At 64.5% G+C, this 57,045-nt stretch carries 51 protein-coding genes (2 of these 51 running past the window's edge); 28 read left to right on the top strand and 23 right to left on the bottom strand.

Annotation, left to right across the window (positions count from 1 at the left end):
• The 4 genes in view from AWB72_RS24565 to AWB72_RS24550 are tightly spaced (at most 60 nt apart) and all read right to left on the bottom strand, a layout consistent with a single transcriptional unit that may run on beyond the window.
• Window positions 1–770, bottom strand: the 5' portion of a protein-coding gene (locus AWB72_RS24565) for a TRAP transporter substrate-binding protein (protein ID WP_084593142.1). Its footprint begins 271 nt before the window's first position; 770 of the gene's 1,041 nt are visible here — the first part of the coding sequence; the start codon lies at window positions 768–770; the stop codon falls past the left edge of the window.
• A gap of 60 nt (window positions 771–830) precedes the next feature.
• Window positions 831–1,595 (bottom strand): SDR family NAD(P)-dependent oxidoreductase, encoded by a 765-nt coding sequence (locus AWB72_RS24560; RefSeq protein ID WP_040053485.1) that lies wholly within the window; start codon window positions 1,593–1,595, stop codon window positions 831–833.
• Between the two features lie 35 nt (window positions 1,596–1,630).
• Entirely contained in the window at window positions 1,631–2,614 is a 984-nt protein-coding gene (locus tag AWB72_RS24555) for a transketolase family protein (protein WP_040053484.1), read from the bottom strand.
• A complete protein-coding gene (locus AWB72_RS24550; protein ID WP_040053483.1) occupies window positions 2,611–3,459 on the bottom strand; it encodes a transketolase in 849 nt (282 codons plus the stop codon). The genes AWB72_RS24555 and AWB72_RS24550 overlap by 4 nt, the downstream gene beginning before the upstream one ends.
• A gap of 143 nt (window positions 3,460–3,602) precedes the next feature.
• On the opposite strand from AWB72_RS24550, the gene gcvA reads away from it, so the two are divergent.
• Together gcvA and AWB72_RS24540 are read left to right on the top strand one after the other, a co-directional pair.
• A complete protein-coding gene (gene gcvA, locus AWB72_RS24545; protein WP_040053482.1) occupies window positions 3,603–4,490 on the top strand; it encodes a transcriptional regulator GcvA in 888 nt (295 codons plus the stop codon).
• 243 nt (window positions 4,491–4,733) lie between these two features.
• Window positions 4,734–5,834 carry an NADH:flavin oxidoreductase/NADH oxidase gene (locus AWB72_RS24540; RefSeq protein ID WP_040053481.1) on the top strand — a complete coding sequence of 367 codons (1,101 nt, stop codon included), beginning with the start codon at window positions 4,734–4,736 and terminating at the stop codon, window positions 5,832–5,834.
• A gap of 36 nt (window positions 5,835–5,870) precedes the next feature.
• Here AWB72_RS24540 and AWB72_RS24535 read toward each other — a convergent pair whose 3' ends face one another.
• Together AWB72_RS24535 and AWB72_RS24530 are read right to left on the bottom strand one after the other, a co-directional pair.
• Complete coding sequence (locus tag AWB72_RS24535; RefSeq protein WP_040053480.1) at window positions 5,871–8,051, bottom strand: TonB-dependent receptor; 2,181 nt, start codon at window positions 8,049–8,051, stop codon at window positions 5,871–5,873.
• Between the two features lie 186 nt (window positions 8,052–8,237).
• Window positions 8,238–8,588: a MarR family winged helix-turn-helix transcriptional regulator gene (locus tag AWB72_RS24530; protein ID WP_040053479.1), complete on the bottom strand. Its 351-nt coding sequence runs from the start codon at window positions 8,586–8,588 to the stop codon at window positions 8,238–8,240.
• A gap of 35 nt (window positions 8,589–8,623) precedes the next feature.
• Here AWB72_RS24530 and AWB72_RS28675 point away from each other — a divergent pair, with 35 nt between their 5' ends.
• Window positions 8,624–9,079: a hypothetical protein gene (locus AWB72_RS28675; RefSeq protein ID WP_143754681.1), complete on the top strand. Its 456-nt coding sequence runs from the start codon at window positions 8,624–8,626 to the stop codon at window positions 9,077–9,079.
• 89 nt (window positions 9,080–9,168) lie between these two features.
• Here the strand turns inward: AWB72_RS28675 and AWB72_RS24520 are convergent, their stop codons facing one another.
• From AWB72_RS24520 to AWB72_RS28980, 3 genes are all read right to left on the bottom strand, one after another.
• Window positions 9,169–10,827, bottom strand: a complete 1,659-nt coding sequence (locus AWB72_RS24520) for a response regulator (RefSeq protein ID WP_159459402.1) — start codon at window positions 10,825–10,827, stop codon at window positions 9,169–9,171.
• A gap of 7 nt (window positions 10,828–10,834) precedes the next feature.
• A complete protein-coding gene (locus tag AWB72_RS24515) occupies window positions 10,835–12,346 on the bottom strand; it encodes an ATPase domain-containing protein (protein WP_040053477.1) in 1,512 nt (503 codons plus the stop codon).
• A gap of 284 nt (window positions 12,347–12,630) precedes the next feature.
• The gene (locus tag AWB72_RS28980) at window positions 12,631–12,882 is read right to left on the bottom strand and encodes a hypothetical protein (protein ID WP_159459401.1); all 252 of its coding nucleotides are present in this window, start codon (window positions 12,880–12,882) and stop codon (window positions 12,631–12,633) included.
• 522 nt (window positions 12,883–13,404) lie between these two features.
• On the opposite strand from AWB72_RS28980, the gene AWB72_RS24505 reads away from it, so the two are divergent.
• Window positions 13,405–14,529 (top strand): sensor histidine kinase, encoded by a 1,125-nt coding sequence (locus AWB72_RS24505; protein ID WP_040053475.1) that lies wholly within the window; start codon window positions 13,405–13,407, stop codon window positions 14,527–14,529.
• Between the two features lie 66 nt (window positions 14,530–14,595).
• Here AWB72_RS24505 and AWB72_RS24500 read toward each other — a convergent pair whose 3' ends face one another.
• Both AWB72_RS24500 and AWB72_RS24495 read right to left on the bottom strand, forming a co-directional pair.
• Complete coding sequence (locus AWB72_RS24500; protein WP_208863184.1) at window positions 14,596–15,300, bottom strand: SDR family NAD(P)-dependent oxidoreductase; 705 nt, start codon at window positions 15,298–15,300, stop codon at window positions 14,596–14,598.
• Between the two features lie 92 nt (window positions 15,301–15,392).
• Window positions 15,393–16,958: an MFS transporter gene (locus AWB72_RS24495; RefSeq protein WP_052450156.1), complete on the bottom strand. Its 1,566-nt coding sequence runs from the start codon at window positions 16,956–16,958 to the stop codon at window positions 15,393–15,395.
• A gap of 104 nt (window positions 16,959–17,062) precedes the next feature.
• On the opposite strand from AWB72_RS24495, the gene AWB72_RS24490 reads away from it, so the two are divergent.
• Both AWB72_RS24490 and AWB72_RS24485 read left to right on the top strand, forming a co-directional pair.
• Entirely contained in the window at window positions 17,063–17,935 is an 873-nt protein-coding gene (locus AWB72_RS24490; RefSeq protein WP_040053474.1) for a LysR family transcriptional regulator, read from the top strand.
• A gap of 106 nt (window positions 17,936–18,041) precedes the next feature.
• The gene (locus tag AWB72_RS24485) at window positions 18,042–19,202 is read left to right on the top strand and encodes an acyl-CoA dehydrogenase family protein (protein WP_040053473.1); all 1,161 of its coding nucleotides are present in this window, start codon (window positions 18,042–18,044) and stop codon (window positions 19,200–19,202) included.
• A gap of 27 nt (window positions 19,203–19,229) precedes the next feature.
• Here the strand turns inward: AWB72_RS24485 and AWB72_RS24480 are convergent, their stop codons facing one another.
• Both AWB72_RS24480 and AWB72_RS24475 read right to left on the bottom strand, forming a co-directional pair.
• Window positions 19,230–19,871 (bottom strand): DUF1109 domain-containing protein, encoded by a 642-nt coding sequence (locus AWB72_RS24480; protein WP_040053472.1) that lies wholly within the window; start codon window positions 19,869–19,871, stop codon window positions 19,230–19,232.
• Entirely contained in the window at window positions 19,868–20,413 is a 546-nt protein-coding gene (locus AWB72_RS24475; protein WP_087128800.1) for a sigma-70 family RNA polymerase sigma factor, read from the bottom strand. Before AWB72_RS24475 ends, AWB72_RS24480 begins: the two co-directional genes overlap by 4 nt.
• 360 nt (window positions 20,414–20,773) lie before the next feature.
• Between AWB72_RS24475 and AWB72_RS24470 the strand changes: the two genes are divergently transcribed.
• From AWB72_RS24470 to AWB72_RS24460, 3 genes are all read left to right on the top strand, one after another.
• The gene (locus AWB72_RS24470; protein ID WP_040053470.1) at window positions 20,774–21,412 is read left to right on the top strand and encodes a cytochrome b/b6 domain-containing protein; all 639 of its coding nucleotides are present in this window, start codon (window positions 20,774–20,776) and stop codon (window positions 21,410–21,412) included.
• Between the two features lie 20 nt (window positions 21,413–21,432).
• The gene (locus AWB72_RS24465; protein ID WP_040053469.1) at window positions 21,433–22,209 is read left to right on the top strand and encodes a molybdopterin-dependent oxidoreductase; all 777 of its coding nucleotides are present in this window, start codon (window positions 21,433–21,435) and stop codon (window positions 22,207–22,209) included.
• A gap of 64 nt (window positions 22,210–22,273) precedes the next feature.
• Window positions 22,274–22,507 carry a pentapeptide MXKDX repeat protein gene (locus AWB72_RS24460; protein WP_040053468.1) on the top strand — a complete coding sequence of 78 codons (234 nt, stop codon included), beginning with the start codon at window positions 22,274–22,276 and terminating at the stop codon, window positions 22,505–22,507.
• Window positions 22,508–22,571: 64 nt separating this feature from the next.
• On the opposite strand, the gene AWB72_RS24455 is transcribed toward AWB72_RS24460, so the two are convergent.
• Together AWB72_RS24455 and AWB72_RS24450 are read right to left on the bottom strand one after the other, a co-directional pair.
• The gene (locus AWB72_RS24455) at window positions 22,572–23,414 is read right to left on the bottom strand and encodes an anti-sigma factor family protein (RefSeq protein ID WP_244285734.1); all 843 of its coding nucleotides are present in this window, start codon (window positions 23,412–23,414) and stop codon (window positions 22,572–22,574) included.
• Complete coding sequence (locus AWB72_RS24450; protein WP_040053467.1) at window positions 23,411–23,944, bottom strand: RNA polymerase sigma factor; 534 nt, start codon at window positions 23,942–23,944, stop codon at window positions 23,411–23,413. The genes AWB72_RS24455 and AWB72_RS24450 overlap by 4 nt, the downstream gene beginning before the upstream one ends.
• Window positions 23,945–24,109: 165 nt before the next feature.
• Between AWB72_RS24450 and AWB72_RS24445 the strand changes: the two genes are divergently transcribed.
• From AWB72_RS24445 to tagF, 16 genes are all read left to right on the top strand, one after another.
• The gene (locus AWB72_RS24445) at window positions 24,110–24,343 is read left to right on the top strand and encodes a hypothetical protein (protein WP_143754680.1); all 234 of its coding nucleotides are present in this window, start codon (window positions 24,110–24,112) and stop codon (window positions 24,341–24,343) included.
• A 129-nt stretch (window positions 24,344–24,472) separates the two neighbouring features.
• Entirely contained in the window at window positions 24,473–24,958 is a 486-nt protein-coding gene (locus tag AWB72_RS24440) for an Hcp family type VI secretion system effector (RefSeq protein ID WP_040053465.1), read from the top strand.
• Window positions 24,959–25,004: 46 nt separating this feature from the next.
• Window positions 25,005–26,060 (top strand): type VI secretion system protein TssA, encoded by a 1,056-nt coding sequence (gene tssA / locus AWB72_RS24435; protein WP_087128789.1) that lies wholly within the window; start codon window positions 25,005–25,007, stop codon window positions 26,058–26,060.
• Between the two features lie 32 nt (window positions 26,061–26,092).
• Window positions 26,093–26,620, top strand: a complete 528-nt coding sequence (gene tssB / locus AWB72_RS24430) for a type VI secretion system contractile sheath small subunit (RefSeq protein WP_040053541.1) — start codon at window positions 26,093–26,095, stop codon at window positions 26,618–26,620.
• Window positions 26,621–26,666: 46 nt separating this feature from the next.
• Window positions 26,667–28,127, top strand: coding sequence for a type VI secretion system contractile sheath large subunit (gene tssC / locus AWB72_RS24425; RefSeq protein WP_087128788.1), 1,461 nt, complete (start codon window positions 26,667–26,669; stop codon window positions 28,125–28,127).
• Between the two features lie 41 nt (window positions 28,128–28,168).
• Entirely contained in the window at window positions 28,169–28,690 is a 522-nt protein-coding gene (gene tssE, locus AWB72_RS24420) for a type VI secretion system baseplate subunit TssE (RefSeq protein ID WP_040053462.1), read from the top strand.
• Window positions 28,687–30,582, top strand: a complete 1,896-nt coding sequence (gene tssF / locus AWB72_RS24415; RefSeq protein ID WP_040053461.1) for a type VI secretion system baseplate subunit TssF — start codon at window positions 28,687–28,689, stop codon at window positions 30,580–30,582. Before tssE ends, tssF begins: the two co-directional genes overlap by 4 nt.
• Window positions 30,567–31,613 carry a type VI secretion system baseplate subunit TssG gene (tssG, locus tag AWB72_RS24410; RefSeq protein WP_052450155.1) on the top strand — a complete coding sequence of 349 codons (1,047 nt, stop codon included), beginning with the start codon at window positions 30,567–30,569 and terminating at the stop codon, window positions 31,611–31,613. The genes tssF and tssG overlap by 16 nt, the downstream gene beginning before the upstream one ends.
• The gene (gene tssH / locus AWB72_RS24405) at window positions 31,606–34,212 is read left to right on the top strand and encodes a type VI secretion system ATPase TssH (RefSeq protein WP_040053460.1); all 2,607 of its coding nucleotides are present in this window, start codon (window positions 31,606–31,608) and stop codon (window positions 34,210–34,212) included. Before tssG ends, tssH begins: the two co-directional genes overlap by 8 nt.
• 10 nt (window positions 34,213–34,222) lie before the next feature.
• The gene (locus tag AWB72_RS24400; protein WP_040053459.1) at window positions 34,223–34,612 is read left to right on the top strand and encodes a DUF4280 domain-containing protein; all 390 of its coding nucleotides are present in this window, start codon (window positions 34,223–34,225) and stop codon (window positions 34,610–34,612) included.
• Between the two features lie 16 nt (window positions 34,613–34,628).
• Window positions 34,629–36,635: a type VI secretion system Vgr family protein gene (locus tag AWB72_RS24395; protein WP_040053458.1), complete on the top strand. Its 2,007-nt coding sequence runs from the start codon at window positions 34,629–34,631 to the stop codon at window positions 36,633–36,635.
• Between the two features lie 20 nt (window positions 36,636–36,655).
• Window positions 36,656–37,975, top strand: coding sequence for a type VI secretion system-associated FHA domain protein TagH (gene tagH, locus AWB72_RS24390; RefSeq protein WP_040053457.1), 1,320 nt, complete (start codon window positions 36,656–36,658; stop codon window positions 37,973–37,975).
• Between the two features lie 19 nt (window positions 37,976–37,994).
• Window positions 37,995–39,335 carry a type VI secretion system baseplate subunit TssK gene (gene tssK / locus AWB72_RS24385; RefSeq protein WP_087128798.1) on the top strand — a complete coding sequence of 447 codons (1,341 nt, stop codon included), beginning with the start codon at window positions 37,995–37,997 and terminating at the stop codon, window positions 39,333–39,335.
• Entirely contained in the window at window positions 39,332–40,669 is a 1,338-nt protein-coding gene (locus AWB72_RS24380; protein WP_167550979.1) for a DotU family type VI secretion system protein, read from the top strand. The genes tssK and AWB72_RS24380 overlap by 4 nt, the downstream gene beginning before the upstream one ends.
• 34 nt (window positions 40,670–40,703) lie before the next feature.
• Window positions 40,704–44,114 carry a type VI secretion system membrane subunit TssM gene (gene tssM / locus AWB72_RS24375; protein ID WP_244285733.1) on the top strand — a complete coding sequence of 1,137 codons (3,411 nt, stop codon included), beginning with the start codon at window positions 40,704–40,706 and terminating at the stop codon, window positions 44,112–44,114.
• Window positions 44,114–44,707, top strand: coding sequence for a type VI secretion system-associated protein TagF (tagF, locus tag AWB72_RS24370; protein ID WP_052450154.1), 594 nt, complete (start codon window positions 44,114–44,116; stop codon window positions 44,705–44,707). The genes tssM and tagF overlap by 1 nt, the downstream gene beginning before the upstream one ends.
• Here tagF and AWB72_RS24365 read toward each other — a convergent pair.
• The 6 genes from AWB72_RS24365 to AWB72_RS29720 all read right to left on the bottom strand — a co-directional run bounded on the left by AWB72_RS24365 (window position 44,704) and on the right by AWB72_RS29720 (window position 50,618).
• Window positions 44,704–45,525, bottom strand: coding sequence for a PP2C family protein-serine/threonine phosphatase (locus AWB72_RS24365; protein ID WP_052450153.1), 822 nt, complete (start codon window positions 45,523–45,525; stop codon window positions 44,704–44,706). The two genes, tagF and AWB72_RS24365, sit on opposite strands and share 4 nt — an antisense overlap.
• Window positions 45,526–45,581: 56 nt before the next feature.
• Window positions 45,582–46,967: a serine/threonine-protein kinase gene (locus AWB72_RS24360; protein ID WP_208863183.1), complete on the bottom strand. Its 1,386-nt coding sequence runs from the start codon at window positions 46,965–46,967 to the stop codon at window positions 45,582–45,584.
• A gap of 1 nt (window position 46,968) precedes the next feature.
• Window positions 46,969–47,847: a Tll0287-like domain-containing protein gene (locus AWB72_RS24355; protein ID WP_040053454.1), complete on the bottom strand. Its 879-nt coding sequence runs from the start codon at window positions 47,845–47,847 to the stop codon at window positions 46,969–46,971.
• A complete protein-coding gene (locus AWB72_RS24350) occupies window positions 47,844–48,746 on the bottom strand; it encodes a FecR domain-containing protein (RefSeq protein WP_040053453.1) in 903 nt (300 codons plus the stop codon). Before AWB72_RS24350 ends, AWB72_RS24355 begins: the two co-directional genes overlap by 4 nt.
• Before the next feature lie 149 nt (window positions 48,747–48,895).
• Complete coding sequence (locus AWB72_RS24345; protein WP_040053452.1) at window positions 48,896–50,431, bottom strand: hypothetical protein; 1,536 nt, start codon at window positions 50,429–50,431, stop codon at window positions 48,896–48,898.
• A gap of 52 nt (window positions 50,432–50,483) precedes the next feature.
• Window positions 50,484–50,618 carry a hypothetical protein gene (locus AWB72_RS29720; RefSeq protein WP_280174599.1) on the bottom strand — a complete coding sequence of 45 codons (135 nt, stop codon included), beginning with the start codon at window positions 50,616–50,618 and terminating at the stop codon, window positions 50,484–50,486.
• 326 nt (window positions 50,619–50,944) lie between these two features.
• Here AWB72_RS29720 and AWB72_RS24340 point away from each other — a divergent pair, with 326 nt between their 5' ends.
• On the top strand, window positions 50,945–51,412 hold the full coding sequence (locus tag AWB72_RS24340; protein ID WP_040053451.1) for a ribonuclease: 468 nt from the start codon (window positions 50,945–50,947) through the stop codon (window positions 51,410–51,412).
• 33 nt (window positions 51,413–51,445) lie between these two features.
• On the opposite strand, the gene AWB72_RS24335 is transcribed toward AWB72_RS24340, so the two are convergent.
• On the bottom strand, window positions 51,446–53,014 hold the full coding sequence (locus AWB72_RS24335; protein WP_084593141.1) for an outer membrane protein assembly factor BamB family protein: 1,569 nt from the start codon (window positions 53,012–53,014) through the stop codon (window positions 51,446–51,448).
• Window positions 53,015–53,410: 396 nt separating this feature from the next.
• On the opposite strand from AWB72_RS24335, the gene AWB72_RS24330 reads away from it, so the two are divergent.
• A complete protein-coding gene (locus AWB72_RS24330; RefSeq protein WP_208863186.1) occupies window positions 53,411–53,872 on the top strand; it encodes a DUF4440 domain-containing protein in 462 nt (153 codons plus the stop codon).
• 300 nt (window positions 53,873–54,172) lie between these two features.
• Window positions 54,173–56,032 carry a sulfatase-like hydrolase/transferase gene (locus AWB72_RS24325; protein ID WP_040053449.1) on the top strand — a complete coding sequence of 620 codons (1,860 nt, stop codon included), beginning with the start codon at window positions 54,173–54,175 and terminating at the stop codon, window positions 56,030–56,032.
• 49 nt (window positions 56,033–56,081) lie between these two features.
• Here the strand turns inward: AWB72_RS24325 and AWB72_RS24320 are convergent, their stop codons facing one another.
• Window positions 56,082–57,045, bottom strand: partial view of a potassium transporter Kup gene (locus AWB72_RS24320; RefSeq protein ID WP_052450151.1) — the 3' portion only. The gene runs 935 nt beyond the window's last position; only the last 964 of its 1,899 coding nucleotides appear in the window; its start codon lies off the right edge, out of view; the stop codon is at window positions 56,082–56,084.

The raw sequence follows: 57,045 nt of genomic DNA, 5'->3' as shown, positions 1-57,045 counted from the left end.
TTGCCGAGAATCCAGTACGCGTCCCACACGTGCGACGTGAGGCTGATGGACTTCTGCACTTCGTAGAGCTTCGCCGTCGCGATGATCGGCAACGGGTTTTCCTGACCTTCGACCACGCCCGTCTGCAACGCGGAATACAGTTCGTTGAAGTTGATCGGCGCGGGACCGGCATCGAGCGACTTGAAGAGCGACGTGAGCATCGGCGCTTGCGGCACGCGAATCTTGAAGCCCTTCAGATCGGCGGGCGTCTTCACGACGCGCGTGGACGAACTCACTTGCCGAAAGCCGTTGTCCCACGGCTTCGACACCGCGATGATTCCCGACTTCTCGATCTGCTGGCGGATATAACCGCCGAGATCGCCGTCCATGGCTTTCCAGACGGTGTCGTAGTCGGGAAACGCGAAGCCCGTGTTGACGATGCCGGCGGCGGGCGTGAGTGTCGCGAGAATCGACGATGCGAGATTGAAGAACTCGACGCCGCCGCTGCGCACCTGCGAGAGCAGGTCGGTGTCGGAGCCGAGCTGATTGGCGGGAAAGAGCTTGATGTCGAGCCTGCCGCCGGTCGCTTCGCGGATCTTGTCGCAGGCCTGCTGGCCGCGAATGTTCACCGGATGCGTCGGGTCCTGACCCGTCGCGAGCTTGTACGAGAACTCGGCCGCCGATGCGCGGCGCGTCGTGATGGCGAACAGCGGAGCGGCCGCGGCGATGGTCGCGCCCGTCTTCAGGAACGTACGCCGGTCGATGCCGCTGTCTTTCGTGCGAGTGGTCATGGTGTGCTCCTCCAAACCGGGTGATGTCGATATAAGTGTTGTTATTCGATGCCGCGCGTTTCAACCGTGAATCAGCATGCCTCCGTTCACGTCGATGACGGCGCCCGTAATGTACGAGGAAATCGGCGCGGAGAGAAAGAGAAATGCGCCGGCGACGTCGTCGGGCACGCCCAGACGATTGAGCGGAATGCCGGCGAGAATCTCGACGCGTTTTTCGTCGCTGATCTTGCCGGCGTTGATGTCGGTCTGAATGAGGCCCGGCGTCACGCAATTCACGCGGATGCCGTCGACGCCGAACTCGCGCGCCATCGCCTTGGCGAGACCGAGCACGCCTGCCTTCGCGGCGGAATAGTGCGGGCCGCCGAGAATGCCGCCGCCGCGCTGCGCCGATACCGACGACATGCAGCCGATCGAGCCGCCGCCGTTGCGCTTCATCACCGGGACGACGGCTTGCGACAGATACAGCACGCCGCGCAGGTTCACGTCGAGAATGCGGTCCCAGCTTTCGGAGTCGATGTCGAGCAGCTTCGCGGCCTGCGTGACGCCCGCGTTGTTGATGAGAATGTCGATGCCGCCGAAGTCCGTGACGATGCGATCCACGGCGGCGTCGCACGCGGCGCGGTCGGTCACGTTGCAGACATAGCCGCGATGTTCCGGGCCGATGCTGCCGGCCGCTTCGCGCGCGGCGGCTTCGTCGAGATCGAGAATGGCGACTTTCGCGCCGTGCTTCGCGAACATGCGCGCCGTCGCCATGCCGATCCCGCGCGGCGATGCCGCTCCGGAAATGACGGCGACCTTGCCTTCGAGAAGACGCGACTCTGACATGATTTGAATCTCCAGTGGTTGTTGTCGATGAAGGCTTAGCCGAGCCAGCCTTTGATGGTGTTGCACATCGCTTCGGTCGAGATGCCGTAGCGATCGTGCAAGGTGGGTAGCGCGCCCGCGTCGAGAAACGCGTCGGGCAGGGCGATCTGGCGGAAGGGCGGCGTCACGCCCGCGCCGAGCAGGGCGCGCGCGACGGCTTCGCCGAGTCCGCCGATCGTCGTATGGTTTTCGGTGACGACCACCATGCGGCCGGTGCGCTTCGCTTCGCGCAGGATCGTCGCGGTGTCGAGCGGCTTGATCGTCGGGACGTGCAGCACGGCGACGTCGACGTTGTCCTGCCGGAGGGCCTTGGCCGTCTCGAGCGCGCGCATCGTCATGATGCCGGTGGAAATCATCAGCACGTCATTGCCGCCGCGCAAGAGCTTCGCTTTGCCGAGTTCGAACTGATAGCCGTATTCGTCGAGCACGGCGGGCACGTTGCCGCGCAACAGACGCGCATAGACCGGGCCCTTGTGCGCGGCGATGGCCGGAACCATCTGCTCGATGTCGAGCGCATCGCACGGGTCGATGACCGTCATGTTGGGCATCGCGCGCATCAGCGCGAGGTCTTCGGCGGCCTGGTGGCTCGGACCGTAGCCGGTCGTGAGTCCGGGCAGCGCGGCGACGATCTTCACGTCGAGGTTGTCCTCCGCGATCGTTTGATGGATGAAGTCGTAGGCGCGGCGCGTCGCGAACACGGCATAGGTCGTGACGAACGGCTGCGCGCCTTCGTGCGCCATGCCCGCGGCCGCGCCCATCAGCAGTTGCTCGGCCATGCCCATCTGGTAATAGCGCTCGGGAAATGCGTTCGCGAAGACATGCAGGTCCGTGTACTTGCCGAGATCGGCCGTCATGCCGACGACGTTCGCATTCGTGCGCGCGAGTTCGGCGAGTGCGTGGCCGAACGGTGCGGAACGCGTGACCTGTCCTTCGCCTGCGATGGACGCGATCATCGCGGAGGTTTTCAGTCGCGTATTCATGCCGGGCGTCCTTGTTCCAGCGCTTCGAGCGCGAGCTTCCACTCGTGCGGATCGACGCGAATGAAGTGATTCTTCTCGCGCTCCTCGAGGAACGGCACGCCGCAGCCCATCTTCGTGTCGCACACGATGATGCGCGGCTTCGCCTCCTTCAGGTTGCGCGCGTTGTCGAATGCCGCTTTCACGGCGCGGATGTCGTTGCCGTCGATGCGTTGCGTGTACCAGCCGAATGCTTCGAGCTTCTCGACGAGCGGCTCGAATGCCATGACCTGCGTCGAGGGACCATCGGCTTGCTGGTTGTTCACATCGACGATGGCGATGAGGTTGTCGAGTCTCCAGTGCGCGGCGGACATCAGGCCTTCCCAGATCGCGCCTTCATCGAGTTCGCCGTCGGAGAAAAGCGTGTAGACGAAGGATGTTGAGCCCTTGCGCTTCAGACCGAGACAGCGGCCGACTGCGATCGTCAGGCCCTGACCGAGCGAGCCGCCGGACATTTCCATGCCGGGCGTGTAGCTCGCCATGCCGGACATCGGCAAACGGCTGTCGTCGCTGCCGTAGGTTTCGAGTTCGTCTTCGGGCAACACACCCGCTTCGAAGAGCGCGGCGTAGAGCGCGATCGCGTAGTGACCGTTGGACAGAAGAAAGCGATCGCGCTCTTCCCATGCGGGATCGTCGGGGCGGTGATTCATCGCGCCGAAATAGGCGACCGCGAGCACGTCGGCGATATCGAGCGCCTGGCCGATATAGCCCTGGCCTTGCACCTCGCCCATCAGAAGGGCGTTGCGCCGAATGCGATGCGCATGCTCCGCGAGTTGCGCGATGTCGTTGTTCACGCGTGTTGTCTCCATCGTTTTATTGGCGGCCCGCGCGACTCCGGGTATTCCCTCGAACGCGGCGGCCAGTGAGTAGGTTCAAGCGTATTGCTTTAGACAGCCGCGCTCAAACGAATTAAAGTGGCGCATCGTTGAATTGAATTCATCCGAGCACTGCAATGCACAATCGCGTGACGCTCAAGTCCATACAAGCGTTCGAGGCGGCGGCGAGGCTCTCCTCTTTCGCGCTTGCAGCAGAGGAACTGTTCGTGACGCCGTCCGCGATCAGCCATCAGATCAAGCTGCTGGAAGAGCAGTTGAGCCTGAGGCTCTTTCATCGCGTGCATCGCGCGGTGATCCTCACCGACAGCGGCCGGCACTATGCGGAAGAGATCGGCGCGGCGTTCGCGCGCATCGAGAAGGCGACGCGCGACATCGGGCGCGTGGCCAAGAGCGACATCCTCACCGTGCATTCGACGCCGAGCTTCGCCACGCAATGGCTGATGCCGCGGCTCGCGCGCTTTTCGTCGCGGCATCCGGACATCGATTTGCGGCTGAATGCGTCGAACGATCCCGTCGATCTGACGCGTGAGTCCGTCGATATCGACTTGCGATACGGCGCGCGCAGGCTGCAACCGGCGGGCACGCTGGTGCTCGACCTGCCGTCGGAGACCATCGTGCCGCTGTGTTCGCCGGCGCTGATGGAAGGGAAGCATCCGATTCGCACGGTGGCGGACCTGAAGCATCACACGCTGATTCACAGCGAGAATTGTCTGGTCGGATGGCGCGACTGGATGCGTATGCATCGGAAGACGCCGCTCGACATTTCGCGCGGACCGCGCTTCGATCGCTCGTTCATGGCGATCAGCGCGGCGGTCGATGGAGTCGGCGTGTGTCTGGAGAGTCTGCTGCTCGTGCAGCGCGAGCTCGATGCGGGAAAGCTCGTCGCGCCGTTCGGGTTCGACGGGTTGAGCGTGAATGGGTATACGCTGAACTTACTCAAGTCGTCGGTGGACCTGCCGAAAGTGAAGAGCTTTCAGGACTGGCTTTTTGAAGAGCTGGAATAGCCCGGCGGATATCGGCGGATTATGAGTTGCAATCGCTCCGACACGAGTTTGCACAACGGTGTTAATTGGTAGTGCGTATGAAATGGGACGGACCGCGCGGTCATTCGCAGCCATCCTCGAATTGAACTGCGCCCGTTGTACGCCGTGACTGGGAAATCGGTCTCGCGACCGCGTGCCGAGCAGAGATTCACGTTTACCCTTATGCTTCCTCTTCCGCATGATCTGGGCTCACCCGAACACACTATGTCCGCACTCTTTTCACCGATCGAACTCAAAGACGTCAAGCTCCGCAATCGCATCGCCATTCCGCCGATGTGCCAATACCGCGCCAACGACGGCTTCGTCAACGACTGGCATCTCGCACACTACGCAAGCATCGCCCGTGGCGGCGCGGGCCTCGTGATCGTCGAGGCCACCGGCGTCGCGCCGGAAGGCCGCATCACGCCGGGCTGCACCGGGCTCTGGGACGATGCGCAAATCGAAGGAATGGCGCGCATCGCCGCTGCGATCAAGGCAGCCGGCGCCGTGCCGGGCATTCAGATCGCGCACGCGGGACGCAAGGCAAGCGCCAATCGCCCGTGGGAAGGCGACGACCATATCGCCGCCGACGACCGGCGCGGCTGGGACACCCTCTCGCCGTCGGCAATCGCATTCGGCGCCAACTTGCCGAAGCTGCCCAAGGCAATGACGCTCGCGGACATCGAGCGGGTCAAGGCGGATTTTGCAGCCGCCGCCCGTCGCGCGAAACAAGCCGGGTTCGAGTGGCTCGAGTTGCACTTTGCGCACGGCTATCTGGCGCAGAGCTTCTTTTCCGTCCACGCGAATCAGCGAGACGACGAGTACGGCGGCGATGCCGTCCGTCGCGGCCGCTTCCTGCGCGAGACTTATCAAGCGGTCCGCGAAGTATGGCCGGAGCGCCTGCCGCTCACGGCGCGCTTCGGGGTCATTGAATACGACGGTCGCGATGAAGAGACGCTGCAGGAGTCGATCGATCTGGTGAAGGCGCTGCGCAGCGACGGTCTCGACATGCTGAGCGTGAGCATCGGATTCTCCACGCCCAAGGCGAGCATTCCGTGGGGGCCGGCGTTTCTCGCGCCCGTCGCGGAGCGTGTCCGGCGCGAGGCAAAGATTCCGGTGTCCTCGGCTTGGGGCTTCGACTCGCCGGTCAACGCGGAACGCGCCGTGTCGCAGGAGCAGCTCGATCTGGTGATGATCGGTCGCGCGCATCTGGCCGATCCGCACTGGCCGTATCACGCGGCGAAGAAGTTGAAGATCGACCGGCCGTCGTGGGTGCTTCCCGCGCCCTATGCTCACTGGCTGGAACGGTACGCGGTCGCCGAGTAAGGCTCATCCGCATCGCGATGCGCGCCGCCGCGCGCATCACCAGAAGTAAGTCGCCTTCACGCCGAACGTGCGCGGGGCGGCGAACGCATAGCGGTACGAGTCATCGAACGTGTACTCCTCGGCGGCCGTGAACACACGCTGATTCGTCACGTTGCGGACATACGCCATCAACTCGATGTCCTTGCGGTTCGGCATCCAGGTCGCCGAGAGATCGGCGGTCAGATACGGCTTCTGGTAATCGTCCGCGTAGTTGTAGACCGTGAAGTGCTGGCCGCTCTGGAACTTCGCGTCCACGCGGCCGACGATGCGTCCCGCCGCCGTCGTCCACGCATGTTCCAGTCCGAAGCCGACGGTGAACGCCGGGCTCTGCGGCGGCGCATTGCCGGCGAGCTGCACATTCTGGCCGCTGCCGTCGTCGACGACGAAATCGGTGAAGCGCGCGTGCAGCCACGCCACCGATAGCGTCACCAGACCGACGTGATCGACGAGCGCGCGGATATCGGCGTCGGCGCCATAAATGCGCGTGCGCCCCGCGTTGACGATGCTCGTTCCCGTGCGCCCGTCCGCGAACGGCACGAGCTGCGAGATCTGCTGGCCCGAATAGTCATAGTCGAAGACGCTCGCGTTGATCTGCACGCGCTGCGAATTCCACAACGACTTCGTGCCAATCTCGATGCCTCTCAGCGTCTCCGGCGCATACGATCCCGACGAAGAGAAGCCGCCCGACTTGTAGCCGGTGTCGTAGCGGATGTAGTTCATCACCGCCGAGGTGGGCGCGTATTCGGCCGCGAGGTGCACCGTCGGCTTCGACCAGGTGCCGGAGTTGTCCTGCGGCACGTGCGTATACACGAACGGCGGCTCGTTCGAATTGGCGTAGAAGTATTCGCCGTCGCGGCTCTTTTCGTCGCGGGTGACGCGGATGCCCGCGGTCAGCTTGATCTTGTCGGTGACGCGGTACGACGACTGGCCGTAGGCCGCCGTCGATGTCGTGCGGATGCCGTAGGCGAACGCGAGCGTGGGCAGATACACGCCGCCGTCGAACGGCGATTCGTTCGCGCTGTTGAGCGATGACGATTCTCTGAAGTACGACACGCCCGCTTGCCATGACCACCGCTCATTGCCGAGCGAGCTCACGCGCACTTCCTGATTCAGCGTCTTCGGAAACTCGTTCTGCCGGTACGACACCGGTTCGGCGAAACTCGGGCTGCTGTCTGCTGCGTGACGCCAGGTCAGATTGTCGTAGCTGCCGATATAGCTCAGCTCGACGTTGCGGAAGTCATAAGCGACGGTCCATCGCGCGGTCGTGTCGTCGATGCTTTGCGATTGCGGCGTCGCATACGTGAAGGTGCGCGGATCGGCCGGGAAGGGCGGCTTGTCGTGCGAGACATTGCCGTTCGCGTCGTAGATATAGGGAATATCGAGCGAGACGGGGCCGACGCCCTTCAATGTCGTCTGTTGCGCGGTGAACAGCATGCGCAGATGCGACGTCGGCTCGAGCGCGACGGAGAGCCGTCCGGAGCGCGTGTTCTCGTCGTCACCGTCCGCCTGAGGCGCATTGTTCAGATAGCCGTCGTGCCGTCGCGAGATGGCGGCCACGCGAAACTGCAGGACGTCGTTCATCGGAACGTTGACCATCGCCTCCAGGTTGCGCGTCGCGTAGTTGCCGAGATCGACGGACGCGCGGCCCTCGAAAGTGCGCGATGGTTTCGCCGTCACGATATCGACGATGCCGCCCACCGCGTTGCGCCCGTACAGCGTGCCTTGCGGTCCGCGCAGCACCGAGATGTGGTCGAGATCGTAGAGCGTGGCGCTCAATGCATACGGGCGATTGTTCGAGCTGCCGTCCGTCACGACGACCACGGACGGATCGCCGACCTCGGTCGTGTCGCGACTGGAGATGCCGCGAATCGTCAGCACGGGCACGACCGTCTGCACCTGCGCATAGCTCAGGTCCGGCGCGATCGTGGCAAGCGACTTGATATCGCTCACGCCTGTGCTGTCGATGAAGGCATCGCCATAGACGCTCATGGCGACAGGCGTGCGCTCTTCGGGCGCGGGCAGCTTTTCCGCCCTGACGATGACCGGCTTCAACTGTTGCGCGCCTGCATCGCTTTCATCCGCGCGAGCACCGGCAGAAAGAACGAGGCTCAGGAATAGCACGCTCGCCGCCGTCGAAGCATGGCGGCGATAAACGACTTCGGTACTCGGGAAGGACATGACAATCGCGGTCTGGATGCAGCACAACACCTGCGATTGCTACAGAGGCTGTCGGATACTGCTGGCCATCCCCGCTCTCCGGAGGGAATTCGGCCTGGGTGGAAAAATTTACTGCGCGTGTGCGCCGGAAAGCGACGAATTATAACGTTCCCTGCACAGCTTTGTGGTAAGGCGTTGCCGCGACGCCTAGCGTTGCTTCGCCTCTTCGAGACACGCCGCCAGCTTTTCGAAATACTCCAGCGCCTCGGGCGTCGGCGCGACCGTCTTGATGCGCAGATCGCCGCTGGTCTCGTCGACGGATACGAGACCCTGGTTCTTCAGACTCTTCAACTTGCGATGCACGGTGGCCGGCGCGCCGGCAGCCGATAGCGCCATCGTTTCCGTGACCGTCAGCGCGCGCCCCGCATGCCACGACGCCGTGAGTGCTTCCAGGAGACGTGCTTCGAGGGCGTCGAGTTTCGGCACCGAGGGCAACGCCTGGACCGCGTGAGCCAGATTCAGGAAGCGGAAATAGGCATCGAAGCTCTTTGGGGCCATGTGGAAACCATTGAAAGGGATGATTCGGTCATAGCATGGGGGCAAAAAAAAAGAAGATCGAGCGATGCCGCCGTGCTTATCAAAATGATAAGCAAATGCTAACATCATCCGCGAAGCAAGGGCATCGGGAAGACGCGAAGCGTTCACCTGCCAGAGTTGTCATCAGGGGCACGACCGTGGTTCAACAACGCGACTTCACTCACATCACAGAACCTTTCATCGAGCGGGAAATCGATCATCTGGCAAGGATGATCCGCTCCCGGCACTGGCATCGCAGTGTCGCATGGCCGGTGTCGTATTGGCGCGAACGCATCGAGAGCTTGCGCCAGGCGCCCGCCGCGTCGCCGGTTCAGCGGGCGCAACTGCTTTCGCTGCTCGATGAACTCGAGCGAATCGCGGCACAGCTCAATTCCTCTTCGACGTCGACGCACGGCGACATTCTGCACATCGGTGGCCATCCGGTCCGCGCGGCCATCGGCAACGCACGGTGATGGTTCGTGGACGCCGGCAGAAACTCGGGTCGTTCGCCGACGAGCGCAGCGACCTGATTCACCGACGGCGGCGCAGAACGCCATACGCATCAGTTGGGCGATGGCCCCGACGACGACTTCACAATGACCGCGACCCGCTCAAGCAAGGCATTCATTGCGAAGGGCTTGGTCAGCATGTGTGAATTTCGATCCAGTTGTTGTTCGAGCGACACTTGCTGTTGCGCATAACCGGTGATGAAAAGCACCTTCAACTCGGGCAGAGAAACGCGCGCCCGTTCGATCATCTCAACGCCGTTCATTCGAGGCATGCCAACGTCGGTCACGACGATATCGATGGTCGCTCCGGAGTGCAGGACTTCAAGCCCCTCGACGCCATCGTTTGCTTCGATCACCTCGTATCCTGCATCGCGGAGAATTTCAGCCAGGAGCGTTCGTACACCCGTCTCGTCGTCGACCAGCAGTACGGTCAGGGTGGCGGGCAATGCGACTGCGGTGCGGGCCGAAGCGGCATCCTGCGTAGCGGCTCGCGCTGCTTTCAGTTCAGGCAACCATAGGCGCACCGTGGTTCCTTGACCGGGTGCCGTGTCGATGCTCGCATGCCCTTGCGATTGTCGTGTAAAGCCATAGACCATCGACAGACCGAGCCCCGTTCCTTTACCCATCGGCTTCGTGGTGAAGAACGGATCGAAGGCGCGTTCCGCGACCTCCGGCGTCATTCCCTCTCCGTTGTCGGTTACCGCGACCGAGACGTAATCGCCCGGCGCGAGTCCGAAGCGCCTGGCACGATGTTCATCGAGCGTTGCATGATCCGTATCGATGTGGAGCTGGCCGCCATTCGGCATGGCGTCGCGTGCGTTGATGCACAGGTTGAGCAACGCATTCTCGAGTTGCGGCGGATCGCAGTGAGTCAGCATCGGATCCGCATGCAGCCTTGTCTCTACCTTGATGGTGGGACCGACGGTGCTCTTCACCAGGTCCGATATTTCGAGCACCAGCCTGTTCACGTCCACCGGCTTTGGATCGAGCGTTTGCTGGCGGGAAAACGCGAGCAGACGGTGCGTCAGTGCGGCGGCCTTCTCGGTTGCGCCCGAGACATTGTGCGCGTAGCGCCCAAGATCAGTGACATTTCCCTGTCTGATTCGCAATTTGATTAGTTCGGTATTCGAACTAACTATCTGGAGCAGGTTATTGAAGTCGTGCGCGAGGCCGCCCGTCAACTGACCGATTGCTTCCATCTTCTGCGACTGCCGCAGCGTGGCTTCAACTTCCATCAAGGCAGCGGTTCGCTCTTCCACGCGCGCCTCGAGATCTCGCGCGGCCAGCTTCATTTCCAGCAGATGAGCGCGCGTCTCGTGCTGGCGTGCGCGCGCTCTCACAATGCCGCGCGCGGCGCTCTCGAGATCTTCCCGATGCAGCGGCCGAGTGAGCAGCGTGACGTTGCCCAGACTCTTGAAGAGTGCCCAGCGCTTGCGGCTGCTCGCACGGTTACCGGCGACGGTCAGGATAATGACCGGCAGGTCGGACCAGACCGGCTGCTGACGAAGTGCGCCGGCAAGCGCGAGTTCATCGACCAGCGCCTCCTCCGTCACGAAAAGGCCGGCGAACTCCTCGCCATCCTCCGCGGCCAGACGCGCACCCAGCTCGTCCAGGCTGGCGAGAATGCGCGTCTGCAGATCGATTGCGTTGATCGCGTGCGCGATGGTCTCCGCATCGGCGCCCGACGGCGCGCAGATCGCAATGGCACCCATGATGGGGCTAGCTCGTCGATTCATCGCGTGTTCCGTCGTCGGGCACCGCGTCCAGCAGTTCCTCATGCGCACCGGTGTAGACGGGCACCCCTGTGAATATGCCGCGCAGCTCGGTCAGTTCGGGGCCGACTTGCATGCCTGAAGAGGACAGCCGATATTCATGGATCGCGAGATCGTGGGCGCCGGTGCGACGCTTGACGATGGCCAAGGCGCGACGCAGGGTGCCTGCTGCCTCGAAGAAGCGGCAAAGCACCACGGTGTCGCTCAGGAAGCTCAGATCGATGGGATTCTCGACATCGCCCACTACGCCTTGTTGCGCAAGCACGAGGATCGTCACGATGCCCTGCTTGTTGAGGTAGCTGAGCAACTCGTGCAAGTGCAGTATCAGCGACTGTTCTTCGGGCATCGTGCTGAGATACGAGTTGATACTGTCGATCACGACCACGCGAACTCTGCGGCCTTCGACGTCTCTTCTCACTTGCCAGACAAACTCACCGGGAGAAATCCGCGACGGATTCATGCGCCGCCAGTGGAACTTCTCGGCACGGATTGCTTCGGTGGGATCGAGGTTCATCGATTCGTTGCGGCGCAGGAACGTCTCATAGGTTTCATCGAAAGAGAAGAAGCTTGCGGATTCGCCCGTTCGCGTGGCGGCGAGCGCATAGCTCATCGCGAGTGTGGACTTCGCCGCGCCGGAAGGGCCGATCAACATGGTTGTCGTTCCGCGATCCAGTCCCTGTGGAAACACACCATTCAGGTCCTCGAACACACTGAGGAGCGGTGCGCCCTGCACGACGCCCTCATGCTCCTCGGCAATCAGACTGGGAAAGACCAGGATTTCCCCCGTGACGATCGCATAGTCGTGCCATCCGCTCTGGAAATCGACACCGCGCATCTTCGCAATGCGCAGACGCCGCCGCGCCGCGCCGTAGTCGCGCTCGAAGAGGCGCAACGACAGCACGCCATGAACGAGACTGTGAAGATCGCCCTTGTCTGTTTCGGTCAAGTCGTCCAGCAGAAGGACTGTGACGTTCTTTCCCTGGAGATATCGCTTGAGCGAAGTCATCTGCAGACGGAATTGCAGAGGATCCTGCGCGAGCATCCGCACTTCGGAGACGCTGTCGATAATGATTCGGTCGGGATTCGATCGCTCGATTCGATCGATCAATTGCTCGATGGTCTTCCCAAACTGCACTTCTGCCGGGAACAGCACCGTTTGCTGCCGCTCGGGAAGCGCCTCCTCAGGTATGAGTTCGAAGAATTCGATGCCGTCGGTATTCCATCCATGCGTGCTCGCGGTGGTCTTCAACTCTTCGGTGGACTCCGATAGCGTGACATACAGGCATCGTTCGTCACGGCTTATGCCATCGAGCAGGAAGCGAAGACCCAGCGTGGTTTTCCCGGTGCCCGGGGCTCCCTCGATGAGATGCAGGCGGTTCCTGGGAAGCCCGCCACGAAGAACGACGTCCAGTTCCGGAATGCCTGTTTCAATAATTGGAAGTTTTGACTGCTCAGACATACGACGCGCCTAATCAAAGGTAGAAACGCGGTGAATGGCAAGTTTCGGTCCTGCCTCTCTTCGGAACTGACAGTAACTTTGGGGACTTGCGTTCGCGCCATAGGGCATGGGTACTGCCGTTGTCTTGCGAGTGCTTGACCGAAGCTTTCAAGGTTCATTCTTGAGCCGTGTCAGCCGCCGCGCTGATTTCGCTTTCGCGTCGCTTCCAGTGTCATGCGTTCGACCAGAACGCTTAAACGCCTCTACGAGCGGTCGTTGCGATCCAACTCTGTCTGAAAAAATGACTAGAACAGTAAGTTGACGGATGTTGAAAGCAGCGTCCAGTCGCGCTGCCGTGTCGCTCTCGGCACGCGCTTCTTTATGAAACAGCGAGTGAGTGCCCGCAGCGGCCGGCCGACAATCGACACTGACCGGATTGCCCGGCTTTGACGCTCCGTCATCAACGAGCATGGCAATGCGGTCTGCAAATTGCTCAAGGCGATTTCGTCAAGGAATGACTTCCCCGGTTCGATGAATGGAGCAACGATGAAGTCCACGGACGTTCTTTTCCTCATTGAATCTCTGGAACGACGTGCACGAGAGGAGCCCGAGTGGGCAGAGTGGCTTTTGACGCGCGAAGTCCATCAAATAGCCTGGCTTTGTGAAGAGTGGCTTCATTGCGACCTCGAACTCAGGCAATGCCTCGCCGTGGTTCGCTCGTACCTGATCCTGCGACAGCCGTACGCTGCACTGACTCGTCTTCAGGCGACCATGCGGCGGCTCGCTGACAACAACGCGTCGGAACAAAACATGGACAGCTTGTGCGTCAGTGAGTTATTCGGTGAGTTAGCCAGTAATAAAGCACTAGCCGACCGAATGCCGCGAGGGATTGCACCGACATGCGCCAATGCATTAACTCGTCTGGAAGGATCACCGAGAGCAGGTAAGTAATGCATGTTTCGTCCACTCGGACTGAGTAAATTGCACGCGCCGAGAGAGATTTTCGTTAAGATGCAGGGCAAAATCCTCATGCAAACCCGGCAGGCCGCAGTGCGACCGTCATTGAGCCCAGAGTGGAAATGGACCTCTCCGCCTTCATCGAACAAGAAATCCCGACAATCGTCACAGAGTGGGCGGAGCAGGCGTTGCGTCTGGCGGGCAAGGGGCGGCCGCTGTCCGTCATCGATCTGGAAAAAGCCGGTGTGCAACTGCTGTCCAGCGTGGCCGCGGACATGCGTACCCTGCAAGAGGGCGCCAGCCAGGTTGCAAAGTCACGCGGTGAGTTCGCCGAGGCACCTTCAGCCGTCAAGGACGCCGCCCAACGACACGCCGACGACCGACTGTCGCAGGGCTTCAGCCTCGACGACATCATCGCGGAATATCGCGCGTTGCGTGCAACGGTCCTGCGTTTGTGGCAGGAGACGGATTCGGGCGGGGCAGCCGCCTTCCAGCAGATGATTCGATTCAACGAGGCCATCGATGAAGCGCTGACGGAGTCCGCCCGCGAGCATCAGAAGCGCACGGAGAAGGAACGCACCCTGTTGTCGGGCATTCTCGCGCACGACCTGCGTTCTCCGTTGTCTGCCATTACCAATTCGGTCGAGTTGATCGGCCGCGTCCCCGGCACGCCGCCGATCGTCATAAAGGCCGCCGACAATGCGCGGCGCAGTGCTTCGCGCATGAAGCGCATGATCGATGACCTTCTCGATTTCACGCGCGATCGTTTGGGGGAGGCGTTGCCGATGACGGTCTCCCCGCAAGACCTCGAGCAACTGTGTCAACACGCGCTCGAAGAAGTGCGCGCATCCTACCCCGACGCTGCGATCCAACTCACCATCAGCGGCGATATGAGCGGCGTGTGGGATGGCGCGCGCCTCAGTCAGATCCTGGTGAATCTGCTCGTCAACGCGGTTCAACATGGAAGGGGCGAGGTGCACTTAAGGGCGATCGGTGAAGACGAGACGGTACGAATCGAAGTATCGAACGCGGGAGACCCTATCCCGGATCATGCAATGCGCGCGCTTTTCGATCCGCTGATGCGAACCTACACCGCTCCTGAGCGGCGCGGCGCGGCGGCGGGCCTCGGCCTCGGTCTCTACGTTTGCGACTGCGTAGCCAGGCTTCATCATGGAACGATCGAAGCCGAGTCCGGCGCGGATGTGACGACTTTCTCGGTGACGCTGCCGCGCGTCACCCATGCGTGACTGCTTGTTTCTCGGCTTCAGCGCCTCGGTCCACATCGACAAGCAACACCCGCCGTCACCCACGCGTCAAACCCGCCCGCTCACCGGAATCGACGCGCCGGTAATGCATTGCGCCTCGGGCGAAAGCAGAAACGCGATCACCGCGCCCAGTTCTTCCGCCTTCACCCAGCGGGAGAAATCCGCGTCGGGCATGTCGCGGCGATTCGGCGCGGTATCGATGATCGACGGGAGCACCGCGTTCACCGTCACGCCACGGTCCTTGAGTTCTTCCGCGAGCGCCTCGGTGAAGCGGATCAGCGCGGCCTTCGACGCCGCGTAGGCGCCCATGCCCGTGCCGGCCTTCAGCGCGGCGAGCGCGCCGACATTGACGATGCGCCCGCCTTCCTGTGCGCTCAATGGCGCGAGCGCCGCCTTCGATGCGTTGAGCGCGGTCTTCACATTCACGTCGAACATCGATTGCCATGTGTCGACGCTGCCGTCCGCGATCGTCTCCCACGCAAACGCACCCGCGACGTTCACGAGCGCATGGAGTCCGCCCATCCGCTGAACGATCGTATCGATTGCCCGGTGCGCCGCGTTCGCATCCGTCAGGTCGATGCCCGTCACCATGCATGCATCGGCGAGCGGCGGGGGCAGCGCATCGGCCTTGTCGCTTCGTCCGATCAGCGCGATGCGCGCGCCGCGTCCGGCCAGCACGCGCGCCGTCGCACGTCCCAGGCTGCCGAAGCCGCCCGTGACGGCGACGATCTTTCCTTCGAGGCTGTTCATCACGATGTCACTCCGGTTGCATGGCGCCAGATGAAGCATAGGACGGAATGCTGCGCGCCGCGAAACCGAGCTTCATGAGAATGCGTTAAACCGCGTTATTCCGGCAACGCTGATCCGGCTTTCCCCTGCGCTTGCGCGCTGCTTTCGGTCCGCACGCGCCCGCCGAGCAGCCAGACCGCCGCCGCGATCGTCAGCGCGCAGATGCCCGCCACGCCGAGTGCCGCAGAGAAGCCGCTCGCGAAACTCGCGCGTGCGATCGCGGCGACCGCTGCGCCCGCCGGGCCGCTCAGGTTTGCGCCGGCATGCGCGAGATCGCCCGCGAGGAGGCGGGAAAGAAAGGCCGCGTCGAATCCGTTACCGGCCTGCACGAAATCGCCCGCGTGCGAATCGAGTGCGGCTTGCGTACGTGTCGCGAGCACCGCGCCGAGCACGCCAACCGACGTGACGATGGCGGTAAAGCGCGTGGTCGTGCTGATGCCCGAAGCCATGCCGGTGCGATTCGGCGGCACGCACGCCATGATCGCCTTCTGCGTATCGCCATTGAGCACGCCCGCGCCGAGCCCGGTAACGATCATCCCGACAGCGATCAACGCGTAGTTGGACATGCCCGCGAACAGCGCCGTCAGCAGATTGCCCGCGCCGATGATCGTAAGCCCGAGCGTCAACAGCGCCATGCCCGGCACGCGCTTGCCGAGCGCCGCGCCGATGTAGGGCCCGACGACCATCGCGATCGCGAACGGCAGCATGCCGATACCCGCGCGCACCGCCGGCAGGCCGAATGCGTTCTGCAGATAAAGCGGCAGGAAGGTCATCATGACCTGCGCGCATGCGGCGTAGCCGAACATGGCGAGCACGGCGGCGACGAAGCGCGGCTGGCGGAACAGCGCGAGGTCAATCATCGCGTGGGCGCGCGAGCGCTGTACCCGCACGAAGACGACGAATAGCACCGCGCACGCCGCCAGACGCGCCTCGGTGCGCCAGCTCGCCCAGCCGTCCGCTTGCGCGTCGATCAGCGCCCAGATGCCGAGTGCGAGCGCGGCGGCGAACAGCGCGCTGCCCGCGAGGTCGAGTGCGCCTGCTTCGCGGTTGCGCGATTCGCGCATGCCGCGCCACGCGCAGGCCGCGAGCAGCGCGCAGATCGGCAGGTTCATCAGGAAGATCCAGCGCCATCCGGCCCATTGCGTGATGACGCCGCCGACGAGCGGCGCGATGGTCGTCGACACGCCCATGCACGTGCCCCACACCGCCCACGCACGCGCCGCGCCTTCGTGGAAGGTATTCGCGATGATCGCGAGCGCCGACGTGAGCAGCATCGCCGCGCCGACGCCCTTTGCCGCGCGCGCGACGTTCAGCGCGACCGCCGACGGCGCGAGCCCGCAGCCGAGCGACGCCAGCGAGAACACGGCAAGCCCGGCGATCAGCATCCGCTTGCGGCCGATGCGGTCGGCGAGCGCGCCGGCGGGCAACAGGCACGCGGCGAACGCAACCATATACGCGCTGACGACCCATTCGACATCGGCGAAGCCCGCGTGAAAATCCCGCGCGATGGACGGCAGCGCGACCGCGACGACATTGGTATCGAGCGTGATGAGCGCGCACGTCGCGGACGCGGTGAGCAGCACGAAGCGGGCAGAACCCGCGCGTTCTTTCGTTTCGGACATGAGGTGGGCGGAAGGACTATTCGATACGCCGATGCTAGAGCCGATCGTCTTTCCCGTCATTGGCATAGAATCGCTGAATAATTAACGAATTCGTAAATACCGAAATGTCCGTTGAACTGCGTCATGTGCGCTGCTTCCTGAGTGTCGCGAGGCATCTGCATTTCGCGCGCGCCGCGGAAGAACTCGGCATCGCGCCGCCCGCGCTCACCCGGCAGATTCAGGAAGCGGAGCGGCTGCTCGGCGTGCGCCTCTTTCATCGCACGAAGCGTTCGGTCGAACTGACGGCGGCGGGCGTCGCCTATCTCGACGAAGCCGCGACCGCGCTCGATCATCTCGCGCGCGGCGCCGAACGCGCGGCGCTGGCGGAGCGCGGGGAAGTGGGCAAGATCGTGATCGGCTATGTCGGGTCGGCGGTGTATTCGGGCGTGCTTCAGACGACCGTGCGCGGCTTTCGCGCGTGCTTTCCGCAGGTCGAGATCGGCATCGAGGAAATCGTGATGCGCGACGCCGGTGCGCTGCTGGGCGACGGGCGCATCGACATCGCGTATGTGCGGCCGCCCGTGCCTCAACCGGAGGGCGTGGAGGCGCGCACCGTGCATCGCGATGCGTTCATCGTCGCGTTGCCCGCCGATTCGCCGCTGACGGCGAGCAGCGTCATCGCGCCGGCGCAGTTGCGCGATCAGGCGTTCGTGGTTCCGGAGCAGGAATCCGGCACGCTCGAAGTGGCGCGGCGCGGACGCTTTCCGGCGCGCATCGTCGCGCGGCCGGGCACGCTCGCCGCCGTGCTCGCGCTCGTGTCGCTGGGCGGCGATGTCGCTGTCGTGCCGCGTTCGCTCGCGCAGTGCGTGACGGTGCCGGGCGTGGAGTATCGGGAGATCGCGGGGAAGGCGGTGCCTTCGGAAGTCGCGATGATGTACCGGCGCTTCGAGCGGGCGGCGGCGGTGCGGGCGTATCTGGATTTCGCGGCGCGAGCATAAGGCGCGCTTGCGTGGAGATAGACGACGTGGCGCAAGGTATCGACCGCACTGCCGTTGTCATGGTGCATCGATGCGCGAACAATGTGCCTCATTCACAGGAGATGTCATGTCACTCGATAACGAAACCTTTAAGCTTCTCAAAGACAGCGTGCATCGCTTCGTGCGAGAGCGACTCATGCCCGCCGAGGATTATGTCGAAGAGCATGATGAGGTTCCCGTCGATATCGTGACCGACATGAAGGAACTAGGACTGTTCGGCATCTCCATTCCCGAGGAGTACGGCGGCATCGGCCTGAGCCTGGCGCAGGAGTGTGAAGTCGCCTATGAACTCGGCCATACCGCACTCGCGTTCCGGTCGGTGGTGGGGACGAACATCGGTATCGGCTCGCAAGGCATCTTGATGGACGGGACGCCCGAGCAGAAGGCCGAGTATCTGCCTCGCATCGCGAGTGGGGACTTGATCATTTCCTTTGCGCTGACGGAGCCGGATGCCGGTTCGGATGCGGCGTCGATCAAGACAAAGGGCGTGAAAGAGGGAAATGCGTACGTTCTCAACGGCACCAAGCGTTTCATCACGAACGCAACGCGTGCCGGTGCGTTCACGCTGATGGCCCGTACCGAAGGAGCGGGTGCAAGCGGCATCAGCGCGTTCATCGTTCCCGCTGATTCGCCGGGGCTTTCACTCGGCAAGCCCGACAAGAAAATGGGGCAACGCGGCACCAAGACGTGCGACGTCAATCTGGACAACGTGCGCGTGCCCGCGGCCAATATCATCGGTGGCGAACCGGGCAAAGGCTTCAAGACGGCGATGAAAGTGCTGGATCGCGGCCGTCTTCACGTTTCAGCACTCGCATGTGGAATGGCGAGCCGCATCCTGCAGGAAAGCGTGGCCTATGCTCAACAACGCAAGCAATTCGGTCAGCGCATCGGCGACTTTCAACTCGTACAGGCGATGCTGGCGGACAGCCAGGCCGAACTGCTGGCCGGCTGGTCGCTGGTTCAGTCCGTGGCGAGCCGTTACGACGCGAAGCCATTCGGCGTGAGCGATCCCGAAGTCAGCATGCAAGCGTCTTGCGCAAAGATGTTCACTACTGAGATGGTGGGCCGCGTGGCAGACCGTGGCGTTCAGATCCACGGCGGTTCCGGGTATATCAGCGAGTACAAGGTCGAACGTTTCTACCGCGACGTTCGCTTGCTGCGCCTCTATGAAGGCACGACTCAGATTCAGCAGTTAGTCATCGGCAAGCATTTGATGAAGGCTTCGTGAGCATGAGTCGGCGACGCTCGACGCCGCCTACCATCGCAAGAGCCGCGGCCCCAGCCATGCGCCGATGAGCGCCGGCAGCAACATGCCGATTGCGTACCACACGCCCCAGAACGCGGGGCTCATCTCCGGGCAATGCAGGCAGTAGACGATGGTCGCGGTCGAACTCGCCAGCAATCCCGCGACGGCGCCGGCGAGCCGCAGGCGCGTCGGTGCGAGCGATTGCATCGCCCACATCGCGGCGGGAAACGTCGGCACCGAGAGCAGCAGGATGTTGAACGGGCAGGTGCGCCACGTATGCCCGAGCACGAGCGCCGAGCGCGCGGTGGAATCCGCTGCGTCCAAAACCAGCCAGCCGCCGATCCACACCGCGACGAAAGGCAACGCGACGATCGCCCATGAATAGCCGATACGCCCGCCCGGGCGGCCGATGCGGTCGATAACGAGCATCGCGCCGATGGCCGTCGCCAGCGGAAACGCGAGCTTCGCCCAAAAGATTCCCGTGCGCGCGACGATGCCGATGTCGTGCCGCACGCCGAACACGATGCTCATCAGAACGAGCGAGCCTGCCGCGCCGAGCAGCAGCGCCTGCGCGAAGCGGCGCGACGCGACCGTGCGATCGACGCGCGTCACCTGATTCGAGAGGAGCGTGATGAGTTCGTCGGTTTTCATCGGAGTCCCCGAATTTTTGCGGCGAGTGCCTTGAGACCGCGATGCACGCCCACTTTCACGGCCGATTCGGAAAGACCCGTGATCCGCGCGGTCTCCGTCACTGACATTCCCTCCAGTTTCATATGAACGATCGGCAGGCGCTGCTTGTCCGGCAGATGTTCGAGCAATTTCCCGACGTCGTGGCGCGCCTCTGCCGGTTCGTCATCGATGGCGGCGAGCAGTTCCTCGTGATCGTCGAGCGGAACGTTCAGCGAGTCGCGGCGCGCATGAGCGCGGAAGAAGTCCATCAGCTTGTAGCGGGCAATGGCGTGCAGCCACGCCGTCAACGGCTCATCCGGACGATACGTGTGACGCGCGTTATGAACGGCCAGCAGAATTTCCTGCACGAGGTCTTCGACATCTTCGGGACGACGCGCGATGCGCTTGCGCAGATAGCCGCGCAAATGCCGCGTGAGGTCCTGCAGAAAGCCGCGATATGCGCTCTGGTCGCCATCGAGTCCGCCGATGAACAGCGCTTTCAGCCGGCTTTCCGCATCTTGCAACATGGTTCCTGTGTATCCGGTGCGACGGGACGAAGTAAGGAATGAAGAAGCAGCGGAAGACCACACGCCCGCCGCAGCAAACGCGAGACGGCCGTCATGCCGTGGTTCGATCGCTTCAGGGTAGCCGAAGCCGTGACTCGTCTCAATAGCGCCTTCCTGATTCATGTCGTCGTTCACCTCCTGCTCGAAGTTAGTTCGCTGCCTGGCCGTCGCGCGTTACAGCGTGGCTGTAACTTTTTTCGGGCAGCGGACGAACTCACCTGACGAAGACGCAAATTCAATGAAACGTCTGTAACCGGCGATGCATCCGCGACGAACTAACCGGTAACCGACTCACAGGCCGACCATCGAGGTGACGATATGGAAACGATCAAAGCGCCCGTTTCATCCGCGCACGAACGCTCGCGCCGCGATGCGCCGATTCATCCGCTATGGCTGCGCGTGACGCACTGGCTCAACGCATTGGCCGCGCTCATCATGATGTTGTCCGGCTGGCGCATCTACGATGCATCGCCGGTGTTCAGGCAGATCGTCATTCCGCCTTCGATCACGCTCGGCGGCTGGCTCGGCGGCGCGTTGCAGTGGCATTTCGCGGCGATGTGGCTGCTGGTCTTCAACGGCATCGTCTATGTAGTGCTGAACGTGGCGAGCGGCCGGTTCTTCGCGAAGTTCTTTCCGCTGTCGCCGCGCGCCGTGCTGCGCGATCTCGCCGCTGCATTGAGCGGCAAGCTCTCGCACGCCGACCTGCGCCAGTACAACGCGGTGCAGAAGCTCGCTTATCTCGCAGTCATCGTCGATCTGTTCGTGATCGTGCTGTCGGGACTCGCGATCTGGAAATCGGTGCAATTCCCGCTGCTGCGCGAGCTGATGGGCGGTTACGACAACGCGCGCATCGTGCATTTCTGCGCGATGGCGTTCATGGCGGCATTCGTCGTCGTGCATGTGGCGATGGTCGCGCTCGTGCCGCGCTCGCTGCTCACGATGCTGCGCGGCCGCTGATGCAACCCGGACCTGATGCCATGAAAACCGACCACAAGCGAATCATCAACGTGGATCGCGCATCCGTGCTGGCCGATGCGCACCGCGAACTCGACAACCCTTCGCGGCGCCTCTTCGGCAAGCGCGTGCTGACGCTGGGCGGGCTGTCGCTTCTGACCGGCTGCTCGCTGACCGACGACAAATCGGTGAACACATTCCTCGCCGCCGTATCGCGCCTGAACGATCGCGCGCAGGCGTTGCTCTTCGATCCGAAGCGGCTCGCGCCGACTTACACCGAGGCGCAAATCACGCGGCCGTTTCCATTCAATGCGTTCTATGGAATCGACGACGTGCCCGAAGTGAATGGCGACGACTATCGCCTGAAAGTGAGCGGTCTCGTCACGGGCCAGCGCGTATGGACCTTGCCGGAGCTTTACGCGCTGCCGCACGCGGAGCAGATCACGCGGCATATCTGCGTCGAAGGGTGGAGCGCGATCGGGCGCTGGGGCGGCACGCCGTTCTCGGACTTCTTGCGTCGCGTGGGCGCGGATACGACGGCGAAGTACGTGGGCTTTCGTTGTGCCGACGACTACTACGAGAGCATCGACATGCCCACGGCGCTGCATCCGCAGACGCTCTTGACCTTCGAATACGACGGCGAGCGTCTGCCCGCGAAGTACGGCTATCCGATGAAGCTGCGCATGCCGACCAAGCTCGGCTACAAGAACCCGAAGCACATCGTCGAGATATTCGTCACGAACACGTATCCGGGCGGCTATTGGGTCGACCAGGGATACAACTGGTTCGGCGGCTCCTGAGCGCCGCGCCATCCACCGGTTCCGGATTGTCCGGATGCCATGCAAGACTCACCAAGGAGAAGCAATGAAGCGATTGATGACGGCAGTGCTCGCAGCGGCGCTTTCGATTGGCGCGATGAATGTGTTCGCCCAGGCGAGCGGCGCGATGTCGAACGACGCCATGTCGAAAGACTCGATGTCGAAAGACTCGATGAAGAAGGGCGCCATGTCTCACGACTCGATGGGCAAGAGCGACAAGATGAAGAAACACGATGCGATGGGCAAGGACCATCCGGCATCGGGCGCGATGTCTCAGTAACGCGCAAGGGAAGGGGACCGGGCGCGCAGACAAGCCCGGTCCCTTTTCTCGCTCCTCTATTCGATCAACTATCACGCGATACGTCCGCGTCGCCGCTGCTATAGAGCGGAACGGTCTTCCCACTGGCGATGCTGTTGCCGACAGCCTGAAGATCCAGCGACGGCGCTTTCGCCAGCAGCACATAAGCGAGCCGGTTCGTGCGCCACGTGACCGTCTTCATTTCCCCGACCTGACCGGCGTGCACCGGCGCGTCACCCTTGTTTTCCTCGATCACGCACAACGCGACCGGATCGCCGCGCTCCGGCAGATACACCATCTGAATCAGCGGGCGATCATGGTAATTCAGGCGCTGCACGCGCTTGAACTTGAGACCGGCCTCACGCAGATCCGGAACATCGATCGGCATGCCATCGCGTTGATGGATGTCGGCGAGCACTTGCTGCGTGCTGACCTTGTCTTCCCGCAGATTCGAGACCGTGTCGCGCCCGTACAGCACCTGATAGTCGGCCACGCTCTGCACCCACGGATCGGCGCCGCGATTGAACGGGTTGTAGCCGCCGAGATAGCCGGTCAGCACGCCCGAGCAGATCGCGCCCGCGACGAATGCAGCGGCGGCCCACTGCATCGGGAACATGGAGAAACGGCGCGAGCCGCGCGAACGCTTGCGCTCTTGCGTCGTGCTCACGCTCACCAATTCCTCGATGCGGCGCGTGAGGCTCTCCGGCACCGGCGGCACCGTTTGACGGTCGTACGCGGCGCGATACGGCAGCACCGACGCCTGCAGCGCCGCCGCGCGCGCCGCGAGTTCGTCGGAGTGCGCAATTGCCGCTTCGACTTCCGCGCGCTGCTCCGGCGAAAGCTCCCCGTCGACGTACGACATCAGCAGCGAATCATCGACATTCATCATAAGGATTCTCCTTTTCTACCTGCCCCCGGCGCCTGCACGCTGAAGCGCTGACCGATCGTCAGCCGCGCGCGTGAAAGCCGGCTCATGATCGTGCCGATCGGCACGTCGAGCACGTCGGCGGCCTCGCGATAGCTCAAGCCCTCGATCGCCACCAGCACCATCACGACGCGCTGTGCTTCGGGAAGCGCCTCGACCGCGTCGATCACCTGGCGATGCAGCAAATCCAGCTCCGGATTGCGCGCCGACGGATCGGCGAACGATTCGATTTCCTCGTCCTGCCAGTCCATGCTGCCGCGGTTACGGATCGAACGTGCGCGCAATTCGTTCATCCATGTCGAATGCACGATCGAAAAGAGCCAGCTCAACGTCGATGTGCCCGGCTGCAACTGACTGCGCCGCTCCAGCGCCCGCACGCAGGCGCGCTGCACGAGATCTTCGGCGTCGTGCTGGTTCTGCGTGAGCCGCAGCGCGAACCGCCACAGGCGCGGCAACAACGTCGGCAGAACGGTCGGCAGATCGTCGTCGTTCATCGGGGCAGCTCCTGTGATGGGCGCGCTCATGATTGACAACACTCGAGACGCCGATCTATTCCGCGAATTTTTCGATTTTTTTTGCGGAATAAGCGGACGGGGGCAGTTGTTTTCGGGTCACGGATCGCGCAACGGCGCGCACTCGAACCGAATAGGAGACAGATCATGGAGACCCTCCTCGACCGCGCACGACAGGCAGGCATGGCAGTCATGCTGGACGCGTGCATCGGACGCGAACGTTTTCATAGCATAGCCGCTTCGACAGCAACGCTCGCACGTTTTGCACAGCTTTGCGAAGCACCCGCCGTGAGCCGCGAGACGCTCGAACACTGGGCGGCGCTCTGCGAACGCGGCGACGTGGCAGCCGTGGCGGCGGCGATCCGCCAAGCGCTCGGCTAAACGTGCGGTGTGTCGAAACACGGCGAAGCATCGATATCAATTTGACATCCGAATTAAATCAATTTTCGCGATCAATGGCGACGCGAATTTTGCCTGTGCCGCAAGGCGCATTTTTCTCTGGAGACTGAAATGGCTTTCGACATGTTTCTCAAGCTGGGCGATATCAAGGGTGAATCTCTGGCGGTGGGTCATGCCGAAGAGATAGAGGTGTTCAGCTGGTCGTGGGGATGCGCCCAGACCGGCACGACGCACACCGGCACGGGCGGCGGCACCGGCACCGCGAATGTGCAGGACATCACGATCAGCAAGTACGTCGACAAAAGCTCGCCCACGATCGTGCAGTCGTGCTGCCAGGGCGTGCACATGCCCGAGGCCGTGCTCACGCTACGGAAGGCGGGCGGCAAGGACCCGGTCGAGTATCTGAAGCTCACGCTCAAGGAAGTGCTCATCAGCAGCCACTCGATGGGCGCGGGCGGCGGCGATCAGATCTCCGAGACGATCACGCTCAATTTCGCGCAATTCAACATGGAGTATCAGCCGCAGGACAACACCGGCGCGAAGAAGGGCGGCGTGGTGACGGGCAAGTGGAACATCCCGAAGAACAAGTCGGAATGAGCCGCCGCTTGACGGACTAAATCCCACGCCTCTCACGGACCTCACCATGAATCGCGCAGATATCGCAGGCTGGCTCACCGACCTCACGCCGGATCTTCCGTGCGGCGAGGACGAAGAGTACAGCGCGGATTTTCGGTCGCTGGAAGAGGCGATCGCCGGCAAGCCCGACGCCCAGTACGGCGGCACCGTGATCGCCGCCACGCCGCCCGACTGGACGCTCGCCCACGCGCTTTCGACGACCCTGCTCGGACGCACGCGCGATCTTCGCGTGGCGGTGCATTACACGCGTTCGAGCACGGTTCGCGAGGGCTTCGCAGGACTCGCGCGCGGCCTCGCGCTGATCGAAGGGCTGCTCGATCGGCACTGGGGCGGCGTGCATCCGCAACTCGACGCCAGCGACGGCGACGATCCGACCGCGCGGGTCAACGCGCTCTCGGCGCTCATCGACGACGCGGGTCTCGTGGGCGACCTGCGCGATGTGCCCTTCGTCGCGCCGCGCGGCCAGCGTGGTTTCGCACTGCGCGAGCTCGATGTGATGTCGGGCGAAGCGCCGCTTGCCGATGGCGACGAGATGCCGACGCTCGCGGCCATCGATGCGGCGTTCGCGCAGGCAGGCATCGGCGAAGCGCGGGCGATGGACGAGGCGCTCGCGTCGGCGAGGGCATCGCTCGCGAATATCGAGAGCAGGCTGACCGCTCGCGTGGGGCCGTCGCGCGCGCTCGATTTCGGCGCGCTCGCCAGGCCGCTCGCGCGTATCGGCGAGTTCGTCGCGGCGCGGGTCGGCGTGCTGGAACCGGCTACGGGGGGAAGGAGCAGTGCGACGGAGACCGGCAGCAGTGAAGAGGGCGCGGGTTTCGGTCCGGCGACGCATCGCGCCGCCGCGGCCGGACCCGCCACGCCCCGGCGAATCGCGAGTGCGCGCGACGTGAGCGACGCGCTCGACGCGATCTGCGCGTACTACGCCGAATGCGAACCGTCGAGCCCGTTGCCGGTGCTGCTGCAACGCGCGCGGAGACTGGTCGGCAAGAGCTTCATCGAAATCATCGAGGACGTCGCGCCGGATGGCGCACATCAATTCAGGCATCTGGGCGGGGTCGTCTGACGGTCCCGAACACAAGCAAAGGAATGGACATCATGGCCAAGGAAAGCAGTCAGAAATTCATCGCGCGCAATCGTGCGCCGCGCGTGCAGATCGAATACGACGTCGAAGTTTATGGCTCGGAAAAGAAGGTCAACTTGCCCTTCGTGATGGGCGTGCTCGCGGACCTCTCGGGAGAGCCCTCCGAGCCGCTCGCGCCTGCCGCCGAGCGGAAGTTTCTCGAGATCGACGTCGACAACTTCGACGAACGCCTCAAGTCGATGAAGCCGCGCGTCGCGGTGCAGGTGCCGAACACGCTGACGGGCGAAGGCAACGTCGCGGTCGATCTCACCTTCGAGAGCATGGACGACTTCACGCCCGCCGCGATCGCCCGCAAAGTCGAACCGCTGCGGCAACTGCTGGAAGCGCGCACGCAACTGGCCAACCTCATGACCTACATGGACGGCAAGACCGGCGCCGAAGCGCTGATCGCGCGCCTGCTCGAAGAGCCCGCGCTGATGAAGGCGCTCGCCGCCCAGCCGCGTCCGAACGACGACGCCGGCCAACCCAACACCGGAGCATGACGCGATGAACGACCTCAGCATCCAGCCACAGCGCAGCTCCGCCGTCATGGACGCGGCGCCCGAACTCGACGACTTCTCCACGCTGCTGCAAAAGGAATTCAAGCCGAAGTCCGATCATGCCCGCGACGCCGTGGAGAACGCGGTGCGCACGCTCGCCGAGCAGGCATTGCGCGACACCGGCGTGATTTCCGGCGATGTCCTCGCGACCATCGAGGCGCTCATCGCGCAGATCGACCGGACGCTCACCGGGCAGATCAACCTGATCCTGCATAGCGAGCCGTTCCAGAAAGTCGAAAGCGCATGGCGCGGCCTGCATTACCTCGTGAACAACACGGAGACCGACGAGTCGCTCAAGATCCGCGTGCTGAACATCTCCAAGCCGGAGCTGCACAAGACGCTGAAGAAGTATCGCGGGGTCGCGTGGGATCAAAGCCCGCTCTTCAAGAAGCTCTACGAGGAGGAGTACGGCCAGTTCGGCGGCGAGCCTTACGGCGCGCTCGTCGCGGATTACTACTTCGATCACAGCGGCCCGGATGTGGACCTGCTCACGCAGATCGCGAAGATCGCGGCGGCGGCGCATGCGCCTTTCATCGCGGGCGCGGACCCTGCCGCGCTTCTGATGGAATCGTGGCAGGAACTCGCGAATCCGCGCGATCTCACCAAGATCTTTCAGACGCCCGAACACGCCGCGTGGCGCTCGCTGCGCGATTCGGAAGACTCGCGCTACATCGGTCTCGCGATGCCGCGCTTTCTCGCGCGTGCGCCCTACGGCGCGAAGTCCGATCCGGTCGAAGCGTTCGATTTCGAGGAAGACACGGCGGGCGCGAACAGCAGCAAGTACGCGTGGGCGAACGCATCGTATGCAATGGCGGCGAACATCACGCGCTCGTTCAAGACGTTCGGCTGGTGCTCGCGCATTCGCGGCGTCGAGTCGGGCGGCGCGGTCGAAGGATTGCCCGTCCATGCGTTCCCGACGGACGACGGCGGCGTCGACATGAAATGCCCGACCGAGATCGCGATCAGCGACCGGCGCGAGGCCGAACTGGCCAGGAACGGCTTCATGCCGCTCGTGCACAAGAAGAACTCGGACTTCGCGGCTTTCATCGGCGCGCAATCGCTGCACAAGCCGGCCGAATACGAAGACCCTGACGCCACCGCCAACGCGAATCTCGCCGCGCGGCTGCCGTATCTGTTCGCGTGCTGCCGCTTCGCGCACTACCTGAAGTGCATCGTGCGCGACAAGCTCGGCTCGTTCAAGGAACGCGACGACATGGAGCGCTGGCTGCAGAACTGGATTCTTCAATACGTCGATGGCGATCCCACGCATTCCTCCGACGACACCAAGGCGCGCAAGCCGCTCGCCGATGCACAGGTCATCGTGGAAGAAGTGGCGGGCAATCCGGGCTACTACACGTCGAAGTTCTTCCTGCGTCCGCATTACCAGTTGGAAGGTCTGACGGTATCGCTGCGGCTCGTGTCGAAGCTGCCGACGGCGAAGGCCGCGTGATCCGCCTGAAGTCCGTCCATTCCGCGTAAAAGGAGCCGTCCATGTCCGAACCTTCCGCCCGCGACCGCCTGCAGCCTTCGTTGCTGGACCGCCTGACCGACTTCGAACCGCATGCGCGTCATGAATCCCGCGAGCATCGCGTGATCTCGGCGCGTGCGCTGCGCCAGAGCGTGCAACGCGATATCGGCTGGCTGCTCAACGCGAGCGGTCTCGGGAATGGAACGGACGCGGCGAACCTGCCGCATGTGGCGACGTCGGTGCTCAACTACGGCCTGCCGGATCTCGCGGGCCGCGACGTCGCCGCGCTCGCATCGGGTGCGCTGGAGCGCCTGATCCGGGATGCGCTGTGGGCATTCGAGCCGCGTCTCGCGCGCGAATCGGTGCGCGTGACCGCGATCGACGACGCGAAAGGCGCACGCGGCGGCCACGTGATCCGCTTCGAGATCGAGGCGGACATGTGGTCGCAGCCGTATCCCGAACGCCTGTTCCTGCGCACGGAACTGGATCTCGAAGCGGGCGAGGCGCGCGTCTCCGATGCATCGGCGATGGAGCAGTCAGCATGAATCCCGCCTTCCTCAAGTACTACAGCCAGGAGCTTCAGCACGTCCGCGAGATGGGCGGCGAATTCGCCGCCGCGTTTCCGAAGATTGCCGGACGGCTCGCGCTCGATGGTCTCGAATGCGCGGACCCGTATGTCGAGCGGCTCTTGGAAGGCTTCGGCTTTCTCGCGGCGCGCGTGCAGATGAAGCTCGATGCCGAGTTTCCGCGCTTCACGCAGCATTTGCTGGAACTGGCGTATCCGCACTATCTCGCGCCGACGCCGTCGATGGCCGTCGTGCAGCTTCAGGCCGATCACGCGAACCCGCAACTCGCATCGAGCGCCGATGGCATCGTCGTGCCGCGTCATACCGCGCTGCGCGGCATGCTCGACAAGTCCGCGTCCACGCGCTGCGAATTTCGCACGGCGCATGCGGTCACGCTGTGGCCCATCGAGATCGCGCAGGCGAAGTTCTTCACGCATGCGGGCGCGCTCGGTGCGCAATCGCCGGCGTTGCCCGCGAACGTCAAGGCGGGCTTGCGCCTGCGTCTGCGCGCGACCGGCTCGCTCGGCTTCGACCGGCTCTCGCTCGACACGCTCGCGCTCTATCTGCGCGGTCCTGATGGCCTGCCGTCGAAGCTGCATGAACGTTTGCTCGGGCGTTGCGTCGGTGTGGCGGTGATGCAGCCGGGGAATGGCACGAGTGCGTCAACCACCGTCGCCGTGTTGCCGAAGACCGCGCTGCGGCCGCTCGGTTTCGCCGAAGACGAGGCGCTCTTGCCGGTCGGCCGGCAATCCTTCGATGGCTACCGGCTGCTGCAGGAGTATTTCGCGTTCGCGCCGCGCTTCATGTTCGTCGAACTGAACGGCTTGCGCGATGCGTTGCGTCAGTGCCGCGGGCGGGAAGCGGAGATCGTGATCCTGCTCGATCAGGCCGATGCATCGCTCGAACGCAGCGTCGATGCATCGAACTTCGCGCTCGACTGCACGCCCGCCGTCAACCTGTTTCCCCGCCGCACCGACCGCGTCGCGCTGTCGGAGACGGAGTTCGAATATCACGTCGTCGTCGACCGCACGCGTCCGATGGACTACGAAATCCATCAGATCGACGAAGTCACCGGCTACGGCGCGGGGGCCGACGCGCAGAAGCAGTATCGGCCGTTCCACTGCGCGAAGGACCTCGACAGGCCGGGCGAAGGCGGCGCGTTCTATCAACTGCGGCGCGAGTCGCGGCGCGCGTCGGTGCGACAGCAGCAGAACGGCGCGCGCAGCAGCTACCTCGGCAGCGAAGCGTTCATCGCGCTGGTCGATGCCGCTAGCGCGCCCGAGCGCGGCGACGTGCGTCAGCTCGGCATCAGCGCGTGGTGCACGAACCGCGACCTGCCGCTGTCGATGCCCGTCGGCGCGGGATCGACCGACTTCACGCTGGAGACGGAAGCGCCCGTCACCGCCGTGCGCTGCGTCGCGGGCCCGAGCCGGCCGCTGCCTTCGTTCGCGGAAGGACCGGCGGCGTGGCGGCTGCTCGATCATCTTTCGCTCAACTACGCGTCGCTCGTCGATGCGAACGAGCACGAAGGCGCACGCGCGCTGCGCGAACTGCTCGCGCTCTACTGTCCCGCCGACGATGCCGCCGCGCATCGGCAGGTGGAAGGGCTGCGCTCGGTGTCGTGCGCGCCGGTCGTGCGGCGGCTGCCGTCGCCGGGACCGATCGTCTACGGGCGCGGTCTCGCGATCGCGCTGCATTTCGACGACGCCGCGTTCGAAGGCGCGAGCGCCTTCCTGCTCGGCGCGGTGCTCGCGCGGTTCTTCGCGCAGTACGTGTCGATCAATTCGTTCACCGAGACCGCCGTCGCGACGCTCGCGCGCGGCCCGATCATGCAGTGGCCAGCGAGGACAGGACGATGCGCGACGCTCTGACCATCGACGGCGTGCTCGCGCGCGAGGCCCGCCGCTTCGACTTCTTTCAGGCGCTGCGGCTGATCGAGCAGGCGCATGGCGAGCGTCCGCGTCTCGGCCGGTCGCTCTCCGCGCGCGACGACGCCGTGCGGCTCTCGCAAGACCCTGAACTGATCTTTCATCCGACGACGCTCGGCGACTATGTGCCGGGCGAGGAGGGCAAGCCCGGCCGGCTCGCGGTGAATTTTCTCGGCCTGCTCGGACCGAACGGCCCGCTGCCGACGCATCTGACCGCGTATGTGCGCGAGCGCATGCGCAACGCGAACGATCCGACGCTCGCCCGCTTTCTCGACGTGTTCCATCACCGGATGCTGTCGCTGTTCTATCGCGCGTGGGCGGATGCGCAGCCGGTCGTGAGCGCCGACCGTCCGCACGACGATCGTTTCGCGGGCTACGTCGGCAGTCTCTTCGGTCTGGGCGCGCCCGCGCTCGCCAATCGCGACGCCGTGCCCGATTCCGCCAAACGTCATTTCGCGGGCGTGCTCGCCGCGCCGACGCGCCATGCCGACGGACTGCGGCTGATTCTCGCGCGCTTTTTCGGCGTGAACGTGCGTATCGAACCGTGGCGCGGCCACTGGATCACGCTGCCGGAAGACGCACGCACATGCCTCGGCGGCGCGCGGCTCGGCGTATCGACGGTCGTCGGCACGCGGGTCTGGGACTGCCAGCACAAGTTTCGCATCGTGATCGGGCCGCTCGGTTATGCCGATTTCCTGCGCTTTCTGCCGGGCGGCGCGAGCCTCGCGAAGCTCGCCGACTGGGTCCGCAACTACGTGCGCGATCCGCTCGACTGGGACGTGGCGCTGCATCTCACGCGCGAGGAAGTGCCGCCGCTGCGTCTGAAAGCGAACGCGAAAAGCGGCGCGCGACTCGGCTGGAACACGTGGCTCACGAGCGGCGCGCCGGTCCATGACAACCATCGGGTCGTGATCGCCGGGCAGGCGAAAACGGGCCAGAAGCCAACCCCAGGCAAGGAGATTCATCATGACTGAAATCAGCCGCATGGCGCTGTTCGGCAAGCTCGACGCGCTTGCCTATCGTGCGATGGAAAACGGCGCCGCGTTCTGCAAGCTGCGCGGCAATCCGTATGTCGAACTGGCGCACTGGATGCATCAGATCCTGCTCGCGGCGGATTCGGATGTGCGCCGCCTCGTGCGGCATTTCGAACTGGACGAAGCCGCGCTCCAACGCGATCTCACCGTCGCGCTCGATCGCCTGCCGCGCGGCGCGACATCCGTTTCCGATATCTCCGCGCAAGTCGATGAAGCCGTCGAGCGCGGCTGGGTCTTCGGCTCGCTGATGTTCAACGCGGCGAAGGTGCGCACGGGACATCTCGTGATCGGCATGTTGCGCACGCCGAATCTGCGCAATGCGCTCTACGCGATGTCCCGCCAGTTCGAGAAAATCAGTTTCGATGCGCTCTCCGCCCGCTTCGACGCGCTGCTCGCCGGCTCGCCGGAAGCGCAGGCTTCGGCAGTTCCCAGCGCCGCCGCCGAGACCGCCGCGCCGCTCGCGCAGAACGATGCGCTCGCCCGCTATACCGTCGATCTCACCGCCGAGGCGCGCGAAGGCAAGCTCGATCCCATCGTCGGGCGCGACATGGAGATTCGCCAGTGCATCGACATTCTCATGCGCCGCCGGCAGAACAACCCGATCCTCACGGGCGAGGCGGGCGTCGGCAAGACGGCGGTGGTGGAAGGCTTCGCGCAGCGCGTCGTCGCGGGGGACGTGCCGCCCGCGTTGGGCGACGCCGTCGTGCGCACGCTCGATGTCAGCCTGCTGCAGGCGGGCGCGAGCGTGAAGGGCGAATTCGAGAACCGCCTGAAGCAGGTTATCGAAGCGGTGCAGGCGTCGGAGAAGCCGGTGATTCTGTTCATCGACGAGGCGCACACGCTCGTCGGCGCGGGCGGCGCGGCGGGCACCGGCGACGCGGCCAACCTGCTCAAGCCCGCGCTCGCACGCGGCACGCTGCGGACCATCGCGGCGACGACGTGGGTGGAATACAAGAAGCACATCGAGCAGGACCCGGCGCTCACGCGGCGCTTTCAGGTGGTGAAGGTGCCGGAGCCGACGGAAGCGGGCGCGATCGCGATGATGCGCGGCCTCGTGCGCAAGATGGAGCGGCATCACGGCGTGCAGGTGCTTGACGAGGCGCTGGAGGCGGCGGTCAAGCTGTCGCATCGCTTCATTCCGGCGCGTCAGCTGCCGGACAAGGCCGTGAGCCTGCTCGACACCGCCTGCGCGCGCGTCGCGGTGAGCCAGCAGGCGCTGCCGCCCGCCCTCGACGATGCGAAGCGGCGCATCGAGACGTGGACGACGGAAAGCGAGATCGTGGCGCGCGAAGCGGCGCTCGGCATCGATACTCAAGAACGCGCCGCCGATGTCGCCGCGCGGCTCGACGCCGAACGCGCGCGCCTCGCCGATCTCACCGCGCACTGGGAAGCGGAGCGCGCGCTCGTCGGCCGCATTCTCGCGGCGCGGCGCGCGATCGAGGAAGGCGGCGAATCCGTCACGCTCGCGGATCTCAAGGCGCTGACCGACGAACTCGCGCAACGCCAGGGCGAAGCGCCGCTGATCCTGCCGGGCGTGGATGCGCACGCGGTCGCATCGGTGGTGCAGGACTGGACCGGCATTCCCGTCGGCCGCATGGTCCGCGACGAAGCCGCGAGCGTGCTCGATCTGGCCGAGACGCTGAATCGGCGCATCGTCGGACAGGATCACGCGATGAAGATGATCGCCCGACGCGTGCAGACCGCGCGCGCCGGTCTCGACGATCCGTGCAAGCCCGTCGGCGTGTTCATGCTGGCGGGCACCTCGGGCGTCGGCAAGACGGAAACCGCGCTCGCGCTCGCCGAGGCGCTCTATGGCGGCGAAGACAACGTCATCACCGTGAACATGAGCGAGTATCAGGAAGCGCATACGGTCTCGCTCCTGAAAGGCGCGCCGCCGGGATATGTGGGCTACGGCGAGGGCGGCGTGCTGACCGAGGCGGTGCGCCGCCGTCCATACAGCGTCGTGCTGCTCGATGAATTCGAGAAGGCGCATCCGGACGTGCACAAGCTCTTCTTCCAGGTCTTCGACAAAGGCCGCATGGAAGACGGCGAAGGCCGCGAGATCGACTTTTCCAACACGCTGATCCTGCTCACGACGAACGTCGGCACCGAACTCATCACGCATCTGTGCGGCGGCAGACATGAAGCGCCTTCACCGGAAGACATCGCGCGGGCGCTGCGCGAACCGCTGCTCGAAGCGTTTGCCCCGGCGCTGCTCGGACGCGTCGCAGTGATCCCGTATTACCCGCTCGACGCAGCGATGCTCGATGCGATCATCCGCCTGCAACTCGCGCGCATCGGGCGGCGCATCGGGGAGCGGCATCGCGTGAGTTTCGAGTACGACGACGCGGTGGTCGGCCAGATCGCGCGGCGCTGCACCGAACTCGCGAGCGGCGGCCGGATGATCGACGCCATTCTGACCAACACCGTGCTGCCGCGCGTGAGCACGGAATTCCTGAGCCGTCTCGTCGATGGCCGCAGCGTGGAAAAAGTCGAAGTCGGCGTGAGCGACGGCGACTTCACCTATTCGTTCGACTGAGGAGCCAGCCATGCCACAACAAGTCGTCATGGGCGCGACGTTGCAATGCTCGTTCGGCGTGACGCCGTCCGCGCTCGTCGTGCTGCCCGTCAACCGCGTGCGCTGCGAAGGATCGATCGCGGCGAACATCATGGATCACGAGCCGCTCGTGAACATCATGCCGTTCGGCATGTGCACGTCGCAGGCGAATCCGGAAGTCGCCGCGGCCACCGCCGCCGCGTTGGGCACGCCGACGCCGATGCCCTGCGTGCCCGCGACGCTGACGCCGTGGGTGCCCGGCGCGGTCACGGTGCTGCTCGGCAACGAGCCGTCGCTCGACAACGTGTCCAGGTGCGTCTGCAACTGGGGCGGCGTGGTGACGGTCGCCGATGCGGCGACGCGCGAAACGCAGATTCCCTGAAACGACGAGGCCGCCGATGATGCTCACCGACACCGATCGCATCGCGCAGGTGACCTGCGCGCTCGGCAAGAACGCGCTCGTGCTCTACCGCATGCGCGGACGCGAGGAACTGGGACGTCTCGCGCAATGGGATCTCGAACTGCTCGCGGAGCGCTCGAATGCCGATATCGCGAAGATGCTCGGCAGCGACTTCTCGCTGTCGCTTGCGATTCCTTCCGGCGGCACGCGCGAGTACAACGGCATCGTCACGGCGTTCGAGCTGGCGCGGCCCGCGAGCACGCAGCCCAATCTCCCGGCGATGTATCGCGCGACGGTGCGCCCCCGCCTGTGGCTGCTCACGCGCGCGTCGCACTGCCGCTTCTTTCACCAGATGACCGTGCCAGCGATCATCTGCAGCGTGCTCGCGGACTATCACATCGACTTCGAGAACAAGTGCTCGGCCGCGTATCCGGGTCTCGAACATTGCGCGCAGTACCGCGAGACGGATTTCGATTTCGTGAGCCGGCTCGCCGAGCGCGAAGGCATTTACTACTACTTCGAGCATCGGGGCGGGAAGCATCGGCTGATCCTCACGGATTCGTCGCACGTGCACGACGCGACGCCGCATTGCAAGGCGCTGCCGTTTCGCGCGCAGACCGCCGCGCCGCACGAACACGAGTGGGTCTACGCGTGGTCCACCGGCGGCGAAGTGGCGACGGGCATCGTCGAGATCAACGACTATGACTTCGAGAAGCCGTCGCAATCGGCGCAGCAAGGGCTCGTCGCGCGCGCGCATCGCGTGAAGCGTTTCGATGAAGCGGTCTACGCCATGCAGGAGCACGCGCCGGGCTACACGCGCCACGAAGACGCCGAGCGTCTTGCGCGCGCGCATGTCGAGGCGCATCAGGCGGCCAATGTCTTCGTGAACGCACGCACGACCGCGCGCGCCATCTGGCCGGGCGGCATCGTCCAGTTGAGCGATCATCCGCTCGCGCAGCACCACGGCGAATATCTCGTCGTGTCGGCTGAATACGAAATCAATTCGGATACCTATATTTCGTCTTTGGATGCGCGCGCGAGACCGTCCGTTTTCGATTGCGCTTTCACGGCGCTGCCGCGCGACGCCGGGTTTCGCTCCGCGCGCACCACGCCGCGTGCGAGTGTCGCGGGGCCGCAGACGGCGATCGTCGTCGGACCAAAGGGCGAAGAGATTCATACCGACAAATACGGCCGCATCAAGGTGCAGTTTCATTGGGAACAGCTCGCGCCCGATGCGTCGCGCGAGTCGTTGCAGCGCTGCTGGGTGCGCGTCGCGCAGCCGTGGGCGGGCAAGGGCTACGGCGCGTTCTTTCTGCCGCGCATCGGACAGGAAGTGCTCGTGCATTTCATCGAAGGCGACCCGGACCAGCCGCTCGTGATCGGCAGCGTCTACAACGCGGCGCAGACCGTGCCTTACGAACTGCCCGCGAAGATGGCGCGGACCACGATCAAGAGCAATTCGACGAAAGGCGGCAACGGCTTCAACGAAATGCGTTTCGACGATACGAAGAATGCCGAGCAGTTGTTCTTTCACGCCGAGCGCGATCTCGAAACCTGGGTCAAGCACGACGCGCTCACGCGGATCGGCAACGAGCGGCATGTGATCGTCGAGCAGGACGACTTCGCGCGCTGCGGCGGAAATCGCAGCGACGCGGTGCAGGGCAGCCAGCGCACGCACATCGGCGGCAAATTTTCCCTGGATGTCGGCGGCGATACGCAACACAAAAGCGGGGCGAATATTTTGGTGGGGGCGGGTGTTAACGTCGATGTGAAGGGCGGGGCCAACGTCACCATCGAGGCCGGCGCGACGCTCACGCTCAAGGCGGGCGGCAACACCATCGTGCTCGGACCGTCCGGTATCGCGATCAGCGCGGCCGGGCCGGTGTCGATCGACGGCGTGGTCGTGCAGATCAATTGCGGCGGTGCAGGCGGCGGGGCGGGGGCGGCGAGCGCGTCGCCCGATGCACCCGATGCGCCGCGCCAGGCCGACGACGGTTCCAGATGAACGGACACGAAGGAGACTCCATGTACCTCACGCTCACGGTGGAGAGCTATCAGGGCAGCGCGCCGGATGCGCCGCTCGCGAGCCGGTTCGGCACGGCGGGCGGCACCATCGGGCGCGGCCCCGGCAACGCGATGGTGCTGCCGGATGCGGCGAAGACCGTGTCGCGCGTGCATGCGCGGATCGACTGGACCGAGGACGGCTGGCGGCTCGCGGATCTCGGCAGCAATCCGAGCCGCGTCGGAGGACGTCCGCTCGCAGTCGGCCAGAGCGCGCCGCTCGCGAACGGCGACGTGCTGGAGATCGGCGGCTACCGGCTCGGCGTGCGAATGATGACGCGCGCGCCCGCCGAAGCCTTCGATGCGCCGCTCGGCGTGCACGACCAGCGCGGCTTCGATCCTTTGAACGCGGCAAGCGAAGAAGGCGTTGCCGCAGCGCTCGCGCACGATCCGCTCGCCTGTGCGGCGGTGCTGGCCGATTCGCCGCTGCCCGGCCCGCGCTTCGATCCGCTCGCCGTGGCCTCCGGCTGCGCGGATGATGCGCCGCATCGGCTGGACGGCCACGCGGCGTTCGCCGGATCGCGGAGCGATCACGTGCCGCCCGAGCAGGTCGCCTACGTGCCGTCCGTCCGTACGGCGGCGCATGCGCCCGCAGGCGGCATTCCGCACGACTACGATCCGCTGGGTGACATCGCTTTCGCGCCTTGCACGAGCGCCGCCGCGAACGACGCCATCGCCGAATCGGCCTATGCGGCGCTGCTCGACGGCATGGGCGTCGATGCCGCCGCGCTCGGCACCCGCGATGCCGCCGAGGTCGCGCGTCTCGCGGGCGGAATGCTGCGCACGGCGGTGCGCGGCGTGGTGGACGTGCTGCTGTCGCGCTCGGCTTTGAAGCGCGAGATCAGCCTCGACACCACGATGCTGGTCCAGCGCGACAACAATCCGCTCAAGTTCTTTCCCGACGGCGACGGCGCGCTTGCGCAAATGCTGCGCGGCGCGAGCGCAGGCTATCTGCCCGCGCAGACCGCGCTGGAGGGCGCCTTCGACGACATCCGCCGTCACGAACTCGCGGTCCTCGCGGGCACGCGCGCGGCGATGCAGCATCTGCTCGGCCGCTTCGATCCGCAGACGATAGCGGCATCCAGCACACAACGCGGCTGGCTCCACTGGCTACCCGCGTGCCGCAAGGCGCGTCAGTGGGATCGTCTCGTCGCGCTGCACGCCGAACTGACGCGCGCGAGCGCCGACGATCTCCAGGCGCTATCCGGCAGCGCCTTCAACGACGCATACGAGCGGCAGGCGAGCGGTTTCGCCGATGCGAAGCCGCTCGCTTCTTCAATCTGAATTGACGCGCGAGGCGACGATGTCCAGGAACAACAAGGTGATCTGGTCCGAAGGCATGCTGCTTCAGCCGCAGCACTTGCAGCAGCACGACCGCTACGTGCGCGCGCAGATCGACGCGCGCTGCGCCGCGCTGCGGCCCTATGCATACGGCTTCTCGGAACTGGAGATCGATGTCGAGCAACTGAAGCTCGGCCGCATCGCGCTCAATGCGTGCGCGGGCGTGCTGCCCGACGGCAGTCCGTTTCGCCTTCCCGCCGACGACGAGCTTCCGCTGCCGCTCGCCGTGCCCGAGGACGCGCGCGATCTGACCGTCGTGCTCGCGCTGCCCGTCGCGCGTCACGGCGCGCCCGAGGCCGCGTATGCGGCGCACGCCGGTCACGATGGCTTCGCGCGGCATCGTATCGCGGAAACGGAAGTGCTCGACAGCAACGAGGGCGCGACCGGCGCCGCGCTCGTGCAGGTCGGCAAGCTGCAACTGCGCCTTGCGTTCGAAGCGGACGTGGCGCACGCGCATACGTCGCTCGGGATCGCGCGCATCGTGGAGCGTCGCGCGGACAACAGCATCGTGCTCGATGCGGCCTACGCGCCGCCGTGCCTCGACTATCGCGTGTCGCGCCGGCTCAGCGGATTCGTCGACGAACTCACGGGACTCATGCACCAGCGCGCCGATGCGCTCGCCGCGCGCCTCGCCCAGCCCGCCGCGACCGGCGCAGCCGAAATCGCCGACTTCCTGCTGCTTCAGGTGCTCAACCGGGCAGAGCCGTTGTTCGCGGGCATTGCATCGACGACGGGTTTGCATCCGCACGACCTGCATCAGCACGCGCTGCAACTGGCGGGCGAACTTGCCACCTTCAGCCAGTCCGGGAAGCGTCCCGGTGCGTTTCCGGCGTATCGCCACGAGCGGCTCGACGAGACGTTCACGCCGCTCGTCAACGCGCTGCGCGCCGCGCTCGCCGCCGTGATGGACCCGCATGTGGTGCCCATCGCGCTGGAGGAGCGCAAGTACGGGCTGCGCGTGGCGATCGTGCCGGACCGCGAACTGTTCCGCTCGGCGAGCTTCGTGCTCGCGGTCAAGGCCGATCTCGCACCCGCCGCGCTCCTCAACGGCTTTCCGCAGCAGGCGAAGCTCGGGCCGGTCGAGCGCATCCGCGATCTCGTCAACCTGCAGTTGCCGGGCATCGCGCTGCGTGCGTTGCCGGTCGCGCCGCGTCAGTTGCCGTTCCATGCCGGCTTCACTTATTTCGAACTGGAGCGCGGTGGCGATCTGTGGCGGCAGTTTGCGACCTCGGCGGGCGTGGCGCTGCATGTGGCGGGGGATTTTCCCGGCATCGAGTTCGAATTCTGGGCGATCCGCCCATGAATCCCCGGCTCCATTCGACGAAGGAACGCAACGTGAATGCATCGACCTTTCCGCAGGCCGGCTTCGACCCGGACGACACCATCCTGATTCCGCAACCGGGCGGACGCGTCGCGGCGCGCGCACCCGTTGATGACGCGCCGCGCGCGCCGTTCCTTTCGATCGCGAGTGGCCTGAACCCGCTCGTGCGCGCGGCGAATCCGCTCATCGAGCTTGCGCTGCCGCTGCGCCAGCGGGCCGCGATGACCGATATCGAAGGGCTGCGCGGCGAACTCGTGCGCATGGTGCGCGCGTTCGAGCAGGAAGCCCGCGCGAGCGGCGCCGACACCGAAAAGCTCGCGGCGGCGCGCTATTGCTTGTGCACGTTCATCGACGAGGCGATCGCGGGCACGCCGTGGGGCAGCGGCGTGTGGGCGAGCCGCAGCCTGCTCGTGACTTTTCACAACGAAGCGTCGGGCGGCGAGCGCTTCTTTCTGATCCTGCAACGCCTCGCGCAAGATCCGGCGCGCAACGTCGACGTGCTGGAACTGCTCTACGTGATCCTGTCGCTGGGTTTCGAAGGACGCTATCGCCTGATCGATGGTGGCCGCAGTCAGCTCGAATCCGCGCGCGAGCGGCTCGAACGCATGATCCGCGACCAGCGCGGCGCTTTCGAGACCGAGCTTTCGGTGCACTGGCGGCCCGCCGAACGCGCGCGACGGCCGCTCGGGCAGCGCATGCCGCCGTGGGTGTGCGCCGCGCTCGCGGGCGTCGTGCTGGTGGCGACGCACATCGCGCTTGCGATGAGCCTGAACCGCACGTCGGACCCCGTGTTCGACGCGCTCAACCGCATTCGCGTGAGCGCGCGGCCCGCCGCGCCGCCGAGCGTGATCGCGCCTGCCGCGATGCCCGCCGCCGCCGCGACGCTCGCGACCTTCCTCGCGCCCGAGATTCGCCGAGGTCTGGTTTCGGTGCGCGAGGCGGCGGACCGCTCCATCGTCACGATCAATGGCGACAACCTGTTCGCCTCCGCCAGCGCGACGCTCGATCCCGCCTACGACGCGCTGATCGGGCGCATCGCGGACGCGCTCAAGAGCGTGCCCGGCAAGGTCGTGGTGACGGGCCATACCGACGATCAGCGGCTCGTGTCCGCGCGCTTCCCGTCGAACTGGCATCTGTCGCAGGCACGTGCGCAGAGCGTGAGCGCGATGCTCGCGTCGCTGACCGGCACGCCTGCGCGCTTTTCCGCCGAAGGGCGCGGCGACGCGGAGCCGCTCGCATCGAACGATACGCCCGCCGGCCGCGCGAAAAACCGCCGCGTGGAGATCACGCTGCTCGCGCCGGGCGCGTCGTCGTGAGTCACTTGTAAAGCACAACAGCACGGAGACATCGATGAAAAAAGTTGCCGAAACGCTCAGGATGCCGAAATGGTTCACGCTGGCGGGCGTGCTCGCGCTGCTCGTCGTCGTTTGGTTCGAAGGGCCGCTTTTCGCGTTCAACGGCCACGCGCCGCTCGAAACGCCGCGCAGCCGCTGGATCGCGATGGCCGCGCTCGTCGCCATGTGGGGAATCGTCTGGGGCGCGCGCCTGATCGCCGCGCGGCTCGTCAATCTGCGCTTCACGAGCGGCATGTCGGGGCAGGGACAGACCGCAGCCGCCGGAAGCGCGGAGCTTGCGATCCTGCGCGAACGTTTCGAACAGGCGCTCGCGATCCTGCGGCAAGCGCGCATGAAAGGCGTCAACGGCCGGCAATGGGTGTATCAGTTGCCGTGGTACATGTTCATCGGCGCGCCGGGGACGGGCAAGAGCACGGCGCTCGCGCATTCCGGCCTGCGCTTTCCCTTGCGCGACAAGCTCGGCGACGAGGCGATCGGCGGTGTCGGCGGCACGCGCCACTGCGACTGGTGGTTCACCGACGACGCCGTGCTCGTCGACACGGCAGGCCGCTTCACGACGCAGGACAGCGACGCGCAGGCCGACGAATCCGCGTGGACGGGCTTTCTGCAACTGCTGCGCAAGTACCGGCCGCGGCGTCCGCTGAACGGCGTCATCGTCACGTTGTCGGCGGCGGATCTCGTGCATGACGACGAAGCCGCGCGCGACGCGCACATCCGCACCATCCGCAGCCGTCTCACGGAACTGAGCGAGCGGCTCGGCGTGCGCTTTCCGGTTTATGTCGTCGTGACGAAATGCGATCTGCTCGCGGGATTCACCGAGTTCTTCGACGATCTCGGCGAAGCGGAGCGCAACCAGGTCTGGGGCATCACGTTCGCGCTCGACGAGTCGCCGGGCGCGGGCGCGGCGCTCGGGGCATTCCCCGCCGAATTCGATGCGCTCGGCACGCGGCTCCAGGCGCGCGTGCTGCATCGCATGCAGCGTGAAACGGACGTCGCGCGGCGCGCGCGCATCTACGGCTTCGCGCAGCAGTTCGCGGGATTGCAGCCGGCGCTCGAACGCTTTCTCGATGGCGCGTTTCGCGGCACGCGCTTCGAGGCGTCGCCGCTCTTGCGCGGCGTGTATTTCACGAGCGGCACGCAGCACGGACGGCCGATCGATCGCGCGATCAGCCGCATCGCGCAATCGCTCGGCTTGCGGCGCGACGCCGCGTATAACCGCGACGCGTCGGGCCGCGCGTATTTCATCAACCGGATGCTGAAGGACGTGGTGATCGCGGAAGCCGGGCTCGTCGGCGCGAACGCACGCTTCGAGCGGTGCAGCGCGTGGCTGCGGCGCGGCGCGCTCGCGTTCGTGGGCGTGACGCTGATGCTCGCGCTCGCGTGCATGGCGGTGAGCTATCAGCGCAATCGCGCGTATGTCGCGGCGTTCGAGCGCGAGACGCAGCATGTCGCGCAACTGGCGCGCGAAGCGAACGCAACCGCCGATCCGCTCGCCGTGCTGCCGCTGCTCGACGCGGCGCGCGCGCTGCCCGGCGGCTACGCGGACGCGGCCAGGCCGGTGCCGTGGCTCACGCGGCTCTGGCTGTATCAGGGCGACAAGCTCGGTCAGGAAGCGCGCGTGACGTATCGGCGTCTGCTGGACCAGACCTTGCTGCCGCTCGCGGTCGGCAAGCTGACGCAGGAATTGCGCGACGGCGGTTCGAATAATGCTTCGGCATCCGAAGCATATCGATACGAAGCGCTGCGCGCCTATCTGATGCTCGGCGACGCACGCCATTTCGAGGCCGCCGCGCTGCGCACGCATCTTGTTCCGGCGCTCGCAGGCAACGCGACTCCGGCGCAACGCAGCGCGCTCGATGCGCATCTCGCCGCGCTCTTCGACAAGACGCATTTCGATCCGTCGCTGCCGCTCGACGACGCGCTCGTCAAGGCGGCGCGCGCGCGGCTGGCGCAGTTGCCGCTGTCGCAGCGCATCGGCAACCGGGTGGACGGCGAACTCACGCAGGCCAATGTCCCGGCGTTCAGCGTGAGCGCCGCCGCCGGTCCCAACGCGCCGCTGCTCTTGCGGCGCACGAGCGGCGCACCCCTCACGGCGGGCGTCGCGGGCGCGTACACCCGCGCGGGCTACGCGCAATACACGCGTTTGCGCGACGCCGCGCTCACCAGCGTCGCGAAAGATGCCTGGGTGCTCGGCAGCGACGATGCCGCGCTCACGCCCGACGGCGTCGCTTCGTTGCGCGCCGCGCTCGACGAGCGCTACTTCGACGCCTATACCCGCGCATGGGACGCTCTGCTCGACGATGTGACCGCCGCGCCCGTCACCGGTCTTGCCGATGGCGCGCGCATCGCGAACGAATTGTCCGCGCCCGATTCGCCGCTCAGGAAGTTCATCGTCGCGGCGGCGCGCGAAACGACGCTCGCGGGGAACGCAACGACGCGCGTCGACGATCATTTCCAGCCGCTGCATCAGCTTGCAGGCAAGCCGGGCGACGCCACGGCGCTCGATCGCGCGCTCGCGCCGCTCAAGGACGCCGCCGTTTATCTCGATGCCGCCGATGCCGCGCGCAGAATGGGCCAGCCCGCGCCCGCCGGCGATGCGCTCGGCAAGCTGCGGCTCGCGAGTCAGACGAGCCCGGCGCCGCTCACGCCGGTCGCCGCGTCGATCGTGACGGCGGGCACGGCGCTCGTCGAAGGCGGCGAGCGCGCCCGGCTGGACGCGCAGTGGAACGCGAACGCCGGTCCGCTTTGCCGCCGCGCGCTCGATGGCCGCTATCCCTTCGTGCGTGCCTCGACGCGCGATGTCGCCGCCGACGACTTCGGCAAGCTGTTCGCGCCGGGCGGCCTGATCGACGATTTCTTCCAGAAGAATCTCGCCGCGCTGGCCGATACGAGCGGACCCGTGTGGCAATGGCGCGCCGGGACGCCGCCAGCGGGCACGCCCCGCGACGCGCTCGCGCAATTCCAGCGCGCCGCGCAGATCCGCGATGCGTTCTTCCACGACGGCAGCCGCGACATGTCCATCCGCTTTCGCGTGAAGGCGCTCTCGTTGGATCCGGCGATCACGCATGTGAATCTGGACATCGACGGGCAGCAGCTTGCGCTCACACAGGACGGCCTTCAGTCGATGCTGCTGCAATGGCCGAGCGGCAAGAACACGGGCCGCGCCAGCGCTCAGTTCGATCCGGCTTCCCCGGCGCAGTCCGCTTCCTTCGACGCGAGCGGTCCGTGGGCGCTGCTGCATCTCATCGACGCGGGCAGGCTCGACGCCACCGCGCAGCCGGACCGCTACAGGCTCACGCTCGATTCGGCAGGACGCAAGGCCGTGCTCGAACTCGATGCGACGAGCGTCGTCAATCCTTTCCGGCGCGCGCCGCTCGAACAGTTCCGCTGTCCGGAGCATCTGTGATGGCGTCGCCGGGCGTCGCCGGATGTTTCGGCAAGCTGCGCTGCAACGGCGACTTCGTGACGCGGCGCTTGCCCGCGCGCTTCGTCGATCCGTGGGACGCGATGTTGCAGGCGGGCCTGCTCGCCGGACGCGCGGCGCGCGGGCGTGCATGGCTCGATGCGTATCTGACCGCGCCGCTCTGGTGCTTCGCGATTGGCGGCGGCGTGCTGGGAGAGAGCGGCTGGGCGGGTGTGCTGATGCCGAGCATCGACAGCGCGGGCCGATACTTTCCCTTGACGATCGCCGCGCCCGTCGAGCCGCACCCTTGGCCTTTCTGGGGCGCGCATGCCGATGCGTGGTTCGGACGTTGCGGAGCGCTCGCGCTCGCGACACTCGACAAACACGCTCGTTTAGTGGATTTCGATGCCGGATTGCTGGCGCTATCGCTGTCGCTTGAGGATGACGCGAACGGCGTTTCGATGCCGTCGCATGCGGCCGCATCGGAAACGAGCGTCTGGTGGCATGGGGAAACGGTGCGCACGAGCGCAGGTTTGCCCGATGCCGCGTTCGTCGCGGCGCTCTTCGATGACCGTGCCGATGACCGTGCTGATTAACCGCCGTCGAAGCACGCGATGACCGCCGTGATGTTGTCCTTGCCGCCTGCATCGAGCGCGAGCGCGATGAGCCGCGCGCATGCGCCGGCGATGTCATGCGGCGTCATCGTTCCGAGCGTCGCTTCGAGCTCGCCGTGCGGCACTTCGCCGTGCAATCCGTCGCTGCACAGCAAGTACCGGTCGCCGGGCAGCCACGCATGCACTTCCACGGCGGGCGCGATGGACGGCAGCGGCCCGAGCGCCTGCAGCAGCATGTTGCGCGGCGGCATATGTTCGACGGCGCCGGACTCCAGCGCCTGCTGATAAAGCGTCTGGTCGCGCGACAACTGCACGAGCGCGCCATCGCGATACCGATACAGCCGGCTGTCGCCGACGTGAAACGAGATCAGCCGCGCCGATCCGGCCGGCTGCCAGATGCCCGTCAGCGTGGTGCCCATCGCGCGATGCATGAGACGCTCGCGCAGGTTCATCGCGTGGAGCGTCGCGTTGGCGTGGTCGATCGCGTCGGCGGCGGCGCGCATCGCGCAGGCAGACGCATCGTGGACGGTGGCGTCGGGATCGTTGGGATCGTCGCAATGACCGGTATGAGCGGCGTCGGCGGCGAGCCGCGTGGCGATGCAGTCGAGCGCGGTCGCGCTGGCGCGCGCACCGAACGCGTGTCCGCCCATGCCGTCCGCCACCGCGACGAGGTTCAGCGCCGGATCGATCAGAAAGCGGTCCTGATTGTCGCGGCGCACGCGCCCGGCATCGGTGAGGCCGAACGCGGTGCACGCGGCAAGCCGGATCGGCGCGCGGCGGATGAGCGTGTCGGGATTCATCGGTCGTGCTCCTTCGGATGCTTATTGCGGTGAGCGTGGTGAGCGTGGTGAGCGTGCTAGAGCCCGACGTCGCGCTGAAAACGCGCGCGGTCGTGTTCGTTGGAGATCGACGCCGCGAGCCGTTCGTGCAGCGCACGCAGGCTGGGCGCGCGCGCGGCCTCGCGTTTCGCGATGATCGTCGCGATCGGGCCGAGATAGACGGCGAGCTTGAGCGCGGCGGCGCGCACGTCATCCGCATCGAGCGACGAAGCAGCCGATGCCGTCGCATGCGTCGCGCCGGCAACCGATCCCTCCGCGAACGCCGCGACGAACTGCGCGCGGCCCTTGTCGGAGGGAACATGCGGCGCGAGCAGCGCGACGAGCGCGGGCAGGTCCGGCGCATCCGCGATGCGCGCCGCCGCGCGCCGCACGAGCAGACGCGCGACCGGCCCGATCTGCGCGGCGAGCCGCGCTTCGACCGACGCGAGCGTGGCGGCGGGCCACATCGTCAGCGACGGCAGCGATTCGCCGCGCCACGAACCCGTTCCCGATGCGAGCGGCGCGCCTGGCGTCACCGTCTGCGCTTCGAGGATCGTGCAGTCGTCCGTGGCCGCGGGCGTGCCGTGCGAGGCATCGGCGAGCGCCTGACGCAGCGCGTCGGCGGTCTGAAAACGTGCGGCGGGACGGCGGGACAGCGCGCGCATCAGCACGTCGTCGATTTCGCGCGGCAGCGCCGGATTGCAGGCGGACGGCAAGCGCGGCGTCTCGTGCATCACTTGCCGCATCACTTCGGCTTGCGACGCGCCCGCGAACGGCCGGCATCCGGTCAGCATCTGGTAAAGCACGATGGCGGCCGAGAACAGGTCGGAGCGCCCGTCGACGGACTCGCCCGTGAACTGCTCCGGCGACATGTAGCAGGGCGTGCCGATCATCGCGCCGGCCAGCGTCAGCGTCGACGATTCCACATGCGCGACACCGAAGTCCGCCACCTTCAGCCGTCCTTGCTCGCTGACGAGCAGGTTCGCGGGCTTGATGTCGCGATGCACGACGCCATGTGCATGCGCGAAGCCGAGCGCGGCGAGCAGTTGTGCGAACCAGTCGAGCGCGGTCGCGAGTTCGAGCGGACGGCCCGCGTCGAGCCAATGCTTGAGCGCGCGTCCGTCGACCAGCTCCATCGCGATGAAGGCGGTGTCGCCGGTTTCGCCATAGTCGTACACGCCGACGATGTTCGGATGCGCGAGCCGTCCCGCCGCCTGCGCTTCGCTACGCAAGCGCGTCATCAGGCTCGCGCGCTCGCCGGTTTCGAACAGCTCGTGACGGACCGTTTTCAACGCGACATGCCGCTCGATATGCGGATCGAACGCGCGATAGACCACGCCCATCGCGCCCGCGCCCAATATCGCTTCGATGCGGTATTTGCCGAGTTCCGTGATGCGCGGCGGGTCCATCGCGGGGGCTTTCACCTCATGCCTCGATCATTTTGAACGCTTCCACGAGGCTCGTCTTCATGCGCGCGAACGACGCCGCGAGCGAAGCGATCTCGTCGCGGCCGCGCTCGGTGAAGTCGGCGCCGTCGAGTTGTCCGAGGCTGGCTTCATCAGCGGCGCGCGAGAGGGCGCGGATGCGCCGCGTGACGAGCAGATGCACCATCGCGTTCAGCGCGATCAACAACAGCACGAACACGGCAAGCAGCGAGCCCAGGAACGTGCGCAGCACCGCGTCGCTGCGCGCGACCGGCAGCGCCATCGGCACCGAAACGAAATCCGCACCGATGACATCGTGCATCGTCCAGTTGAAGCCGTTGTCGGGACCGTATTTGTCGATGAGCGTCTTCGGCGCCCGCGACGGCACGCTGTGACATTCCATGCACGCCGCGTCGTTGATGCGGTTCGGGCGCGCGATGTACAGGTTCTGCCCGGATGGCGTGTCGCGCAGTCCGACGATTTCCTTCAGTTCCGGCTTGTCGTGCAGATGGCGGATGACGTCCGTTTCCCAGTCCGATGGACGGTCGCGCGGATTGGTCGGATTGAGCATCGTCGAGCGATACGAATAGCCCGCGAGGCGCTTTTCCAGCGTCATCAGCGTTTCGACCGCCGAGAACGCCGGCACCGACTGCGGCACGAAGCTGTATTTGAGCTGCGTTTGCAGAAGCGGCGTGACTTGCGTGGCGGTGTAGTTCTGCGCCGCGCTCGCCGCTTCCATGAGCACGCGCGCGTTCTGCACGGTTTCGTCGATGGCCTCGCGACGCAGCAACTCGCGCGCCGCGTACCCCGCCGACACGAAGCCGACGACGAACACCGCGAGAAACACCAGATTGAACTTGACGGCGAGCGACAGTCTCATGACTCCACCTCGGTTGATTGATCCTGCGCGGGCGCGGACACAGGCGCGAGCGCGCGCCGGCGCGGCATGGCGGGCGGCGGGCACAACACGCGCCGCCATTCGGGAAGATCGCGCAAGTTCTGGCGCACCTGGGCGCGAAACGGCGCGCTCTGCGCGAGCGGCCTGAAGCGTGCGACGAAGCCGCGCCGGATGGACAGCGGCGCGACGAGCCAGTCGGCGATATCGGCATAGGTCGCCGGGCGGCCCTGCGCAGGCGCGGCGAGCTTCGCCTTGGCGGGCGTCGCGGCGGGCGCGAGCGGATCGCGAAACGGCAGCGGCATCGCGGCGACGAACGGCGGCGCGGGGCGCGTGCCTACATCGAGCGGCTTGCCGGTCGCGCGTTCGGCGTAATGTTCGCCATCGAGTTGCCGATGCACGTCGGCATGTTCCGGCAGCGCGAGCGTCATGCTGCCCGCTTCGATGAAGAGCGCGGTCATGTCGCGGCTCGCATGCAGCACGGCCGCGCCTTCGCGCAGGCTGATGCCGAGCGCGGGCGTGTCGATCGACACGGAATCAGCCGCGCCCGTATGCGGACGCGCGACCTTGATCCAGCCCGAGAGCAGCGCGAGCGCATCGCCGTGCGGCGCGGAATCGATGGCGATGCGCGTGTCCGCACCGAGCGCGACGATCGTGCCGTCGGCGGCTTCGATTTGCGCGCTGGCGTGCGCGTCGGTGGCGAGAAGATCGCCCGGCTGCAGCGCGATGGGCGCATCGACGTTGAACACGGATGTCGCGCGGATCAGCGTGACGGCGCCTTCGGGCAGCAGCATGGCCTCACCCGCTTGCGCGCCGTGAAGCGCGCACAGACATGCGAGTGCGACGCCGAAGCGAAGGGTATGCAGCAGGGTCCGGGCGTTCATCACGGCGATGCCTCGAAGCGTGAAGGGATTGCGACGAAAACAGCCGAGCGCCGGGTTCTATTCCAGAGTTCTTCTTGGCGCGTCGTGTAACACAAACGCCAACGCCCTCGCATGAGCGAAGGCGTCGGCGGGTTCGTGCGCGAAGGGCTTCAGGCGTTCAAAAAACCGAGCACGGCCTTGCGCACCTTCAGGTCCCACGTCTGCTCTTCCTTGTGGCTCGTGGCGAGCTTGAGCAGGCCTTTGATCATCGCATCCTCGGAATCGAAGGCGAAACCCGCATCGCTCAGATAGTCCGAGCCCCACACCTTGAGACTGTCCACATACTTGCAGCCGGCCGTGAATTGCGCCTGCGTGATGATGCTGTCGTCGTCCTTGAACATCGCGAGGAAATGCATCTTGTCGCCGCAAATGCCCGAGTTCAGCGCGAGCACCGAAAGCGCGGGAATCGGCACCGCATAGCGCTTGAACCAGCTATTGAAGGCGATGGGCCGCGTATGCAGCGCGTCGCGTTGCAGGCGTGCGTCCCAGTAGCCCTTCGCTTGTTCGCAGAACCGCTTGATGCGCTTGATCTCCACGATCTTCCAGATGACCTTCGCGAGCGTTTCCATGATGGACACCACCGCATCGATGATGGTCGATGCGCCTTGGCTCGCGAACTGCAGGCCGAGGCTCGCGCCGCCCTTGACGAGGTCGTATACGCCGGAGCCGATGCTCAGTTTCATCGCACGCCTGATGGCTTCCACGATGGTTCCGGGATGCCCGGCGAGCACTTGCACGTCGCGCCCTAGCACCCATTCGCGATACTTGGTGATGCTGCTGTCGACGGTGTTCGCGATGCCCTTCGCGATATCGAGTCCCGCGCCGATGAAGGGCGCGAGCGTGGCAAGCAGCTTGCCGCACAGGAAATCGACGAGCTTGCGCAAGAGCCCGGGCATGGTGTCGAGCGCGAATCCGCCCGGATCGCTGCGGATGTCGGCGACCTTTTCGCGAATCATGTCCCACAGCTTTTTCGCGCCTTCGCCGACTTTCGCGCGAATGGCCTCGTAGAGCCGTCGCGCCGCGCTGCTCAACGCGGGCAGCGTCAGTGCCGAAGCGGTGAGTTGATTCGATTTCACGAGCGTCGGTTCCTTGCGCTTCGTGATCTTCTTCTGCACCTGTTCGAGCGCGAGCGATGCCGACTTCTGCACGACGCTGTTATCCAGTATTTCCGATGCGCGCGCCGCCGCGACATTGGTTTCCGGAGCGAAGCCGAGACCGACGTTGGTGATATCGAAAGCGCCTTCCAGCAGGACCTGAAATGTGTCGTCTTCCAGTTCGAGATTGCCGAAGAGATACAGCACGCCGAGCCGCGCGTTGATGAGCGCGGGCGTCATGAAGTCCTGCGCACCGGCTGCGGCGTCCGTGTCGCCCTTGCCGCGCAGTTGCTGATCCAGTAGCGTGAAATACTTCGAACCGTTGCGCGAGGCGCTTTTCCAGACATCGCCCGCGCCGGCTGAACGTTGCCAGCGCTCGAACGCCTTCACGAGCGCGTGGAATTGATGAACCGTCCGATTGCGGTGGTACATGAGGATCTGCTGATCCAGGTCCTTCAGCGCCGTGCTGCGCACCTGAAGCAGCGCCGAGGTTCCTCTGAGCCATTCATCGTGCGGAACGATGTCGGGCAACTGGGCGTAAGCGTAGGGCATGAATGGGTCTCCTCGAAAATCCGATGTCGTCATTGAATGTCGGGGAGGCGCGCTAGCACCACGCGATATCGCTCAGCTTCACATAGTGCGTTTCGATCAGGCGTCCGCTGCGACTGCGCAGGTCCACCCGATAGATGCAGCCGAAGCTGAAGTAGCTGTGCTCCAGGACGAAGAGTTCGCGGTGCATGATGCCTCCTGCCGGTCCGATCGTGGCCGCCGTGGGATGTCGCGACCGTCGATAGCAAAACAGCGGGGCGGGAGGATTTGTTCCGCGTGGAAGTGGCGATTTATTTGTGGGGCTAGGGCGGAATAAAGGCGCGGCTGAAGTGTCCGGAGTGCGCGTCGTCGCTTGTATTGATCAGTCGATTGCGACTGCATCACCGAATCGCCAGCGCATCGTGAAGTTCGGACAAGACCTGCGAGCAGCAGTGCTCGAACGTTGATTCAGTGTGACACTAGCGATATGCTTGATTCGTTCGTCGTCGAATAGGGTCAACCGGAGACAACCGATCGATGAAGCGCGCGTGGACTGTGTTGTGCATGTTCGCCTTGAGCGCAGCCCTATGCGGATGCGGCAAGAAAGGATCTCAGGACGCGACCCAGGATTCGGGCGCATCCGCGAGTCAGGCGTCCTCCCAGCCGCAGGCATCGAGCGATGCAGTCGCCGCATCGGGCGCGCTGGTGCGAGGCCCGTTGGCCTCGGTCGGCCAGAAGCAGTTGCCGGACGAAGCGGTGGAAACGCTGCGGCTCATCAAAGCGGGCGGACCCTATCCCTTTAGCGAAGACGGCGTCCTCTTTCGCAACAGCGCAACCTTGCTGCCGCAACACGCTCGCGGCTATTACCACGCATACACGGTGCGCACCCCCGGATCGGCCGATCGCGGGCAACGTCGAATCGTATGCGGCGGCCCGCGCAAGCAGACAGGCGACTGCTATTACACCGACGACTATTACGCGAGTTTCAAACGCATCGCGCAATGAGGGCCGCGGGCGCGATGCACGTATCGTCCGCGTCTATAAACCATACGCGTGAATCTTGTGGTCGAATCCCGCGACGAAGAGCTGTCCATTCACGACCGTCGGCGATGTGAAGATGCCTCCCGTCACGCGGTCTGCTGCCGGCAAATTGTTAGTGCTCCAAAGCTGCAATCCACTGCGTGCATCGACGGCGAATACCTCGCTTCCTACTCCATCGGCGTAATAGACGACGCCATTGGCAACGATGGGCGAGATCGACGGATTCTGCCCCGCCGAATTCACGCCGACCGGCAGATTCCACGCGATTGAAACCGAGCAGTCCGATTGAATGGACAGCGCAACGAGACCGTGCCCGACGATGCCCGAACTCGAATCGACCGGATTGCCCAGATAGATTCGATTGAGCACCGGATCGAATGCGGGCAGGCCGATGAAATTGCCTGCCGGTGTACTTCGACCGATTTGAAACGAATAGATGGGACCGTCCGCGAGTGTATTGCGGTCATAGATATAAAGCCTGCCGGTTTTCTGCATCGCGGCCAGCATCGGATGACATGATGCGGTCTGAAAGAGCAGCGGCGTCGCGCCGAAATCCACGTCGATGGTGGTCGAGAGCGGCGGCGCATTCGCGGCATCGAGTGTCAGACTCCTCGTGAGCCTCACCACATGTTCCGCATAAGGCGCGTTCTGTGCGTCCGGAAACGCGTTGCCCGTGGCCGTGTAGATCCACAGGCCGTTCGGAGAGATGGATGCGCCGCCCGGTCCCCAGATGCCCCCTCCGTCGGGACCGTTCGCGCCCGTCGTGTACCACCTGTTCAGGATCGCACCGTTCGTCGTCGAGACACGCACGATCTGACCGTGATAGGGCCGCACGTCGCATGGGCTCGCCGTGGTGACATAGATATCGGAGCCGTTGAGCGTCGGGCTGCCGAAGACGATCGTTTTTGGCGAAGCACTCTGCGCGTCGATCAGCTGGACCCACGGCATGACGTCGGCGCCCGTCGACAAGTCGAGCGCATGCAGAAAGCCGTAGCCCGTGACGACATACATGCGGTTCGTGCTTCGGTCCAATGTCGGCGTACCCACCGTCCCTACGAAGCCTTGCGATGGATTGAAGTTGCCGCAGCGCGTTTGCACGGTGGGCGCCTGAACGCTCCAGATGATCGCACCCGTCGCGGCATTTAGCGCAACAATTCGCCCCGACCACGTGGCCGCGTAGACGACATCGGTTGGCCGGCCGTCGATCGGCACGCCTGTGATCAGCGTCGGCTGCGTGGTGATGGGACCGCCTATATCGGTCGTCCAATGCAGGCGAAGCTGAGACACGTTACCGGTGCTGAGCACGCGTTCGACCGCGTTATAGCCGGAACGCTGTCTGTCCATGCCGAAGGTGGGCCAGTCGGTGGCCGCAGTGAGTGCCGAGGCGCCCGGCACCGTCGACGCGGTGTTCTTGCTCAGTTGGGGACTCGCAATGAAAGGCGGATCCATGCGGAAGCCGTTTCCCGACGGCATGCCTTGAGCGAGCGTCGCGGTGTTCATCGACATGACCGATGCCATGCCGATGAGCATCGCAACAGCCCGGCGCGCGCAATGAAGTCGTTTCATGCCATACCTCTCGATCGGGACGACGGCGTTGCACCGGTAGGGTATGGCCGGGCGATTGGTTTGACGGAGTACGAACTAACGTTCGTAAAAATGGAGGCGTATCGCGTCACTTCGTTATAGCAGGTCTGGATGCAACCTCAAGCGCATGATCAATCCATTGGAAGGCAATCGCGCAACGTTGCTTCGCTCAGCGTATTCGTCTGGAGGGAGTGACTTCTCACAGCGATATAAGAGCGGCCAAGCCTTGCGATGCTGCTGTACGACGGAACGCGTTCACGCAACGCAATGCAAATGTTATTGGTGTTGCGCGATTTTTCAACTATAAAAGTCTCGGGACACTCCGTGGCGAGCGACTTTCGCGCGACCACCTTCGACGGCCAGAGAGGTGCTTTCATGATGAATCACCCGCCGAAACGATTCGCAATTGCCATCGTGTTTTGTGTTGCAAGCGGTGGCGCTCTGGCGAAGACCGAAACTTGTCATCCGGCGTCGAAGAAGCAGATTGCCGCACTGTTCGATCGATGGAACGATTCGCTCAAGACCGGCGATCCACAGAAGGTCGTGGCGAACTACGCTCTACGCTCGATTCTGCTGGCAACAGTATCGAACAAGCCGCGAGTCTCGGTCGAAGATAAATTGGACTATTTCAAGCATTTTCTCGAAAGCAAACCCGTCGGCACCATTGACTTCCGCGACATCATGATCGAATGCAACACCGCGATCGATGCCGGAACCTACACATTCAAGTTCGGCGACGGTTCCACAGTCAAAGCGCGTTATACGTTCACCTATGTGTGGGACGGCCATAAGTGGCTAATTACTAGTCATCATTCTTCGAAGATGCCGGAAGGCGATTGAGCGAGACAGCCAGAGCAGGCAGGTCATTGGCGCGAATGACGCAAGCCGCTCCCCCGGAAGAAGACTCGCGTGACTGCGTAGACGACGACTCCTCTCCTTACGCCTGGCGTCTGGCCGCTGTCGCGCTGTCGCAGTGACATCCCATGAAATGGATTCTTCCATTGTCAAGGAGCCGTTTCGCCTATCCTGTGTGTGGCTCGACACCTTAAGCCAACTAGAAAAACGGTGCTGGCCGAATTGGTCGTATCAAGCTCTGACCCCACAAAGAACATACCCTGACGTTCATAAGGAGTGCTATTCATGGATAGGCGCAATTTTATCAAAAAGACATCGGCCGTCGGCGCTGCCATCGCAACGACGAACGTGGCCGCCCAGAGTGCCCAAAGCGCTCAAGGCGGCAAGCCCAACATCTTGTTCATCCTTCTGGATGAGATGCGTTTTCCTCGCGTATTTCCGAAAGGCGTTTCGGATGCGCGCGATTTTCTCAAGACCTATATGCCCAGGACGTTCGATCTTTGGCGAAAGGGCGTCAAGTTTTCCGGCCACTACACCGCAGCCTCGGCATGCAGCCCGGCGCGCGCGGCCCTTATCACGGGCCTGTATACGCACCAGAACTGGCTGCTCACGACCATTCTGGATTCACCCGACACCAAGGTCTCCATACAACCGGTGCTGAATCGTCAATTCCCGACTTACGGCAAGATTCTGCAGTCTCTCGGCTACATCACGCCGTATATCGGGAAATGGCATCTGTCGATCGTGCATAAAGGGCACAGACCGCTTGGGCTCTACGGCTTCGAGGGCATGACCTACCCCGATCCGACTGGCAGCAACCTGCAGGGCACGATCGGAGACCCGGGAGAAGGCTATCTGAGCGACACGAACATCGCCGATCAGGCAACGCAGTGGTTGCAGCGGCGCAGACCGGCCGATCCGCCGTGGTGCCTGACCGTCGGCTTCATCAATCCGCACGACAAGGAGTTCTTTCCTGCGGGCACGGAGTTCAAGCGCTTCACTGAACTCTTTGCTTCGAGCAAGTACAACCCGAACGGTTATTCGCAGTGGATCGACTACACCGCAGGACCACCGACGTACAACTGGGAATTCAATCCGCTGCGCAATCCGCCTCAGTATGGGTATCCGGCAACCGCGCCGAACTGGGAGTCCGGTGCGCAACTGGCGGCCAACAAACCGCCGATGCAAACCTTTAACCGCACGCTTCAGGAAGCGGTCTGGGGCGGGGTGCAGGACACGCGGGGAACAGATTACGAAATCTCGGCTTATCCGCTCAATCCGAACTTGCCGCCGCCTTCGGTGACCAAGGGAGTCGCCAAGGCGCCTTTCCACTACTGGAAACGGGGCCTCGATTCCTACACGCAGATCATGTCCATCGTCGATTCGAAGATCGGCCAGGTCGTCGACTCATTGCCGCCTGCCGTCGCGAAGAAGACGATCATCGTGCTGACCGCGGACCACGGCGATTATGCAGGCGCCCACGGCTTGATCTCGGGCAAAACCGGGACGTGCTACGAGGAGGCGTTCAACGTTCCGCTTATCGTCGTCGATCCGACCGGGCAATACAACGACGATCTCCATGTCGTTCGGAGCGGACTGACCTCGTCCGTCGACATCCTGCCGATGCTGGCCAGCATCGCCAACGGCGGCTCGCGAAGCTGGATGACCGGGGACTATGCCCAGATGTATGGCTGTCGCCACGACATGCTTCCGATGCTGAAGAGTGCAAGCGCGCCGGGCCGGCCTTATGTGGTCTTCGCGTCCGATGAAATCGTGCCCGAGGTGTACAACTTCAATTCGTCGGCTTCGCACATCATTGGCGTGAGAACCGACGAGGGCAAGCTCGGGACCTACTCGAACTGGGCGCCATCGACGACGACCATCACCGGCAAGAGCGATCTCGAGTATTACGACTATTCTACCGAGCGAGGCAGGCTCGAACTGGACAACCGGAGTGGGTCGCCCGCGGCGAACGACCTGTATCACCGATTGATGACGGATATCCTTCCGAATGAGTTGCAGGCTCCGTTACCCGGCAAATACGTTCCCGCGCAAGACACGGCGCAGTCGCGTTATCTCGAGTACATCAGCCTGATCAACAGCGGAGGCAACTTTGAACTGCCGTTCAAGATCGGAGATGTTTGAGCATCGGAGGTAGCGGTGCGAGTGGTGCGATGCCACGAGCATGTTCGGATCAGAGATTGATCTGACCGCCCATCTCGACGACGCGGTTAGGCGGCAAGCTGTAGTATTCGGCCGCCTGCGCCGCGTTGCGCACGAGAAACGCGAACAGCCGTTCGCGCCACAACGGCATCGCGTGACTCTTTCCCGTCGCCACGATCGTGTCTCTGCCGAGGAAGAACGAGACGTCGGCGGGATCGTATCGCCAGTCGGGAATCTGCTTCTCCACGAGCTCGAGAATGGCCGGGACGTTGGGAATCTCCATGAATCCATGACGCACCGTCACGGCATAGCAACCGTGGCCGAGACTCTCGACACTCACTCTGACATCGTCGGATACATGCGGCGTGTTGTCAGTCGAGCCGGCCAGGAAAATGTTGATGCGATGCATCACGCCGTTATGCTTCAGGTTGTGCAGAAACGCGGTAGGCGTCATGCGGGCCACGCCCCCGGGAAACACCGCAGTGCCTTGCGTACGCATGACGGGATGCTCGCCTGCCGTGAGCGACTTGATGAGCGGCGCCAGTTCCAGGCTTTCACTTTTGATTCGCTGGACGATGGTTTCGCGTCCCTTGTGCCATGTCGTCATGACGGTGAAAAGCGCGGCGCCTGCCAGAAGGGGAAACCATCCGCCGTCCATGATCTTGTTCGCATTGCTCGCCACGAATAACGCATCGACGAGCGCCATCGGACCGATGACCGCAACGGTCGCGAGTGGTCGCCAGCGCCACAGGCAATGCGTGACGAAGTACATCAGGAGCGTCGTGAGCAGCATCGTGGACGCGACGGCAATGCCGTAAGCGGCCGCGAGATTGTCGGAAGACCGGAAAAACAGCACGAGAAAAACGACGGCCACATAGAGCGTGAGATTGATGAACGGCACGTAGACCTGACCCACTTCATGACTCGACGTGTGAACGACGGGTATGCGTGGAAGCATGCCGAGTTGCACCGCCTGCTTGGTCATCGAAAACGCG

It is taken from the genome of Caballeronia concitans (genome assembly GCF_001544615.1).
Classification (GTDB): Bacteria; Pseudomonadota; Gammaproteobacteria; order Burkholderiales; family Burkholderiaceae; genus Caballeronia; species Caballeronia concitans.
The sequence above is the reverse complement of the archived record's forward strand: the minus strand, read 5'-3'. Positions and strand labels throughout refer to the sequence as shown.

Bases quoted from the DNA above. Each gene is read 5' to 3' on its own strand.
- AWB72_RS24560 (WP_040053485.1), bottom strand. From the start codon at position 1,595: ATGTCAGAGTCGCGTCTTCTCGAAGGCAAGGTCGCCGTCATTTCCGGA.
- AWB72_RS24555 (WP_040053484.1), bottom strand. From the start codon at position 2,614: ATGAATACGCGACTGAAAACCTCCGCGATGATCGCGTCCATCGCAGGC.
- AWB72_RS24550 (WP_040053483.1), bottom strand. From the start codon at position 3,459: ATGGAGACAACACGCGTGAACAACGACATCGCGCAACTCGCGGAGCAT.
- gcvA (WP_040053482.1), top strand. From the start codon at position 3,603: ATGCACAATCGCGTGACGCTCAAGTCCATACAAGCGTTCGAGGCGGCG.
- AWB72_RS24540 (WP_040053481.1), top strand. From the start codon at position 4,734: ATGTCCGCACTCTTTTCACCGATCGAACTCAAAGACGTCAAGCTCCGC.
- AWB72_RS24535 (WP_040053480.1), bottom strand. From the start codon at position 8,051: ATGTCCTTCCCGAGTACCGAAGTCGTTTATCGCCGCCATGCTTCGACG.
- AWB72_RS24530 (WP_040053479.1), bottom strand. From the start codon at position 8,588: ATGGCCCCAAAGAGCTTCGATGCCTATTTCCGCTTCCTGAATCTGGCT.
- AWB72_RS28675 (WP_143754681.1), top strand. From the start codon at position 8,624: ATGGGGGCAAAAAAAAAGAAGATCGAGCGATGCCGCCGTGCTTATCAA.
- AWB72_RS24520 (WP_159459402.1), bottom strand. From the start codon at position 10,827: ATGGGTGCCATTGCGATCTGCGCGCCGTCGGGCGCCGATGCGGAGACC.
- AWB72_RS24515 (WP_040053477.1), bottom strand. From the start codon at position 12,346: ATGTCTGAGCAGTCAAAACTTCCAATTATTGAAACAGGCATTCCGGAA.
- AWB72_RS24505 (WP_040053475.1), top strand. From the start codon at position 13,405: ATGGACCTCTCCGCCTTCATCGAACAAGAAATCCCGACAATCGTCACA.
- AWB72_RS24495 (WP_052450156.1), bottom strand. From the start codon at position 16,958: ATGTCCGAAACGAAAGAACGCGCGGGTTCTGCCCGCTTCGTGCTGCTC.
- AWB72_RS24490 (WP_040053474.1), top strand. From the start codon at position 17,063: ATGTCCGTTGAACTGCGTCATGTGCGCTGCTTCCTGAGTGTCGCGAGG.
- AWB72_RS24485 (WP_040053473.1), top strand. From the start codon at position 18,042: ATGTCACTCGATAACGAAACCTTTAAGCTTCTCAAAGACAGCGTGCAT.
- AWB72_RS24480 (WP_040053472.1), bottom strand. From the start codon at position 19,871: ATGAAAACCGACGAACTCATCACGCTCCTCTCGAATCAGGTGACGCGC.
- AWB72_RS24470 (WP_040053470.1), top strand. From the start codon at position 20,774: ATGGAAACGATCAAAGCGCCCGTTTCATCCGCGCACGAACGCTCGCGC.
- AWB72_RS24465 (WP_040053469.1), top strand. From the start codon at position 21,433: ATGAAAACCGACCACAAGCGAATCATCAACGTGGATCGCGCATCCGTG.
- AWB72_RS24460 (WP_040053468.1), top strand. From the start codon at position 22,274: ATGAAGCGATTGATGACGGCAGTGCTCGCAGCGGCGCTTTCGATTGGC.
- AWB72_RS24455 (WP_244285734.1), bottom strand. From the start codon at position 23,414: ATGATGAATGTCGATGATTCGCTGCTGATGTCGTACGTCGACGGGGAG.
- AWB72_RS24450 (WP_040053467.1), bottom strand. From the start codon at position 23,944: ATGAACGACGACGATCTGCCGACCGTTCTGCCGACGTTGTTGCCGCGC.
- AWB72_RS24445 (WP_143754680.1), top strand. From the start codon at position 24,110: ATGGAGACCCTCCTCGACCGCGCACGACAGGCAGGCATGGCAGTCATG.
- AWB72_RS24440 (WP_040053465.1), top strand. From the start codon at position 24,473: ATGGCTTTCGACATGTTTCTCAAGCTGGGCGATATCAAGGGTGAATCT.
- tssA (WP_087128789.1), top strand. From the start codon at position 25,005: ATGAATCGCGCAGATATCGCAGGCTGGCTCACCGACCTCACGCCGGAT.
- tssB (WP_040053541.1), top strand. From the start codon at position 26,093: ATGGCCAAGGAAAGCAGTCAGAAATTCATCGCGCGCAATCGTGCGCCG.
- tssC (WP_087128788.1), top strand. From the start codon at position 26,667: ATGGACGCGGCGCCCGAACTCGACGACTTCTCCACGCTGCTGCAAAAG.
- tssE (WP_040053462.1), top strand. From the start codon at position 28,169: ATGTCCGAACCTTCCGCCCGCGACCGCCTGCAGCCTTCGTTGCTGGAC.
- tssF (WP_040053461.1), top strand. From the start codon at position 28,687: ATGAATCCCGCCTTCCTCAAGTACTACAGCCAGGAGCTTCAGCACGTC.
- tssG (WP_052450155.1), top strand. From the start codon at position 30,567: ATGCGCGACGCTCTGACCATCGACGGCGTGCTCGCGCGCGAGGCCCGC.
- tssH (WP_040053460.1), top strand. From the start codon at position 31,606: ATGACTGAAATCAGCCGCATGGCGCTGTTCGGCAAGCTCGACGCGCTT.
- AWB72_RS24400 (WP_040053459.1), top strand. From the start codon at position 34,223: ATGCCACAACAAGTCGTCATGGGCGCGACGTTGCAATGCTCGTTCGGC.
- AWB72_RS24395 (WP_040053458.1), top strand. From the start codon at position 34,629: ATGATGCTCACCGACACCGATCGCATCGCGCAGGTGACCTGCGCGCTC.
- tagH (WP_040053457.1), top strand. From the start codon at position 36,656: ATGTACCTCACGCTCACGGTGGAGAGCTATCAGGGCAGCGCGCCGGAT.
- tssK (WP_087128798.1), top strand. From the start codon at position 37,995: ATGTCCAGGAACAACAAGGTGATCTGGTCCGAAGGCATGCTGCTTCAG.
- AWB72_RS24380 (WP_167550979.1), top strand. From the start codon at position 39,332: ATGAATCCCCGGCTCCATTCGACGAAGGAACGCAACGTGAATGCATCG.
- tssM (WP_244285733.1), top strand. From the start codon at position 40,704: ATGAAAAAAGTTGCCGAAACGCTCAGGATGCCGAAATGGTTCACGCTG.
- tagF (WP_052450154.1), top strand. From the start codon at position 44,114: ATGGCGTCGCCGGGCGTCGCCGGATGTTTCGGCAAGCTGCGCTGCAAC.
- AWB72_RS24365 (WP_052450153.1), bottom strand. From the start codon at position 45,525: ATGAATCCCGACACGCTCATCCGCCGCGCGCCGATCCGGCTTGCCGCG.
- AWB72_RS24355 (WP_040053454.1), bottom strand. From the start codon at position 47,847: ATGAGACTGTCGCTCGCCGTCAAGTTCAATCTGGTGTTTCTCGCGGTG.
- AWB72_RS24350 (WP_040053453.1), bottom strand. From the start codon at position 48,746: ATGAACGCCCGGACCCTGCTGCATACCCTTCGCTTCGGCGTCGCACTC.
- AWB72_RS24345 (WP_040053452.1), bottom strand. From the start codon at position 50,431: ATGCCCTACGCTTACGCCCAGTTGCCCGACATCGTTCCGCACGATGAA.
- AWB72_RS29720 (WP_280174599.1), bottom strand. From the start codon at position 50,618: ATGCACCGCGAACTCTTCGTCCTGGAGCACAGCTACTTCAGCTTCGGC.
- AWB72_RS24340 (WP_040053451.1), top strand. From the start codon at position 50,945: ATGAAGCGCGCGTGGACTGTGTTGTGCATGTTCGCCTTGAGCGCAGCC.
- AWB72_RS24335 (WP_084593141.1), bottom strand. From the start codon at position 53,014: ATGAAACGACTTCATTGCGCGCGCCGGGCTGTTGCGATGCTCATCGGC.
- AWB72_RS24330 (WP_208863186.1), top strand. From the start codon at position 53,411: ATGAATCACCCGCCGAAACGATTCGCAATTGCCATCGTGTTTTGTGTT.
- AWB72_RS24325 (WP_040053449.1), top strand. From the start codon at position 54,173: ATGGATAGGCGCAATTTTATCAAAAAGACATCGGCCGTCGGCGCTGCC.